Origin of the sequence: Streptomyces sp. NPDC058157, assembly GCF_042884105.1 — a bacterium.
In the GTDB taxonomy this organism is placed as follows: domain Bacteria; phylum Actinomycetota; class Actinomycetes; order Streptomycetales; family Streptomycetaceae; genus Streptomyces.
Window position 1 is genome coordinate 1 of the sequence record NZ_JBHVUQ010000031.1, and the last position, 56,041, is coordinate 56,041.

The 56,041-nt window shown below is 71.8% G+C and carries 33 protein-coding genes and 1 riboswitch; of the genes, 13 read left to right on the forward strand and 20 right to left on the reverse strand.

Going from position 1 to position 56,041, the window contains the following annotated elements:
• Positions 1-144: 144 nt before the first annotated feature.
• From ACFVXK_RS10785 to ACFVXK_RS10795, 3 genes are all read right to left on the reverse strand, one after another.
• Complete coding sequence (locus ACFVXK_RS10785; protein WP_389611154.1) at positions 145-1,212, reverse strand: AAA family ATPase; 1,068 nt, start codon at positions 1,210-1,212, stop codon at positions 145-147.
• Positions 1,213-1,367: 155 nt separating this feature from the next.
• Entirely contained in the window at positions 1,368-3,398 is a 2,031-nt protein-coding gene (locus ACFVXK_RS10790) for a hypothetical protein (protein ID WP_389611155.1), read from the reverse strand.
• Between the two features lie 50 nt (positions 3,399-3,448).
• On the reverse strand, positions 3,449-4,717 hold the full coding sequence (locus ACFVXK_RS10795; RefSeq protein WP_389611156.1) for a hypothetical protein: 1,269 nt from the start codon (positions 4,715-4,717) through the stop codon (positions 3,449-3,451).
• A gap of 166 nt (positions 4,718-4,883) precedes the next feature.
• Here ACFVXK_RS10795 and ACFVXK_RS10800 point away from each other — a divergent pair, with 166 nt between their 5' ends.
• On the forward strand, positions 4,884-7,154 hold the full coding sequence (locus ACFVXK_RS10800; protein ID WP_389611157.1) for an immune inhibitor A domain-containing protein: 2,271 nt from the start codon (positions 4,884-4,886) through the stop codon (positions 7,152-7,154).
• Positions 7,155-7,233: 79 nt separating this feature from the next.
• Here ACFVXK_RS10800 and ACFVXK_RS10805 read toward each other — a convergent pair whose 3' ends face one another.
• A complete protein-coding gene (locus ACFVXK_RS10805) occupies positions 7,234-8,289 on the reverse strand; it encodes a phosphatidylinositol-specific phospholipase C domain-containing protein (protein ID WP_389611158.1) in 1,056 nt (351 codons plus the stop codon).
• A 192-nt stretch (positions 8,290-8,481) separates the two neighbouring features.
• Here ACFVXK_RS10805 and ACFVXK_RS10810 point away from each other — a divergent pair, with 192 nt between their 5' ends.
• From ACFVXK_RS10810 to ACFVXK_RS10830, 5 genes are all read left to right on the forward strand, one after another.
• Complete coding sequence (locus ACFVXK_RS10810; protein ID WP_389611159.1) at positions 8,482-9,378, forward strand: trypsin-like serine peptidase; 897 nt, start codon at positions 8,482-8,484, stop codon at positions 9,376-9,378.
• 683 nt (positions 9,379-10,061) lie between these two features.
• Complete coding sequence (cbiE, locus tag ACFVXK_RS10815; RefSeq protein WP_389611160.1) at positions 10,062-11,312, forward strand: precorrin-6y C5,15-methyltransferase (decarboxylating) subunit CbiE; 1,251 nt, start codon at positions 10,062-10,064, stop codon at positions 11,310-11,312.
• A 1-nt stretch (position 11,313) separates the two neighbouring features.
• The gene (cobM, locus tag ACFVXK_RS10820) at positions 11,314-12,063 is read left to right on the forward strand and encodes a precorrin-4 C(11)-methyltransferase (RefSeq protein WP_389611161.1); all 750 of its coding nucleotides are present in this window, start codon (positions 11,314-11,316) and stop codon (positions 12,061-12,063) included.
• Positions 12,053-12,853, forward strand: a complete 801-nt coding sequence (locus tag ACFVXK_RS10825; protein ID WP_389611162.1) for a cobalt-precorrin-6A reductase — start codon at positions 12,053-12,055, stop codon at positions 12,851-12,853. The genes cobM and ACFVXK_RS10825 overlap by 11 nt, the downstream gene beginning before the upstream one ends.
• Before the next feature lie 9 nt (positions 12,854-12,862).
• The gene (locus tag ACFVXK_RS10830) at positions 12,863-13,381 is read left to right on the forward strand and encodes a hypothetical protein (RefSeq protein ID WP_389611163.1); all 519 of its coding nucleotides are present in this window, start codon (positions 12,863-12,865) and stop codon (positions 13,379-13,381) included.
• Between the two features lie 106 nt (positions 13,382-13,487).
• Here ACFVXK_RS10830 and ACFVXK_RS10835 read toward each other — a convergent pair whose 3' ends face one another.
• From ACFVXK_RS10835 to ACFVXK_RS10845, 3 genes are read right to left on the reverse strand one after another with little or no spacing between them, the layout of a single operon-like run.
• Positions 13,488-14,987 (reverse strand): precorrin-2 C(20)-methyltransferase, encoded by a 1,500-nt coding sequence (locus ACFVXK_RS10835; RefSeq protein WP_389611164.1) that lies wholly within the window; start codon positions 14,985-14,987, stop codon positions 13,488-13,490.
• Positions 14,984-15,631: a precorrin-8X methylmutase gene (locus tag ACFVXK_RS10840; RefSeq protein WP_389611165.1), complete on the reverse strand. Its 648-nt coding sequence runs from the start codon at positions 15,629-15,631 to the stop codon at positions 14,984-14,986. Before ACFVXK_RS10840 ends, ACFVXK_RS10835 begins: the two co-directional genes overlap by 4 nt.
• Positions 15,628-17,190 carry a nitrite reductase gene (locus tag ACFVXK_RS10845; protein ID WP_389611166.1) on the reverse strand — a complete coding sequence of 521 codons (1,563 nt, stop codon included), beginning with the start codon at positions 17,188-17,190 and terminating at the stop codon, positions 15,628-15,630. Before ACFVXK_RS10845 ends, ACFVXK_RS10840 begins: the two co-directional genes overlap by 4 nt.
• 349 nt (positions 17,191-17,539) lie before the next feature.
• Positions 17,540-17,697, forward strand: a riboswitch (cobalamin riboswitch).
• Positions 17,698-17,729: 32 nt separating this feature from the next.
• On the opposite strand from ACFVXK_RS10845, the gene cobN reads away from it, so the two are divergent.
• Positions 17,730-21,350 (forward strand): cobaltochelatase subunit CobN, encoded by a 3,621-nt coding sequence (gene cobN / locus ACFVXK_RS10850; RefSeq protein WP_389611167.1) that lies wholly within the window; start codon positions 17,730-17,732, stop codon positions 21,348-21,350.
• A 28-nt stretch (positions 21,351-21,378) separates the two neighbouring features.
• Positions 21,379-21,906 (forward strand): hypothetical protein, encoded by a 528-nt coding sequence (locus tag ACFVXK_RS10855; RefSeq protein WP_389611168.1) that lies wholly within the window; start codon positions 21,379-21,381, stop codon positions 21,904-21,906.
• Positions 21,907-22,208: 302 nt separating this feature from the next.
• On the opposite strand, the gene ACFVXK_RS10860 is transcribed toward ACFVXK_RS10855, so the two are convergent.
• Positions 22,209-22,556: a hypothetical protein gene (locus ACFVXK_RS10860; protein WP_389611183.1), complete on the reverse strand. Its 348-nt coding sequence runs from the start codon at positions 22,554-22,556 to the stop codon at positions 22,209-22,211.
• A 471-nt stretch (positions 22,557-23,027) separates the two neighbouring features.
• On the opposite strand from ACFVXK_RS10860, the gene ACFVXK_RS10865 reads away from it, so the two are divergent.
• A protein-coding gene (locus tag ACFVXK_RS10865; protein WP_389611184.1) for an IS5 family transposase occupies positions 23,028-23,845 on the forward strand; the annotation gives its coding sequence in 2 pieces (ribosomal slippage) (positions 23,028-23,370 and positions 23,370-23,845; 819 coding nt in all).
• A 587-nt stretch (positions 23,846-24,432) separates the two neighbouring features.
• Here ACFVXK_RS10865 and ACFVXK_RS10870 read toward each other — a convergent pair.
• The 4 genes from ACFVXK_RS10870 to ACFVXK_RS10885 all read right to left on the reverse strand — a co-directional run bounded on the left by ACFVXK_RS10870 (position 24,433) and on the right by ACFVXK_RS10885 (position 35,021).
• Positions 24,433-24,870 (reverse strand): hypothetical protein, encoded by a 438-nt coding sequence (locus tag ACFVXK_RS10870; protein ID WP_389611169.1) that lies wholly within the window; start codon positions 24,868-24,870, stop codon positions 24,433-24,435.
• A 122-nt stretch (positions 24,871-24,992) separates the two neighbouring features.
• Positions 24,993-25,328 carry a hypothetical protein gene (locus ACFVXK_RS10875; RefSeq protein WP_389611185.1) on the reverse strand — a complete coding sequence of 112 codons (336 nt, stop codon included), beginning with the start codon at positions 25,326-25,328 and terminating at the stop codon, positions 24,993-24,995.
• A gap of 155 nt (positions 25,329-25,483) precedes the next feature.
• Positions 25,484-26,680: a helix-turn-helix domain-containing protein gene (locus ACFVXK_RS10880; protein ID WP_389611170.1), complete on the reverse strand. Its 1,197-nt coding sequence runs from the start codon at positions 26,678-26,680 to the stop codon at positions 25,484-25,486.
• 1,474 nt (positions 26,681-28,154) lie between these two features.
• A complete protein-coding gene (locus tag ACFVXK_RS10885) occupies positions 28,155-35,021 on the reverse strand; it encodes a polymorphic toxin-type HINT domain-containing protein (protein ID WP_389611171.1) in 6,867 nt (2,288 codons plus the stop codon).
• Between the two features lie 930 nt (positions 35,022-35,951).
• Between ACFVXK_RS10885 and ACFVXK_RS10890 the strand changes: the two genes are divergently transcribed.
• Together ACFVXK_RS10890 and ACFVXK_RS10895 are read left to right on the forward strand one after the other, a co-directional pair.
• Positions 35,952-40,097: a ricin-type beta-trefoil lectin domain protein gene (locus tag ACFVXK_RS10890; protein ID WP_389611172.1), complete on the forward strand. Its 4,146-nt coding sequence runs from the start codon at positions 35,952-35,954 to the stop codon at positions 40,095-40,097.
• Positions 40,098-40,307: 210 nt separating this feature from the next.
• Positions 40,308-42,557 carry a germacradienol/geosmin synthase gene (locus ACFVXK_RS10895; RefSeq protein WP_389611173.1) on the forward strand — a complete coding sequence of 750 codons (2,250 nt, stop codon included), beginning with the start codon at positions 40,308-40,310 and terminating at the stop codon, positions 42,555-42,557.
• 109 nt (positions 42,558-42,666) lie between these two features.
• On the opposite strand, the gene ACFVXK_RS10900 is transcribed toward ACFVXK_RS10895, so the two are convergent.
• From ACFVXK_RS10900 to ACFVXK_RS10935, 8 genes are all read right to left on the reverse strand, one after another.
• Positions 42,667-43,899: a GNAT family N-acetyltransferase gene (locus ACFVXK_RS10900; protein ID WP_389611174.1), complete on the reverse strand. Its 1,233-nt coding sequence runs from the start codon at positions 43,897-43,899 to the stop codon at positions 42,667-42,669.
• A 68-nt stretch (positions 43,900-43,967) separates the two neighbouring features.
• On the reverse strand, positions 43,968-44,465 hold the full coding sequence (locus ACFVXK_RS10905) for a septum formation family protein (protein ID WP_389611175.1): 498 nt from the start codon (positions 44,463-44,465) through the stop codon (positions 43,968-43,970).
• A 56-nt stretch (positions 44,466-44,521) separates the two neighbouring features.
• On the reverse strand, positions 44,522-45,835 hold the full coding sequence (locus tag ACFVXK_RS10910; protein WP_389611176.1) for a YncE family protein: 1,314 nt from the start codon (positions 45,833-45,835) through the stop codon (positions 44,522-44,524).
• Positions 45,836-45,967: 132 nt separating this feature from the next.
• Complete coding sequence (locus ACFVXK_RS10915) at positions 45,968-47,131, reverse strand: XdhC family protein (protein ID WP_389611177.1); 1,164 nt, start codon at positions 47,129-47,131, stop codon at positions 45,968-45,970.
• 118 nt (positions 47,132-47,249) lie between these two features.
• Positions 47,250-48,713: an NCS2 family permease gene (locus ACFVXK_RS10920; protein WP_385527630.1), complete on the reverse strand. Its 1,464-nt coding sequence runs from the start codon at positions 48,711-48,713 to the stop codon at positions 47,250-47,252.
• 324 nt (positions 48,714-49,037) lie between these two features.
• Positions 49,038-51,434 carry a xanthine dehydrogenase subunit D gene (gene pucD, locus ACFVXK_RS10925; RefSeq protein ID WP_389611178.1) on the reverse strand — a complete coding sequence of 799 codons (2,397 nt, stop codon included), beginning with the start codon at positions 51,432-51,434 and terminating at the stop codon, positions 49,038-49,040.
• A gap of 2 nt (positions 51,435-51,436) precedes the next feature.
• Positions 51,437-52,036, reverse strand: coding sequence for a (2Fe-2S)-binding protein (locus ACFVXK_RS10930; RefSeq protein WP_389611179.1), 600 nt, complete (start codon positions 52,034-52,036; stop codon positions 51,437-51,439).
• A gap of 2 nt (positions 52,037-52,038) precedes the next feature.
• Positions 52,039-52,932: an FAD binding domain-containing protein gene (locus tag ACFVXK_RS10935; RefSeq protein ID WP_389611181.1), complete on the reverse strand. Its 894-nt coding sequence runs from the start codon at positions 52,930-52,932 to the stop codon at positions 52,039-52,041.
• Between the two features lie 253 nt (positions 52,933-53,185).
• Between ACFVXK_RS10935 and ACFVXK_RS10940 the strand changes: the two genes are divergently transcribed.
• Together ACFVXK_RS10940 and ACFVXK_RS10945 are read left to right on the forward strand one after the other, a co-directional pair.
• On the forward strand, positions 53,186-54,862 hold the full coding sequence (locus ACFVXK_RS10940) for a PucR family transcriptional regulator (protein ID WP_389611182.1): 1,677 nt from the start codon (positions 53,186-53,188) through the stop codon (positions 54,860-54,862).
• Positions 54,863-55,044: 182 nt separating this feature from the next.
• Entirely contained in the window at positions 55,045-55,809 is a 765-nt protein-coding gene (locus ACFVXK_RS10945) for a hypothetical protein (protein ID WP_389611186.1), read from the forward strand.
• Positions 55,810-56,041: the final 232 nt, after the last annotated feature.

The window sequence follows — 56,041 nt, forward strand, 5'->3', positions numbered from 1 at the left end:
GGGCGGGCGCCCGGGCGCCCGCGGCGGCGGGGTCGACGCGGGCGGCCAGCCACAGGATGTCGGCCATCTCCTCGGCCCCGACGGCGGTGCGCGGGGCGGCGCCGGTCTCGGCGCCTTCGGCGAAGGCCGCGAGGAGTTCCTCGATCACGCGGTGGGCCCGGTCAGGTGCTGCATGACGGTGGCGAGGAAGCGGTCGCGGTCGGCGGGGGCCGACCAGGCTCCGGCGAGGCGCAGCTGGATGGCGTTGAGGAGCTGGTCGGTGGCGAGGTCGCCGTCGTCGGCGCGTTCGAGGAAGCTGCGGACGAGGTCCTGGTATTCGGCGCCGTCCGCCGCGGTGATGTCGACGCCGAGCCGTCCGCGCACGATCCGGGCCAGTTTCTCGGGGCCGGGGGCGTCCAGGTGGAGGCGGACGCAGCGGCGCAGGAAGGCGGGCGGGAAGTCGCGTTCGCCGTTGCTGGTGAGGACGATGACGGGGAAGTAGCCGCACTGCACGCGGCCCTGGGTGACGGCGACGCCGGCGTCGGGGTCGTCGTCGGTGCCGATGGCGACGGTCGGCTCCTCCTTGGCGAGGCGGGCGAGTTCGGGGATGACGAACCCGCCGTCCTCGAAGACGGTGAGGAGGTCGCCGGGCAGGTCGATGTCGCTCTTGTCGATCTCGTCGATGAGCAGGACGCGGGGCCTGCGCTGGGGCAGCAGGGCGGTGCCGAGCGGGCCGAGCCGCAGGTAGCGGGCGATGGAGGGGGCGGGGGCGGCCGGTCCGCCGGCCGGGGCGCCGGGGAGGCGGACCTGCTCCAGTCCGGCTTCCTGGAGCCGGCCGATGGCGTCGTAGAGGTAGAGGCCGTCGCGCAGCGCGGTGCGGCTGGTGATCGGCCAGTGCAGGACCGGGCCCAGGGCGAGGTCGGCGGCGATGCTGTACGCGAGGGTGGATTTGCCGACGCCGGGCTTGCCGGTGACGAGCAGGGGCCGGCGCAGGTGGAGAGCGGTGTTGACGACGTCCTTCTCGGGTTCGTCGGGGACGTAGCCCTCGCCGCGCCGCAGGGTGCGTTCCCAGTCCTCCCCGGTGCAGCCGGGCGGCGCGTACGCCGGGTCGGGACGGCCGGTGAAGTCCCGCCAGGGCGGCGGCGGTCCGGCCTCCAGGCGGGCGCGCCGGTCCTCGCCCGGGCCCGTTCCCCGGTACAGCCACCAGTCCTTCGCCACTGCCTCTGCCTCCATCTTCGTCGCGTGCGGTCGTACGTGAAGTCGTGCGTGAAGTCGTACGTGCAGTCGTACGTCGAGCCGGGTGTCGAGCCGGGTGGGGGATGCGTGAAGCCGTCCGGTCCGTGCGGCCGTTCGGCCGCGCGGGCGGTACGGGGCGGGGGGCGTCGGGATCACAGCAGGGACCGGAGGTCGATCGTGTCGTCGGGATCGTCCCACAACAGCACCAGCCGGTCTGCCCCTTCGGCCGCGCCCCCGGCGGCCGCCCGGCGCACTTCGCGTACGCGGGCGGGCAGTCCGAGCACCGCCGGTGCGCCCGGCAGGGCCTCCGGGGAGAGCAGGGCCGGCAGGCCCCCGGCGGGTGCGCCGCCGCCGCGCTGCCAGACGGCGGCGGGGACGCCCCCTTCGAGGAGCGCCTCCAGCAGGGCCTCGTCGCGGGCCGCGGAGGCGTGCCCGAGGACGCAGGCGGGCGCGGTGCGGGCCCCCAGCTGCACCCCGAGCGCGTCGGTGACCTCCGGGTCCTCCACGACCCGTACGGTGTCCGGGTGGCGGCCGCCGTGGGCGTGCATCCAGCGCCATTTGGCCCGCCATTCGGTGCGGGTGTCCTCGCGTTCCTGCGGGCAGCGCACCACCACCTCGTAGAGCATGCCGAGGGGGCGGGTGCGGCCGCCGGGGCCGCGGGGGACGGGCCACTGGTCGAAGTCCGTCTCCAGCAGTTCGTACGGCACGTGGAACTCGATCCGTCCGATGCCCTCCGCGGGCTGCCCGGCGCCGTCCGGCTCCCCCGCCCCGGCGGCGGACAGGGCGAGCTGGCGCAGCAGTTCGGCGCGGACGACGGCGGTGGTGACCGGGCTCCCCTCCGACTCCCAGACGTGACGGGTGTGTTCGCCGCGCAGCCACATCCGGGCGAGCAGGCCGTCCTCGCCGCCGGGCGGGGACTCCAGCCGGACGTGCAGGGCGGCCTGCCGGGCGGGGCCGGGCGGCGGGCGGAGCACGGGCAGGGCGAGGCGCTGCCGGGCGGCGCGGACCCACAGGGCGAGCCGGGCGGCCCAGGCCGGGTCGCCGAGGCCGCCCGCGGTGCCGGCGGGGCGGGCGGCTCGGTCGGCGAGGTAGTGCACGAAGGGTACGGCCAGCGGCATGCCGCCGCGGCCGCCCTGGCGTTCGTCGAGGTCGGCGGCCAGGTCGAGGAGGCTGTCGGCGGGCAGTCCGTGGTGGACGGGGGCGGCGCAGCCGGCTTCCTTGAACGCCCACGCGTAGGCCTCGTAGGCGCAGCGCGGCAGGGTGCGGCCCTCGAACAGCTCGCCGAGTCCGTCCCAGCCCCTCTGGTCGAGGCGGGCGGTCCGCGGCAGGGCCGCGGGCCCGAACGGGTCGTCGTCGAGGAAGGAGCCGGCGTCCCAGTCCCGGTCGACGATGAACCGGGGCAGCTGCCAGCCTTCGCCGCGTTCGCGCAGTCCCTGGAAGGCGTGGTGGATGCGGCGGGCCGCCTCCGGGAGGCCGGTGACGCCCTCGCGCACGGAGCGGTCGCCGAGTTCGGCGAGCAGGGCCTCGGTGAAGCGGCCGGCGCCGCGTTCGGCGTCGTTCTGCGCGGCCTCGCCCTCGCGGGAGGCGTAGAGGCGGAACTGCCGCCGTCCGGGGACGGTGGCGCCGCCGCCGTAGTCGCTGCTGCCGAAGTTCCACCGGGTGTCGCGGGGTGCGTCGACCCGGCAGGCGTCCACCAGTGCGGCCTGGAGCGGGAACCTGCGGTGTGCGACCAGGTCGGTCTTCCACCAGCGCAGCGCGGAGTCGAGGTTGAGGTGGCGGATCTGTCCGGGTCCGGCGTCGGCGCAGGGCAGCATCAACTGCCCGTCGCGCCCGAGGTAGCCGTGGCCGGCCCAGAAGATCCACAGCAGGTCGCCGTCGCACTGCGGGAGTTCTTCGAGCAGGGCCGATTTGGCGTTGGCCTCGGTGGCGGGCCGCCATGCCGCCCGCAGCTCGGCCAGGGCCGGGGAGGCCGTCCAGTCGAGCAGGCCGGGGTCGTCGAGCGGGGAGAGCAGCAGCCGGACGTTGGCCGCCGGCACCTGGCCGGGGCCGGTGAGCCAGTGGGCGAAGCGCAGGGCGTCGCGGGCGGGGCCGCGCAGGTTCCAGTGGTGGCTGATGCCGTACCGCTCGACCCCGGCGATGAGCGCGAAGGTGCGCCGGGGTACCAGGTCGTCGGATAAGTCCATGGCCGGGGGCGGGAGTTCGAGGTCGGTGTCCGGCCTGAGTCCGGGGTGGGTCACCCGATGCCCGCCTCGGCCACCGCCACTTCGATGCGCTCGTAGAGGGACCGCTGTTTCCAGTAGGCGCTGTGGGAGGCGGGGAACGGCTGGCGGCTGCGGATCTCGTGGTCGGTGACGCGGGGGTCGCCGGGGAAGACGGGCCCGGCGACGTAGGAGAGGACGTCCTGGCGGTCGTAGACGTTGAGCCAGCGCGGGAAGCCGTACGGGAGGGCGCTGCCGGGCGGGAGGGCGGTGAGGGCGCCGAGTTCGTACAGGTACGGGGCCTGTGAGCCCACGGTGACCAGGAGTTCGGCGCCCGGCACGGGCCCGCCGGTGGCGGCCTCGAGGGCGAGCAGGTCGACCAGGGCGATACCGCCGAGGCTGTGGCCGATGAGGACGGTCGGGCCCGGTGCGGCGGTGATCCTGGCGTGCAGGAAGGAGCGCAGTTCGGTGCCGCGGGCCTGGTAGCGCAGGATGTCGCCGAGGGCGGGGGTGGCACCGGCGGTGAGGGAGCCGCGCCAGGCGTTGAGCAGCGGCTGGGTGGAGACGCGCAGGGCGAGCCGGCCGAGGAGGGCGGCCGCCCGGGCGCCGGGGACCCGGGCGCCGCCGCCGAGGCGGGCGGTGATCAGTTCGACGAGCCGGTCGCGTTCGGCGGCGGTGCAGTCGGCGTCGGCCCCGGCGGTGGCGAGGGCTCCGGCGGTGACGGACCGGGCGAGGGCGGTGGCCAGTTCGCGGGCCTGGGGTTCGGCGGTGGCGCGGGCCCCGGCGCGGGCGGCCTCGGCGGATCCGGCGGCGGCCAGAAGGGCGGGGCGGAACCCGGGGGCGAGGCCGGTGCCGTCCAGCAGGGCGCGGAGCTCACCGCCCTCCCCGCGGGGGCCGTAGGGGGCTTCGGCGAAGCGGTGCAGCAGGTCCAGGACGCGGGTCCCGGCGGGCTGCACGCCGGGCAGGGCGAAGGGGTCGTCCCCGGAGCCGGAGCCGGAGCCGGGCCCGGCGGTGTCCCAGCCGGCCTCCGCCAGGACCCGGAGTTCGCACAGCGGGTCGGCGAGCAGCAGGCCCCATTCGGCGGTCTCGGTGTCGGCCGCGTCGGCGTGCGCGGCCGCGGCGGTGCGCAGTCCCGGGACGGAGCGGCCGCCGGAGCCGAGGGCGGCCCCGAAGCGCTCGCCCCAGAAGCAGGAGTCGACGGTGGCGCCGGGGAAGCGGTCGGTGAGCCGCTCGCGCACCAGCGCGAAGAGGGTGTCGTGCCGGTCGCGCCGGACCCCCGTGCCGTGAACGAACAGAAACCGCATCGCCGTACCGCCCCCTCGTCTGCCGGCCTGTCAGCCCCGCCCGCACGATAGCGCCGCTCGGGGAACGAGGCGCGGCGAACGCGGAGTTCACCCCCTAGCCGTCACCTGTGACATGTGAAATATTACCTGCGCTCCGAGAACCGGACTCCCGGAAAGGTCACCCCCGTTGCGCAGACTTGCCGCGGCCGGAGCGGCGATATCGCTCGCCGCTCTCGCCTTCCTCGCCACCCCCGCCCAGGCGGCCGCCCCGCCCCCGGCGCCGCCCACCGCCCCGCAGGCCGGGCAGGAGGCCGCCCCGCCGGCCGCGCCCCTCGAACTCCGGCGCCAGGCGCTGCGCCGCCAGGCCATGGAGGGCGTCGCGGCGGGCGGCGGCGGATCGCGCCGCGCCGGGCCGGCCCCCCGCACCGCGAAGATCGGCGACCAGTACGTCGAGCTCTCGCAGGAACGCAAGGACAAGGTGTTCGTCATCCTCGCCGAGTTCGGCGACGAGACGGACCCCCGCTTCGGCGGCACCCCCGGCCCCCTCCACAACACCATCGCCAAACCGCCCCAGGACGACAACCACACCCTCTGGCGCAAGGACTTCGACCGGGACTTCTACCGGCAGCAGTTCTTCTCCGCCGACCCGGGCGCGGCCTCGATGCGGGCCTACTACGACCTCCAGTCCTCCGGCCGCTACGACCTCGACGGCACGGTCACCGACTGGGTCAAGCTCCCCTACAACGAGGCCCGTTACGGCACGGACAAGTGCACGGAGACCGGCCAGTGCCGCACCAACTGGGACCTGGTGCGCGACGCCACCAAGGCCTGGTACGACTCCGAGCGCGCCAAGGGCCGCACCACGGAGCAGATCAAGGCCGAGCTCGCACCGTACGACGTGTGGGACCGCTACGACGCCGACCACGACGGCAACTTCGACGAGCCCGACGGCTACATCGACCACCTGGTGATCGTCCACGCGGGCAAGGACCAGACCTGGGGCGGCGGCGACCAGGGCAAGGACGCCATCTGGGCGCACCGCTGGTTCGCCTACTGGGACCAGGCGGGCACCGCGGGCCCGGACGGCAACAAGGCGGGCGGCACCCCGGTCGGCGACACCGGGATCTGGGCCGGCGACTACCTCACCGGCGGCGAGAACAGCGGCGCGGGCCTCTTCTCGCACGAGTTCGGCCACGACCTGGGCCTGCCCGACCTGTACAGCTCGGACGGGGACAACGGCGTCAACTTCTGGTCCCTGATGTCCTCGGCCTCCTACCTGGGCAAGGGCCCGGGCACCACGGGGCGCTTCCCCGGCGACCTGGACCCGTGGAGCAAGCTCCAACTGGGCTGGCTGGACTACACGGAGGCCGACGCGGGCCGCAGGACCCGCGCCACCCTGGGCGTCTCGGGCTACCACACCCAGGACCCGCAGGCCCTCCTCGTGCACCTCCCGCCCTCCACCACGCGCACCGAACTCACCGACCCGTACGAGGGCGCGAGCCAATGGTGGAGCGGCACCGGCGACTTCATGGACAACACCCTCACCCGCACCGTGGACCTCTCCGGCGGCCCCGCCACCCTCGGCGCCCGCCTCTGGTACGACACGGAACAGGACTTCGACTTCCTCACGGTCGAAGGCTCCTCCGACGGCGGCGCCACCTGGGCCCCGCTGCCCGGCACGGTGAACGGGACGGCCATCCCGCCGAAGGGCGTCTCCGGCGCCTCGGCCGGCTGGACCGAGCTCAAGGTCCCCCTCCCGGCGGGCACCACCGCGATCCGCTTCCACGCCACCTCGGACGGCAACACCCACGGCCGCGGCGCCACCTTCGACGACCTGCGCGTCACCTCGGACGCCGACGGCCGCACCCTCTTCGCCGACGGCGCGGAGAGCGCCGCCGGGGACTGGACGGCCCGCAAGTGGTCCCGCACCGAGGGCCGGACGGGCACGGAGTCCCACCCGCGCGCCTACTTCGCGGAGAACCGCCGCTACACGGGCTACGGCTCCTACCTGCGCACCGGCCCGTACAACTTCACCTCCACCGACAACCGGGTCGAGTTCTACCCCTACCAGCAGGGCGTCCTGCTGTGGCTCTGGGACACCGCCTACAGCGACAACACCACCAAGGCGCACCCGGGTTCGGGCCTGATCCTCCCGGTGGACGCCCGCCCCGACGCCCTGCGCTTCCCCGGCGGCACCCTGCTCAACTCCCGGGCCCAGACCTTCGACGCGACCTTCTCCACCCGTCCCACCGACCGCGTCACCTTCCACCGGACCGGTGACGCCCTGACGGTCCCCTCCCGCCCGGGCGTCGCCGTCTTCGACGACCACCGCGGCTCCTACTGGAACGCGGACCTCCCCCAGGTGGGCGTCAAGGTCCCGGACACCGGCACGCGCCTCCAGGTGCTGCGCGAATCCGCCACGACCGCCACCCTCCAGCTCTCCCCGTCGACCCCCTGAGCCCCCGAGCCCCTGAGCACGCACGAGCGCCCCGCCGGGACCCCCGGCGGGGCGCTCGTCGTCCGGTCCGCGGGGGAGGTCAGCCGCGGGGCAGCACCGTGGCGAGGACCGAGGGCAGGGGGTACCAGTCCGCCGAGGTGATCGAGGCGTGACGGCCGGCCATCAGCGCCACCCGGTCGCGGGCCTGGGCCTCCGTGGGGTGGACCGCGTCGATCGCCGGGGCCACGTTCTGGGCGTCCGTGGCGATCAGCAGGTAGTGGTTGCGGTCGTACCAGGCGGTGTCGATCGCGGCGGAGGCGTAGGCGGACGCGTCACCGTCGAAGACGACGAACCACGGGCGCAGGGCCGGGTCCGCGTAGCGGCCGCGGGGGTCGCCCGCCTCGGCGCGGTGGACCGCCGGGAAGGCGGCGGCGGTCGAGAGGTGGCCGCGCAGGTACTCGGCGTACTCGCGGTCCGTCCAGAGCTTGTCCGCGCCGTTGCCCTCCTCCACGGTGCCCGGGATCAGCTCGACCAGGAACTTCCCCGCCATCTGCGCCCGGGTCGGCCAGGCGTCGGCGCGGGCCGCCGTGTCCAGGTCCGGGTAGCCGGCGGCGAGCCGGCCCGGGGTGTAGAGGGCGTCGCCCAGCTTCGAGGTGAGCAGGGCGTCGAGCGCGGCCGGGCCCCGGCCCAGGTTCGCGGCGAAACCGTCCTTGAGCTCCAGCTTCAGCACGATCGGGCGGTGGCCCGGGTGGGCGTCGTGCCAGCTGCGGATGTCGGAGAGGCAGCCCGCCAGGTTCTGGTCACGGGACTTCGTCCGCAGCTGGGCGGGGGTGGCGGCGTTCTCGCAGTTGCTGTTGTTGCCGAAGGGGTTGTCGTGCGAGACGCGCCAGCCGCTGCCGAAGAAGTTGGTCCAGACGTCCAGCTCCAGCATGGCCGCGCCCGAGTCGAGGGCGTCCGCGAGGTAGGGGTACTTGGCCTTCTCGTAGGCGTTGTGGACCCCCACGCCGGTGGACGCCGAGTACCGGAGGTCACCGGTCGCGGCGGCGGCCGCGGGGGCGGCCGGGGCGGAGACCGCCGGGGTGGCGGAGACGGCGACGGTCGCGAGGGCGGCGGTCAGCAGCGCGGCTGCGGCGCGCAGGCGGGTGCGGATGGGCATGGGTGTGCGGCTCCCCTGGGTTACCGAGTGGTAAGGCGCCTGGAGCGTAGGTGAGTTGGGTGAAGAGGGGAAGGACCGGGGATGGCGGGCCGGGGTCGGGGTGTGAGGAGGGGCACATTCCGGCCGGGAACCACGGGGGGCGGCCGGCCGTTCCGGGGGCGACGGGTGATCCTCGGCGGTGGGAGTGGCGCGATGACGGGCAGGGCCGTACGGGTCTGCGTGCTGGCCGGCGTGTGCTGCGCGCTGGTGGCCGCCGGGGTGGCCTTCGGCCTGGGCCGGATGGGGACCGTCGACCGCGGGGACGGGGACCGGGGGCGCTACGTGCAGGACTCCGCGCTCGCCGACGAGGCCGCCGCCGCGGCGCTGGAGAAGCTGACCGAGCCGGCCCCGGCGGCCGCGCCGCCGGTACGGGGCTTCGCGGAGGGCGACTGGAAGGCGTCCGACCCGCTGGAGGCCCGGGAGGTGCCGGCCGAGCCCGCGATCGGGGCCCTGTTCTCGCCCGGGCTGGACTGGGACGACGACCACCACTGCTCGGGGAGCGTGGTGCACTCCGCCGCCGGGGACCTCGTCGTCACCGCGGCGCACTGCGTGTACGCGGGCGGTTTCCGCAACAACCTGGCCTTCGTGCCGGGCTACGAGGACGGCAAGGCGCCGTACGGGGTGTGGGTGCCCACGCGGATCGACGTGGACCCGCGGTGGATACGGGACTCCGACCCGGACGTCGACGTCGCCTTCCTACGGGTGCGCCGCACCGGGCACCCGGGGCAGCGGCTGGAGGACGTCACGGGGGCGCACCCGATCGGCTTCGGCCGGCAGCTGCCGGTGCCGGCCCGGCTGGTGGGGTACCCGAACGACACCGAGCGGCCGCTGGGCTGCTCGAACACAGCCGTGGCCGACGGGCCCGCGCAGCTGCGGTTCGACTGCGCGGACGTACCCAACGGGACCAGCGGCGGTCCCGTCCTGACCGCCGACGGCAGCCTGATCGGGGTCATCGGCGGACGGGACGGGGGCGGGGACGAGACCACCTCGTTCAGCAGCCGTTTCGGGGACGACGTGCGGGCGCTGTACGAGCGGTCCGCGCGCGACTGAGGGCCCGCCCCGCCGCGGATCCAACCGCAGGCCCGCGGGGCCGCTCTGGGCGAGTTCGTCCCGTTCGAGGACGGTCACGCGGGGGAAGTGCTCCGCGAGGACCCGCGCCGTCAGCAGCCCGGCGAGCCCGGCCCCGAGGACCACGGCGTGGCCGTCGCCGTCGCCGTCACCGTCGCCGGGCGGCCGGTCGGTACCGCGGGCGGGGCCGTCCGCGCGGGGGTGTACGTGGGCGTCGTCCGAGCCTGCTGGGTGGTTGTCCGGAGTGTCGTCCATCTTCCGAGTGTGGGGCGGCGGACGCCGGCCCGGGCAGGTTCCGTCCGGGGCGGACGGGGGCGTGGCGGGGGCGGACGGGGGCATGCCGGTGCGCGGGCCCCGCGGGGCGGTGGCCAACGCGGCGCGGGACGGTGACCGACGCGGCGCGGGACGGTGAGCCAGGGCGGTGGCCCGGCGCGGGACGGTGGCCCAGGGCGGTAGCCGGCGCGGCGCGGTGACCCGGGGCGGTGGCCCGGCGCGGCGCGGGGCGGTAGCCGGCGCGGGGTGGCGGCCCGGCGTGCCGTGGCCCTGCCCGCGGGTCCGGTGGGGGCGTCGGTGCTGGTCACCCTGGCCGGGGGGCCGCGGCCGCGTCCCAGTAAGCTGCGGGTCCGTCCCGCGCATTCGCCCTCTCCCGTTCCCGAGGTACCGCAGTGAGCACCCCCGCAGCACCCCTGGCCGTGGCCGTCGTCGGTCTCGGCGCCGACGGCTGGGCCGGGCTCACCGACACCGCCCGGGGCGCGCTGACCGGCGCCGAGGTCCTGATCGGCGGGCCCCGGCAGCTGGACCTGCTCCCGGCCGGCGCGTGCGCCGGGCTGCGGGTGGCCTGGCCGAGCCCGCTGCGGCCCGCCGTGCCGAAGCTCATGGCCGAGCACGCCGGGCGCCGGATCGCCGTCCTGGCCAGCGGGGACCCGATGTTCTACGGGATCGGCCGCGCGCTGTGCGAGGAGCTGGGCCCGGACGCCCTGCGCGTCCACCCGCACCCCTCCTCCGTCTCCTACGCCTGCGCCCGCCTGGGCTGGCCGGTGGAGGACACCGAGGTCGTCACCGTCGTCGGCCGGCCGGTGGCCCGGGTGGCGGCCGCACTGCACGAGGGGCGGCGGCTGCTGGTGCTCAGCGCCGGAGCGGCGAGCCCGGGCGAGATCGCCGCTCTGCTGCGGGAGCGGGGCTTCGGCCCCAGCCGGATGCGGGTCCTGGAGCAGCTCGGCTCCGAGCGCGAGGACGCGTACGGGGGCACCGCGGACGCCTGGGACCGCGAGCCGGGCGACCCCCTCAACGTGGTCGCCGTGGAGTGCCGCCGGGATCCCGCCGCGCCGGTCCCCCGGCTCGGCGCCACCCCCGGCCTGCCCGACGCCGCGTACGAGCACGACGGGCAGCTGACCAAGCGCCACGTGCGTGCCGCGACCCTCTGCGCCCTGGCCCCCGCCCCCGGCGAGCTGCTGTGGGACATCGGCGGCGGCTCCGGCTCCATCGGCATCGAGTGGATGCGCACGCACCCCTCCTGCCGTGCCGTGGCCGTCGAGCGCGTCCCGGAGCGGGCCGGGCGCATCACCCGCAACGCGACGGCCCTCGGCGTCCCCGGCCTGCGCGTGGTCGTCGGCGCGGCCCCGGCGGCGCTGGAGGGACTGCCCGTCCCCGACGCCGTGTTCATCGGCGGCGGGCTCACCGCCCCGGGCCTGCTCGACGCCGCCTGGGCGGCGCTCGCGCCCGGCGGCCGGCTGGTCGTCAACACGGTGACGCTGGAGTCGGAGGCGGTCCTCGCCGGGCAGCACCGGCGCCTCGGCGGCGAACTGGTGAAGCTGGCCGTGTCGCACGCCGTGCCGGTCGGCGGCTTCACCGGCTGGCGGCAGGCGATGCCCGTCACCCAGTGGTCCGTGACGAAGCCGAAGACCCAAGGAGAATGACATGACCGTGTACTTCATCGGCGCGGGCCCCGGCGCCGCCGACCTCATCACCGTACGCGGCGCCCGCACCCTCGCCGCCGCCCCGGTCTGCCTCTACGCCGGCAGCCTGGTCCCGCGCGAGCTGCTGGCGGAGTGCCCCGAGGGGGCCCGGCTGGTCGACACCTCGCAGCTGAACCTCGACGAGATCGTCGCCGAGTGCGTACGGGCCCACGAGGCGGGGCTGGACGTGGCGCGGCTGCACTCGGGCGACCCGTCCATCTTCAGCGCCGTCGCCGAGCAGATGCGGCGCCTGGACGCGGCCGGCATCCCGTACGAGGTGGTGCCGGGCGTACCGGCGTTCGCGGCGGCGGCGGCCTCGCTCAAGCGGGAGCTGACCGTCCCGACCGTCGGCCAGACCGTGATCCTGACCCGGATCGCCCAGCAGGCCACCCCGATGCCGCCCGGCGAGGACCTGGCCACGCTCGGCCGCAGCGGCGCCCTGCTGGTGCTGCACCTGGCCACCCGCTACGTGGACCGGGTCGTGGACGAACTGCTGCCGCACTACGGGGCCGAATGCCCGGTGGCGGTGGTGGCGATGGCCAGCCGCCCCGACGAGCTGATCCTGCGCGGGACGCTCGCCGACATCGCCGGGCAGGTGAAGGAGGCCGGCCTGGTGCGCACCGCCGTGATCGTGGTGGGGCGGACCCTGGGCGCGGAGCAGTTCCGCGACAGCCACCTCTACTCCCCCGAGCGCGACCGGCATGTCTGCTGAGCCGCCGCCCGCCGCGGCGGGGCCCGGGCGGCACGTCCTGATCCTGGGCGGGACGACCGAGGCCCGCCGGCTGGCGGAGGCACTGGCGCGGGACCCCGCGCACGCGGCCGCGTACCGGGTGACCAACTCCCTGGCGGGCCGGGTCGGTTCGCCGGTTCTGCCACCGGGCGGTACCCGGATCGGCGGGTTCGGCGGGGTGGAGGGGCTGGCCGGCTGGATCACCGCCCACGGGGTCACGCACGTGGTCGACGCCACGCACCCCTTCGCCGAGCGGATGAGCTTCCACGCGGCCGCGGCGGAGGCGCTCACGGGCGTGCCCGTGCTGGCGCTGCGGCGCCCCGGCTGGAGTCCGGGCCCGGGCGACGCCTGGACCTTCGCGGACGACCTCGCGGGGGCCGCCGCCGTGCTGCCGTCCCTCGGCGGGCGGGCCTTCCTGACCACCGGCCGGACCGGCCTGCACGCCTTCGCGCACCTCACCGACCTCTGGTTCCTGGTGCGTTCGGTGGACCCGCCGGAGGGACCGGTGCCGCCCCGGCTGGAGACGGTGCTGGCGCGCGGCCCGTTCGGCCTGGAGCAGGAGCGGGAACTGATGGCCCGTCACCGCATCGACGTCCTGGTCACCAAGGACAGCGGCGGCGACGCCACGGCCCCCAAGCTCACCGCCGCCCGGGAGGCCGGGATCCCGGTGCTGGTCGTACGCCGCCCTCCGGTACCGCAGGGCCCGGCCCTGGCGGAGTCGGTGGAGGCGGCCCTGCGCTGGCTCGGCGCCGGACCGGAGCGCACCCTCTAGGGTGGAGGAATGCGGATACGTCGCCCCCACGCCCTCGTCCTGGCCCTCGCCGCCGCGTCGGCACTCCTCACCGGGTGCGGTGGGGGCGCGGCGCCCGGGCCCAAGGGCTGGGAGCCCGACGACGCGCTCCAGCGGGCCGACGAGACCCTGGGCAAGGACGTCGCGGCCGGGGCCCGTGTGACGATGCGGGGCACCGGGTTCCTGAAGGCCGGGATGGAGAAGGACCTGGAGACCGGCGGGGAGCGCCCGTACCGCTTCGACATCGCCTGCGACAGCGAGGAGAGCCCCCGGGTCACCCTGCTGCTGTCCCGTGACGGCGGCTCCGGGGAGCGCTCGTTCGACGTGTCGTGCACCGCCGGGGAGGTGACCCGGCTGAACCTCCCCGCGGGCCCGGCGCTCAACGCGCACATCGACCCCGCCCCGGAGGAGGACTCCCCGCCGGCGGGCGTCGTGTCGTGGCAGCTGCTCACCCTCGACCCGGCGACGGTCAAGGGCTGCCCGGACGTACTGGCGGGCTGCCCGGGCTGAGCGGAGGCCGCCGCACGGAGCGACGACGGCCCGGCCCGGGGCGCACCGCCCCGGGCCGGGCCGCGTTCACCTCACGTCACCCGCACCGGCACCCGCACCCGCACGGTCACGGGTAGCGGCGCGGGGTCCACGTCACGCGTGACCCGTCGGGCCGCTCGGTCACCTGCGTCTGCGAGGAGCCGATCAGCAGGATCGTCCGCATGTCCACCTCGGACGGCTCCAGTTCGGCCAGCGTGACGATCCGCACCGACTGCTCGGGCCCGCCCACGTCCCGGGCCACGACCACCGGGGTCTGCGGCGCGCGCAGCTCCAGCAGCAGCTCCTTCGCCCGTTCCACCTGCCAGGTCCGGCTGCGCGAGCCGGGGTTGTACAGGGCGAGGACCAGGTCGGCGGCGGCGGCCGCGCGCAGCCGCTCCGCGATGACCTCCCACGGCTTGAGCCGGTCGGAGAGCGAGACGGTGGCGTAGTCGTGGCCCAGCGGGGCCCCGGCCGCGGCGGCCGCCGCGTTGGCCGCCGTCACCCCGGGCAGCACCCGCACCGGCACGTCCGCGTACGCGGCCTGGCCGGCCACCTCCAGGACCGCGGTGGCCATGGCGAAGACCCCGGGGTCGCCGCCGGAGACCACGGCCACCCGCTTGCCGCGCCGGGCGAGGTCGAGGGCGAACTCGGCGCGCTCGGACTCCACCTTGTTGTCGGAGCCGTGCCGCACCTGGCCCGGCTTGACCGGCACCCGGTCCAGGTACGTGGTGTAGCCGACCAGCACCTCGGCGTCGGCCAGCGCCCGCTTCGTCTCAGGGGTCAGCCACAGCGGCCCGGCCGGGCCGGTGCCGACGACCACGACCTCACCGGGGCCGGACGGCACGCTGCCCGGGTTGCCGATCCGGCTGGGCACGACGGCGACGGCGAAGTACGGGACGCTGTCGGGGTCGGTGTCGGCCAGGACGCCGGTCCGCTCGCCCTCCATCGTGGCGCGCTCGACGTAACGGGCCTCCGCGAGGCGTCCGCTGCCCTCCATGGCCCGCCGGACGGCGGGGAAGGTGCGGCCGAGCTTCATGACGACCGCCGAGTCGGTGGCGGCGAGGCGGGCGGTGAGCTCCTCCTCGGGCAGGGTGCCGGGCAGGATCGTCAGCACCTCCTCGCCCTCGACCAGCGGGGTGCCGAGGCGGGCGGCGGCGGCGCTGACCGAGGTGACGCCGGGGACGACCTCGGCCTCGTAGCGGTCCGCGAGCCGCTTGTGCATGTGCATGTACGAGCCGTAGAAGAGCGGGTCGCCCTCCGCGAGCACGGCGACGGTCCGGCCGGCGTCCAGGTGCGCGGCCAGCCGGGCGGCGGAGGCCTCGTAGAACTCCTCCATCGCGCCCTGGTAGCCGCCGGGGTGGTCGGTGGTCTCGGTGGTGACCGGGTAGACCAGCGGTTCCTCGACGTGGTCGGCGCGCAGGTGCTTCGCGGCGATCGAGCGGGCGATGGAACGGCCGTGGCGGGCGCTGTGGTACGCGACCACGTCGGCCTCGGCGATCGCCTCGACGGCCCTCAGGGTCATCAGCGACGGGTCGCCGGGCCCGAGCCCGACCCCGTAGAGCTTGCCCTTGCCGGTGCTGCTGCTCATTCTTCCTCGCTCGCGATCGCGTTGACCGCGGCGGCGGCGATGGCGCTGCCGCCGCGCCGGCCGCGCACGATGAGGTGGTCGAGGCCCGAGGGGTGGGCGGCTAGGGCGTCCTTGGACTCGGCCGCGCCGATGAAGCCGACGGGCACGCCGATGACGGCCGCGGGGCGCGGGGCGCCCTCCTCGATCATCTCCAGCAGCCGGAACAGCGCGGTCGGGGCGTTGCCGACGGCGATCACGGAGTTCTCCAACAGCCCCCGGTCGCGCCAGACTTCGAGGGCGGCGGCGCTGCGGGTGGTGCCCATCTTCGCGGCGAGCGCGGGCACGGCCGGGTCGGAGAGGGTGCAGATCACCTCGTTGTCGGCGGGCAGCCGCTTGCGGGTGACGCCGCTGGCGACCATCTGCACGTCGCACAGGATCGGCGCGCCGGCGTGCAGGGCGGCACGGGCCCGCAGGACCACGTCGGGGGTGTAGCCGAGGTCCTGGGGGAGGTCGGTCATGCCACAGGCGTGAATCATGCGCACCGCGACCTGGGCGACCGAGGCGGGCAGCCCGGAGAGGTCCGCCTCGGCGCGGATCGTGGCAAAGGACTGGCGGTAGATCGCGGCGCCGTCCTTCTCGTACTCGAACACGGTGTACTCGCTCATTTCTTCACTGCGGCTTCGGTTGTGGTGGGGGTGGTGCGTGCGGCCGTGAGGGCGGCCGCCAGATCTGCGTGCGGCACGGGCCGCGCGTCGAGTTCGTAGCCGTCGGGGGTGGCGACGAGGTCCACCCACGCGGTGCCGCGCGGATGCCCGCACCGGCGGGCGCACCCCGACCAGTGCACCGGCAGCTCCGCGGCGGCCTCCTGTACTTCTACGACGGCACGCGCGTCGGCGCGTACGTCCGCGAGGGACTTGGCGCAACCGGGCTTGCCCGTACAGGCCGTGACGGTCCGCCAGGGGGATCCGGGCCGGACGACGAGGCCGGCCGTCTCGATGCGGCCGCCGCTGTCGGCCGCGGCGCGCGGGAGGACGACGCTGCGCCACGGGCTGACGCGCAGCTCGCCGTCGGCGGCTTCGGCCAGCACCCGCCACTGCGCGGCGCCGACCCGCCCGAGCGGGGGCAGCACGCACAGCCCGGCCGCGCCCACGCGCCCCGGCCGGGGCGGCTCGGCGTACGGCCACGCCACCGCGGGCACGCGGACGGCCGCGATCCCCGCCTCGGCCAGCCGTCGCACGAACTCCCCCGCATCCAGCGCGTGTTCACCGGGCAGCTCGGCGACCCGCCAGGGCCGGGTCCCGGCCGCGCCGGCGGCGTCGAGGAAGTACTCGGCGGCCAGCAGCGCAGCGGAGGCCGCATCGCCCCCGCCGACCCCGACGGCGTCGGCAGCACCCCCGAGCCGCACCAGCACCTGCCAGCCGGGGCCAGCACCGCTCACGGGGCCGGCACCGCTCACGGGGCCGGCGCCGTACGCAGGGCCGCCTCCGCGGCCCGGTCGCGGGCCGGCACCGACAGAGGGGCCAGGGCCGTCACCGGCGCCGGGGCGGGCGTCGCCGGGACCGGGGCAGGCGTCGCCGGGGCCGTCACCGCCGGAACCACGGCCGGGGCGAGCGTCGTCGGCGCCGGGGCGGGCGTCGCCCGGGCCGCGGCCGGGGCCGTCCTGGCCCTCGCGGCCTTCTCCGCCCGCGGGACCGGTACCTTCCCGGCCCTCCTCGCCGTCCGCGCCCGCGGCCATCACGGTCACGTCCGGGTCGAGGGCGGCCACGTCCCCGCGTCCGTCGTCGAGGGCGAACAGGAACCGCCCGGACAGGTCCGCGGCCCGCGCACTGGCGCACAGCAGCCGGTCGAGTTCCCGGACCCAGCCGACGACTTGGGCCCCGGCCGCCGGGGTGGCCACGATGTTGCGCACCCGCTCGTGGCCGGGCGCAGGCAGCAGCCCGGCGGCGTCCAGCAGCTCCGCGAGCCCGCCGCCGCACCCGTCGGCGAGGCCGCGCAGCTGGACGTTGCCGCGGGAGGTGAGTTCCAGGTGCCCGTCGCCGAACCGCTCGGCGGCGTCCGCGAGCGCGAGGGCCTGCCGGGTGGTGAGCAGCCCGCCGGGGATCCGGACGCGCGCGAGGTACCCGTCGTCGGCGGCGTGCAGCCGCAGCGCGCCGGGGCAGGCGTCGCCGCGTTCACGTATGACGGGTTCGTCCCGCGATGCGGCGGAAGGTGGCTGGGGCGGCATGGCCGCGAGCATACCCACGATTCCCCACCCCCGACCTGTGTCCGTCGCCACCCCGACCGGGGGCTCCCGCTCCGACGCACCCCGCGCCCCACCAGCGGCACCCCACGGACCACGCCGGCCGATTCCAGCCCCGCCGGCGCTTGAGGCGCGGAGTCTGGGGCGGAGCCCCTGGGCCACCTCCCAGCGGCAGCCGGGGGAGAAACGGCGAAGGGGCGGGGCGGGGAGAGGCTCCGCGCAGCGGCCCCGCCCCCGCACCCGCCCCCCACGTTTGCGGCGCAACCCCAAGGGCAGAGCTCCGGCAGCGGTGCCGCACCCGACCGACCCCACCTCCCGGCCAGGGAAAAGGCCACCTAAGATGACCTTCCGGCGGACCACTCGGCCCGTCACCGCCGAGGACGGCGACATGGGAGGAAGCCCGGTGCGATTCCGGCGCGGTCCCGCCACTGTGAGCCCCGCGGAGCGATCCGCGGGGTGAGTCAGGAACTCCCGCTGTCCTCACTGCCCGGGGCGCGGAAACCCCGAGGAAGGCCTGCCGCCGCATGATCCTGCTGCTGTCGACGTCCGACACCGATCTGCTCAGCGCCCGCGCCGCGAACATCGCCGGCGGCCCCGTGCCGTACCGGTTCGCGAACCCCTCCCGCCTCCCCCTCGACGACCTCCCCGGCCTCCTCGACGGCGCCGAGCTGGTCGTCGTGCGCCTCCTCGGCGGCCTGCGCGCCTGGCAGGACGGCCTCGACGTGCTCCTCGCCGCCGACCAGACCCGCCCCGTGGTGGTCCTGACCGGCGAACAGGCCCCGGACGCCCAGCTGATGGAGGCCTCCACGGTCCCGATCGGCATCGCCGCCGAGGCCCACCGCTACCTCGCGCACGGCGGCCCGGCCAACCTCGACCAGCTGGCCCGGTTCCTCTCCGACACGGTCCTGCTCACCGGCCACGGCTTCGAGCCCCCGGCCGCCTCCCCCACCTGGGGCCCCCTGGAGCGCCCCGCCACGGAGGCGACCGGCCCCCAGGTCGCGGTGCTCTACTACCGCGCCCACCAGATGAGCGGCAACACCGCCTTCGTGCACGCCCTCTGCGACGCCGTCGAGGCCAAGGGCGGCCGCCCGCTCCCCCTCTACGTCTCCTCCCTGCGCACCCCGGAGCCGGAGCTCCTCGACGCCCTGGCCTCCGCCGACGCCATCGTCACCACCGTCCTCGCCGCCGGCGGCACCCGACCCGCCACCGCCTCCGCGGGCGGGGACGACGAGTCCTGGGACGCGGGCGCCCTGGCCGGTCTCGGCGTGCCGATCCTCCAGGCCCTGTGCCTGACGGGCTCCCGCAGCACCTGGGAGGAGAACGACGAGGGCCTCTCCCCCCTCGACGCCGCCACGCAGGTCGCCGTGCCCGAGTTCGACGGCCGCCTCATCACCGTCCCGTTCTCCTTCAAGGAGATCGACGAGGACGGCCTGCCCGCCTACGTCGCCGACGCCGAGCGCGCCGCCCGCGTGGCCGGCATCGCCGTGCGCCACGCCCGCCTGCGCCACATCGAGCGCGCCGACAAGCGCGTCGCCCTCGTCCTCTCCGCGTACCCCACCAAGCACTCCCGCATCGGCAACGCGGTCGGCCTGGACACCCCGGCCAGCGCGGTGGAACTCCTGCGCACCCTCATCGCGGCCGGCTACGACTTCGGCCCCACCGCCGACATCCCGGGCCTGGTCTCGGGTGACGGCGACGAGCTGATCCGCGCCCTGATCGAGGCCGGCGGCCACGACCAGGACTGGCTCACCGAGGAGCAGCTGGCCCGCAACCCGGTCCGCATCCCGGCGGCCGACTACAAGCGCTGGTTCGCCGAGCTCCCCGCGGACCTGCGCGAGAGCGTCGAGGAACACTGGGGCGAGGCCCCCGGCAACATGTTCGTCGACCGCTCCGCCAACCCCGAGGGCGACATCGTCCTCGCCGCCCTGCGCCGCGGGAACCTCCTCATCCTGATCCAGCCGCCGCGCGGCTTCGGCGAGAACCCGATCGCGATCTACCACGACCCGGACCTGCCGCCCTCGCACCACTACCTGGCCGCGTACCGCTGGATCCAGGCGGCGGCGCAGGACGGCGGCTTCGGCGCCGACGCGATGATCCACCTGGGCAAGCACGGCAACCTCGAATGGCTGCCCGGCAAGAACGCCGGCCTGTCCGCCTCCTGCGCACCCGACGCCGCGCTCGGCGACCTCCCCCTCGTCTACCCCTTCCTGGTCAACGACCCGGGCGAGGGCACCCAGGCCAAGCGCCGGGTGCACGCCACCCTGGTCGACCACCTGGTCCCGCCGATGGCCCGCGCCGAGTCGTACGGCGACATCGCCCGCCTGGAGCAGCACCTGGACGAGTACGCCCAGATCAGCTCCATGGACCCGTCGAAGCTCCCCGCCATCCGCGCCCAGATCTGGACCCTGATCCAGGCGGCGAAGCTCGACCACGACCTCGGCCTGGAGGAGCGCCCCGACGACGACGGCTTCGACGACTTCCTGCTCCACGTCGACGGCTGGCTGTGCGAGGTCAAGGACGCCCAGATCCGCGACGGCCTGCACGTCCTGGGCGGCGCCCCGACCGGCGAGGCCCGGGTCAACCTGGTCCTCTCCATCCTCCGCGCCCGCCAGATCTGGGGCGGCACCTCCGCCCTCCCGGGCCTGCGCGAGGCCCTCGGCCTGGACGAGTCGGCCGCCACCCGCACCGCGGCGGACACGATCGAGGAGACGGCCCGCACCCTGGTCCAGGCGATGGAGGACGCGAACTGGTCCCCCGACGCGGTCGCCCCCGTCGCGGCGGGCCACCCGGCAGCCGTCCGCGACATCCTCACCTTCGCGGCGAACGAGGTCGTGCCCCGTCTGGCCGGCACAACGGACGAGATCGCGCACGTGGTCCGTGCCCTGGACGGCGGCTTCGTCCCGGCCGGCCCGTCGGGCTCGCCCCTCCGCGGCCTGGTCAACGTCCTCCCGACGGGCCGCAACTTCTACTCGGTCGACCCGAAGGCCGTCCCCTCCCGCCTCGCCTGGGAGACCGGTCAGGCCCTGGCCGACTCCCTGCTGGCCCGCTACCGCGCGGACCACGAGGACGAATGGCCCGCCTCGGTCGGCCTGTCCCTCTGGGGCACCAGTGCCATGCGCACGGCCGGCGACGACGTGGCCGAAGCCCTGGCCCTCCTCGGCGTCCGCCCGGTCTGGGACGAGGCCTCGCGCCGCGTCACGGGCATCGAGGCGATTCCCCTGTCGGAACTGAACCGCCCCCGCATCGACGTGACCCTCCGCATCTCGGGCTTCTTCCGCGACGCGTTCCCGCACGTCATCGGCCTCCTCGACGACGCGGTCCGCCTGGCGGCCTCCCTGGACGAACCGGCGGAATCGAACTTCATCCGAGCCCACGCCCAGGCCGACCTCGCCACCCACGGCGACGAACGCAAGGCCACCACCCGCATCTTCGGCTCCCGCCCGGGCACCTACGGCGCGGGCATCCTCCAGCTGATCGACTCCCGCGACTGGCGCACCGACGCCGACCTCGCGGAGGTCTACACGGTCTGGGGCGGCTACGCGTACGGCCGCGGCCTCGAAGGACGGCCCGCCCGTACCGAGATGGAGACGGCGTACAAGCGGATCACCGTCGCCGCGAAGAACACCGACACCCGCGAACACGACATCGCCGACTCGGACGACTACTTCCAGTACCACGGCGGCATGGTGGCCACGGTCCGCGCCCTGCGCGGCACGGCCCCCGAGGCCTACATCGGCGACTCCACCCGCCCGGAGACGGTCAAGACCCGCACCCTCGTCGAGGAGACGAGCCGCGTCTTCCGCGCCCGCGTCGTCAACCCCAAGTGGATCGAGGCGATGCGCCGCCACGGCTACAAGGGCGCCTTCGAACTCGCGGCGACGGTCGACTACCTCTTCGGCTACGACGCCACGACAGGCGTGGTCGCCGACTGGATGTACGACAAACTGACGGAAACCTACGTCCTGGACCCGACGAACCGCGCCTTCCTGGAGGAGGCCAACCCCTGGGCCCTCCACGGCATCGCGGAACGCCTCCTGGAGGCCGAATCCCGCGGCATGTGGGAGAAGCCGAACCCCCAGATCCTCGAATCCCTCCGCCAGGTCTACCTGGACACGGAGGGCAACCTGGAAGGCGAATCCGACTAAGCCCCTTATCCCCTCCAAACTGTCTGGCATGTGCCACTACTGCGGCTGCCGCCAGATCCTCCTCATCAAGGAGTTCATCTCCGAGCACGAAACGGTGAGAACGCGGCGGGCGACCTCGGATAAGGCCGGCACCCTCCTCACCGCCGGCCAGGCCGTCCTCCTCGCCCACTGGAAGGGCGAGGAGGACGGCCTGTTCGCCGTCATGTCCCACGACCCCGAGTACGCCCCCTGCATCGAGGCCCTCGTCTCGGAACACCGCGACCTGGCGGCCTTCCGCACCATGGCGGACCTCTCCTCTCTGAACAGTTCATCCTCCGATTCTGGTTCCGGCACGGCACGTGGCACCCTCGGCACCGCCCTCGACGGCCCGACCAGTCCCGAGGCGGCCAGGATCGACGGTTGGCATCCGCCAGCCCTGCGCTGCTCTCGTCCGTTGACGTTGCCGTCAACTACTGCCGTCGCCCCACGAAGGGGCCCCGCCAGGAGTCACCTGGCGGGGCTTGGCTATCCCAACGAATTGAGGCCCCGTCCGGAGGGGACGGGTCCTCAAGCCTGACTTGAGCTACACCTGATCCAGCTCCGCGAGCGAAGTGGAGATCAGGTCACTCAGTTCGGCCAAGCCGTCGGAAGTGCTCGCCGCTTCGAGTGCAAACTTGGCCGCCAGCCTCGCATCCGGATCATTCAATCCGCAAACTTCAGCGATGAAGAGAATGGAGGGCCTCCGCTAATTCGACTCGTTCGCGAAAAACGCGAGGAATTCGGGGTCACACCCGAAACGTTGCGAGCGATCGACCCTCGCAAGACGAATCCCGCGAGGGTCCCGCGATTCAGCGCTCTAGGCTTACCACCCCTACCGCCTCAGTCGTTCTTGCGGTCGAGGAGCTCTCGAAGGCGCCTAACTTCAGCGACGAGACGTGGGATGTCCTGACGGGCATGAGCAATGAAGTTTGCGTTCTCATCCCACAGCCCGTCAGGCACATCCGCATATTGCGGATCCTGGACAAGAGCCAGGGCAACGTTCTGCCCACTCTGGAATCCTGGATGCGAATCAACAGACTCAACGTCAGGAACCGTACTGACCGCCACGAGGGTCATGAACTCTCTGTCGTCGAGCTGCCGAACGAACCAAGGCCCCGGAGTGGCGGAGTCTGCTCGCTCCTCGATTCGCCTGAGTTCGACCTCCCCAAGCTGCTCAAACTCTCCCATCTCCACCTTCGTACCCACCTCCACCGAAGAAGCTCGATCGGGATCTTTCCTCTCTGCCTGCGAACGCCGCGCCGCCCCCTCTAGGAGGTAAATCTCTCCACCGACAGCCCCAGGCGCGGGGCATTCTTCAGTATCTGCTTGTCTGTTGTCAGGAGAGTGAGTCCTTCTTGAACTGCAGACTGAAGCACCCTGCGGCCATTTAGCGCGATCGATGGCTTGAAATTATAGGCCCACATCGCTTCCAGCCCGCTCTAAATAGCATCGACGCCGGCCCGTGAAGCCTCGATGCCCATCCGGCCTCCTCTAGCTGAAAGCCAAGACCCGATTTCATTCGCGGTATACCTTGCGAGCAGCTCCGAGTGAGCTGTCGGCGAGAGAACGGGGCTCCTACCTGCAAGTGCCGTTTCTACCTCTGCCGCCCTCGTTCCACTAAGACTGTGTCCTATGTGGTGGGGCGTCGTTGAGCTTCGCATGGGGCGGGGTACGTGGAGTTGGATTGTTCCGGACGGGTTGTGGGAGATCGTGGAGCCGCTGATCCCGCCGTCGCGGGTGCGGCCGCAGGGAGGCGGGACACCGGACACGCCTGATGAGACGCTGTTCGCCGCGATCATCTACGTGCTGGTCAGCGGCTGTGCCTGGCGGATGCTGCCGCCGTGTTTCGGGATCTCGAAGTCGACGGCCCACCGCCGGTTCCTGATCTGGTCACGGGCAGGTGTGTGGGGCCGGCTGCACGAGGAGATCCTCCATCGCCTCGACGACGCAGGCCTCCTCGACCTGTCCCGCGCGGTCCTCGACTCCGCCCACGTGAGCGCCAAAAAGGGGGCGAACTCACAGGTCCGAGCCCCGTGGACCGGGGCAAGCCCGGCTCGAAAATGCACGTCCTGTCGGACGCGGCCGGACTGCCCCTCCTCGTCGGCGTCTTGGCTGCCAACACCCACGACAGCCAGGCCCTGAAACCCATGGTGCTCGGCAACCAAACGAGACACGACCCCCACCGCGGCCGGCACTTCAAACCCCGAAAGCTCCACGCCGACAAGGCCTATGACATCCCTGACCTGCGGAAATGGATCCGTGGCAAACGGATCGGTGTCCGCATCGCCCGCAAGGGCATCGAGTCGAGCGAACGACTGGGGCGTCGGCGGTGGGTGATCGAGCGGACCATGTCCTGGCTGACCGGCTACCGCCGGCTCAACCACCGCTACGAGCGCCACCCCCGCAACTACCTGGCCTTCCTCGGCCTCGCCGCCGCCCTCTGCTGCTACAAACGACTCATCCGCCCCACCACATAGGACACGGTCTGAGTGAGTACGAGACAATATTTGTGTCAACGGCCACTTCACCGCAGTTATGCACGAGGACGGGAGTGGCGCCCGCCAGCACATAGTACGTGTGCTGGCGCCCCCCTGGCGGGGCGGCGAGGTGCGGGTCCGCCGTCCATCGTCAAAAAACCCAGCGGCCCCACCAGAAAGAGATCCGGTGGGGCCGCTGGGTTTTTTATGTGGAACCAGTGACGGGGTCATCCCCCGGGGAGCCGACCCTGACGCATCCGATCACTTTGAGCGGATGCGGATCAAGGTAGAGCTGAAAGTAGTATCCCGATCGCTCACGGTCGTCCACGTAGCACACAAGAAGGCCCCGCTCTCCCATTTCGGCAAGACTCGCAAGGCATTCCGTGGCCCCGACGACCGACCTGCCGCGCCGTTGCGTGGCTGTCACCCTGCGACTCAGGGTGCCCCGAAGTATCGGCGCCAGAACGGGGTCGAGCCAGACATTGAAATGCGCTCCAGAAAGCAGTGCATTTTTGGCCTGAATACTGACCTCGGATCCGGACTCCCACGCAGCGAGCAGTTCACTCGCGGATACCCCGTTCATCTCATCACCGCCTGACGGTTGACCAGGTCTTCCCGAGGTCGAAGCTGATCTCGTCGGCCAAGATTTCACCGACAATGAGATGCTCGTCTTCACCCCAGTTTTCATATGGCGTGTCGTGGATCTGAATATTCCTCGACGGCCCGATGGCGGGATCGATACCTGCCACCTTGATGCGTAGCATCACACCCCTGCCAACCCACTTCTCGCCCAGAGTTTGGGCAGACTCCGCGGCGGTTTCGGGGTCATCCGTCCACGACGTGAAGATGCTGTCTGTCAGGTTTCCACCCGAGTGCTGTTCTATGGTTTTATTGCCTCCGACGGGAACCGAACGGCCTTCAGCAGCGGCATCATAGCGGTTGTGCCCCTCAGCGAGACCACGGTAAAGATATCCATCGCTGATATCACAGTTGTGGACGAGGAGCGACGTGGCACCTGCGAGCACATAGTACGTGTGCTGGCAGCCCCTCCCTCATCTGTCTTTATGCAGGTGGGGAGGGGTTCTGTGGTCCGCCGGAGTCCGTGGTTGTGCGCCGGTGTACGTGCTTGTTGCCGTCGCTACTGCCGTCAGGAGTCGGGGGTCTCGGGAGGGTCGGGGATGCGGTCGCCGCGTGACTCGGCGACCCGGAGTGCGTCGGCCAGGGCTTCGGTCAGCCGGCAGGCGAGCCACCGGTATTCGATGGCCGACAGCTCCTTGGCTCCGGGCGCCACGACCTGCCGGGCGTACCCGAGGAGTTCCTCGCCCATGTCGAGCTGCACCTCTTCGATGCTGTCCGCGAGTGAGGAGAGGTAGCCCCTGCCATCGGTGCTGAGGTAGCAGGGGTTCCCGTCCTGAGTAGTCCATGGCAGTAACCGGGGACCGGTCACACCTGCTGCCGCGTCGTGGAGATCTCTGCGGCGCATGTGGTCCGCGTCGGTCCTGGATGTGCTCACCGTGCACCCCCACCTGGGTCGCCGAATGGAATACGGCGACCGTAGGGCCCTACTGTCCGTCACTCCATCCATGAGGCGTGCCAGTTGGCGACGGAGGGTGCTGGAAGTATCGCGTTGCGTGGCATCTATCCGACGACGGCCAGGTAGGAGGCCATGTCGCGCATCTCGGTGGTGAGGGTACGCTTGCGCTTCTTCAGGATCTCCTGCATGGTCTCGGCGGCCATCCGCTGATGCCTCAGCCACTCCGGGGATGCACGACGGACTCCGGTCAGCTCGTCCATCGCCGCAGACAAGTCGTTGGTCCGAGCGTGGGCACGGGCCACGTCCAGGCGGTGGCGATTCCAGTTCTCGCCGCTCGGCCGCCCGGCACTCTTCCAAGCCTTGGGTGACATGGCGTCCTCACTGGACTTGCGGACAACGGCACGGGCGTCTCCCACGACCATGGCGTCTTCCACGCCCTTCATGCCGACGGTGAGCGGCCCGAAGGTCGTCCAGTGCCGGAAGAACGAGCCGGTGTACTCCCGTCCCACGGCGGATGCCGCCGTGCTGGCGACCCTGTGGTAGTGGCGGGCTTCCTGGGGCCGGTTGTTGCGGCCTGCGGCGGCTGCGGCGCGCAGCGCCAGCCATCCCCATGCCGCGCATTCGTCCGGCGTTGCGCGGGACAGTCTCGGTTCGATCAGATCGGCGGTCTGGGACGCGAACTGTTCGGCCTCGTCCAGCCGGCCCTGACGTAGGAGCAGCCAGCACATCCCGATCACGCCGGATGCCCCGGTGAGCCTGTCCCCGGCCTGGCGTGCGTCGGTGACCGCACCGGCCAACGCGGTGTAGGCGAGGTCGTACTGCCGTACCTGCGTCAGGTACCGCCCGGCCAGCTGCAATGCCTCGGCGCGGGCCAGGAGTGCCTGGCTGTGCTCCTCGCCAATGTCGAAGTGCGCGACCGCGCTGTTCGCGTCACGCAGGAGCGCGGGCAGTTGGGATGCGACGCTCTTGTAGCTGTCGGAGTGGTAGAGCACCGCACCGTCATGAACGGTATGGCGGAAGCGGCGTAGATTCGGCTCCTCCTCCGAGCTCTCCCCGTCCGAATCCGTGAGTCCCACGGGTGGCGTGAGGGCTGCGCGGAGCTGGATCAGGTTGACGCGGTTCGGGTCCTCCGAACGGCCCACGGGCTCCGGGGCGTCCGGCGCCAAAAGCGTTGCCGTGGTCACGCTCAGCGCGCGAGCGAGAGCGTGAAGGGTTTCCATGCGGACCGTGCCGCCCTGCTCGACCTTGCGCACCGTGCCCGGCGAGACGGCCGCGGCGTGGGCCAGTTCCTCCTGGCTCATCCGGCCCGACGCCGGTACTTACGGACGTTGTCCGCCAGTTCCGTAGTCATCAGCTATGCACCTCCAGCGCCACGGTACGCCGGTACGGCGAGTCAACCAGAGGCTATTTGGCAGATACCCGCCCAGGAGCGGTTACGCACCGGCTGCTCACACTGCGGAATCGGTAGAGGCCGGGGCCCCGCCAGGATCAGGGCCTGAGCGGGAGGGGTCCCTCGTCGGTCGGGCAGCTTTGCCGTACCAGGGTTCTCCGGGGGCCGCCAAGGCTCACCTGGTGACGCTTGCGCTCGGCCTTGGCGGCCCCCGGGGGTTCCTGGTACGCCTCCGGTGACCGGGCGACGAGGGACCCCTCCCGCGACCCGACCACCCGTCACCACGACGGAGCCGCACCCGCACTCGGCCTCCTCCCCCTCGGAGAGAGGGCCGGGGCCTGGGGCAGAGCCCCAGAGCAGTCTGCTGCTGCGGGTTGTTGCGCGCCCGGACCGGCGGGGCAGCCGGCAAGCGGGGCGGAGACAGGAGCGGGCGGCGGCCCCGAGGGGCCGGAGCGCGCGCGGGCCGCCTTGATCAAGTAAAGAAACTCTGAACAGCTCACCCAACGTTGAAGACTGAGCCCGTAGGCATCCTGGGGTCCGCTGTCGGGGCAGCGGCGCCATTTTGGCCGGGAGAGCTTGGTTTCCAGCTCCTTGCGAGCGGCTGCCGGGTCCTCGTGGAGCGGGGGTCCAAGCTTGCCACGGCGGACCAGCCCCTGGTGATCTTCCGGCCCTTGCTGACTGCTTCCCGGCACGCCTCGCCGGCTCGATCGAGCTCGTCGTGATGCTCACCTTCGGCTCCAGTGGGACACCACCGACCTCCTCGGCCGCACTCTCCGCAAGCCCACGAAGCCGCTACCGGTTCAGATGCCAGTGTCGGCCCACCGATTGGCGAAACGGCCGTCCGCCGACGTTGCCGTCAACTACTGCCGTCAAACACCCCATCTGCCCCACCGGGAAAAGATCCGGTGGGGCAGATGGGAACTGTGAGGATGCGACGGTCGGCAATGCTTCATTCCCTGCAGAGCAGAAATCCAGAGCGCGCCCTCAACTTTTCCTGCCGTCCCTATGCGGGGCCAGCGATCGGGTCATCTTTGGGGGAGACGTTGACTCCGAAACACCCGATTACTTTAAGCGGGTGCGGGTCAAGGTAAACCTTAAAGTAGTATCCCGATTGCTCGCGATCGTTCGCAAAGGCTACAAGAAGGCCCCGCTCGCCCATTCCTGCAAGACTTGCAAGGCACTCCGCGACCCCGACCGTCGGCCTGCCATGCCTTTGCGCAGCCTTCACTCTCCCCAGGCAGATTCCAAGAAGCCTTGCCGCCGGAATCGGTTCCAGCCCGACTTTGAAATGCACTCCAGAAATTACCGCATTCCTGACGAGGGTATTGGCCTCGGAATCAGTCTCGAGAGCGGCCAGCAGCTCACTCGCAGGCATTTCATTCACTTCATCCCCCCGAAACACTTCTCCATGTCTCCCCGAAGTCAAAGCTGATATCATGGGCCATGATTTCTCCAACAATAAGATGCTCATCTTCGAGCTGATCGAATGGGCCGCCGTGGATTTGAATATTCCTCGATGGCCCTATGAGGGGATCTATATCCGCCACTCTGATGCGCATCATGACGCCTTTCCCAGTCCATTTCCGCCCCAGGTTCTGGGCGAAATAAACGGACTGTTCCGGGTCATCCGACCAGGAGGTGAAGATGGAATCCGTATTATCCCCACCCACATGGTCTTCAATGTTTGAGTGGCCTCGACCTCCCATGAGAGTCGCGCGGCCGTTAGTGGCGGCCTCATAGCTGTGGTGCCCTTCGGCGAGACCACGGTAAAGATATCCGTCGCTGATATCGCAGTTGTGGACGAGGACTGGCGTGACGCCTGCGAGCACATAGTACGTGTGGAGGTCTTCGACCGTGAGGTTGTGGGTCGTGACCGCGTACGGGTAGTTGCGGACCGATTCGACCGTGAGCGTGGTGCCGTCCGGCTGGCGGAGTTGTTCAGCCGGGGTGAGTTCGCCGGCGTCGACCCACTGGTGGCGGGATTCGCTCCAGTAGGGGTGGTGGTAGGTGGAGGTGATCTTCGCGGGCGGGCCGCGGGGGTTGGCGTCGTCGGTGAGGGTGAGGTCGGTGAAGTCCTTGTCGTCGGGGGTGGTGATCGTCGTCGTGACGGTCTTCGGGGTGGTCTCGCCCGTCTGAGGGTCGGTGGCCATGACGGTGTCGCCGTCGTGGATGTCCTCGATGGCCTTGGTGGTGCCGTCCGCCATCAGAACCCTGACGCCGGCGGGGAAGCTGTTGCACTTGGTCGGGGCCGCAGGGGCATCGGACTCGCCGCCTCTGCCCGAGCCGGATTCGCTCTTGGCCGCGTCCGCTTCGCCCTTTGCCGCCTTGCTCTCGGTTCCTGCTGCGTCGCCTGCCGTCTCCTTCGCGGCTTTCTCTTCCGCGGCTTTTGCTGCCTTGGCCTCCGCCGCCCGGGCCTCGGGAACGGCCTTCTTGACCTTGCTGAACGCACTCGCAGCCTCGAGGGCTCCACGCTCGGCCGCGTGGATGGCGTCGTATGTCTTGTTGACCTCCTTGTAGATCTTCAAGGCCTTGATGCCGATCTTGATGGCCTTGAAGAGCTTCCCCCACGGGACCGCGTTGAGGGCCGTGTTGATGCAGGCCATCACGTCGCCCTTGGTGAAGCAGTCACGGGCGTCGTTGAACCCGATCAGGTCGCCGACGAGGTCGATGACCTGATCGACCAGTTGGTCCCGCTTCTTCTTCGCCGCCGACAGGGTGTTGTTCGCATGCGAGAGTGCGCGGGTCGCCTCATACTCGTCATCGTCGTACCAGCGGCTGACGTGCGACTCGCTCTCCTCCCAGCCCGGGTGGCTGTCGCACGCGCTCCCCTCGCAGCTGAACATCTTGCCGCTGGGGTCCGACGCATTGACGGGGTTGTTGTTCGAGTACGCGTACGCGTTCCACTGCTGCGGATCGCCGGCGTCGATCAACGGATCCGGACTGATGAAGCGGGCCGTCGTCGGGTCGTACTCGCGGGCTCCGAGGAGGGTGAGGCCCGTGGCCGCCTCCTTGATTCCGCCGACGAAGCCCTTGTCCCCGGCCCAGGCGCCCTGCGTCGGCTGGGTGCCGCGCTCGTTGCCGAAGGGGTCGGAGGGGCGGCGGACCTGGGCCAGGTCCGTGGCGTTGAACTGGATGCCGTTCGTGCCGTGGTGGTCCGAGGACTGGTACGCCAGGTTCGACGTGCCGCCCGTGGTCGTGCGGGTGACGGAGAGGCCGCCGCCCGCCGGGTAGGTGCGGACGTTGGTGACCTTGTTGGAGCCGGCTTCCAGGGTGAGCTGGTCCGTGCCCAGGTTGAGGGTGGTCTTGCCGGGGTCGCGGCGGATCAGCTGGTTGCCGCCCGTGTCGTACAGGTAGCTCGTGCCTGCGCTCTCGCCGGTGCCGGTGAGCTTGTCCAGCTTGCCCTGGTCGTTCCAGGTGAGGGTCTTGGTGCCCGGTGTGCTGGTGATGGACGCCGTGTTGCCGGTGGCGTCGTAGGTGTAGGACGTGACCTTGGTACCGGACGGGCCGGTCTCCGTAGAGGTCATCAGCGCGTGCGGGCCGCCCGTGCCGCCGCCCGTCTTCGGGTCGGTGGAGGGGGTGTTGGGGCCGGAGCCGAAGGTCTGGGTGACCGTCGTATCCTTCGCCGCGTTGCCCGTGACGTCCTTCTTGACCAGCTTCTTGCGGTTGCCGAGGTTGTCGTACTCGTACTGCTGCCAGTACGGCGCCGGGCCGCCCACGCTGGGCTTGCCGCTGCTGTCGACCGCCGGGCCGCCGCTGTTGGCGCAGCCGCCGATGCCGCGGACGCTGGGCTGCGGTGCCGTGTTCTGCGTGCCGGTGTCCGTCCATGCCTGCGTCAGCCGGCCCAGGTAGTCGGTGTTGAAGCACTGCAGGTCGCGGGCTGCGCCGTCCTGGGTGTCGCTGATCGAGGTGAGCTGGCCGACCTGGTTGTAGGTGTAGTCGAAGACGTCGACGCTCGAGCGCGCCGCCGTCTGCTTGTCCAGGGTCGAGCGGACCGGGCGGCCCGTCGCGGCGTCGTAGTCGACCGTCGAGACGATCTGCTTGCCGGAGTTGCCGACCGTGTTCCGGATGGGACGGCCGAAGGCGTCGTAGCGGACGTCGACCAGGTACGGGGTCCAGGTCGTGTCAATGGTGCTGTCGAGTGCCAGGAGGTTGCCGACGATGTCGACGTTGTAGGTGAGGGTCTCGGCCTTGAGGCCTGCCTCGGGAACGGCCGGGAGCGTGGTCTTCTCCAGCTCGCCGTACTGGCTGTAGGTGTTGGCCGTCTGGTAGACGCCCTGAAGCTTGCCCTCCTTGGCAGGGATGGTCGTCTTCGTGCCGAGCGGACGGTAGCCGCCGTCGTAGCCGGTGACCTCCGTGGTGTAGGCGCTGCCGGCCGCGCCCCCGACGTAGCGGGTGCTGGCGGTCGGCTTGCCCAGGGCGAGGGAGTCGTACGTGAAGGCGCTGACCTGCTTGGCGGGGTCGACGGCCGTGCCTTCGTAGGCGGCCGTGGTCCGTCCGAGGAGGTCGGTGACCGTCGTCGCGCTCTTGCCGCGGGCATCGGTGGCGGTGACGAGGTTGCGGCTGTCGTCGAACGACGTCGTCGCCGTGCCGGCGTCCGGGTCCGTGGTCTTGACCGTACGGCCGAGGAGGTCGTAGGTGAAGGTCCACTCGTTGCCCGCGGAGTCCTTCCGGCTCAGCTCCTGGCCCTGCGAGTTGGATTCGTACGTCGTCTCGTCGTACGCGCCCGTCGGGGTGTTGCTCTTGTACTGGCGCAGGACGGATGTCGTGCCGTTGGTGATGCGCGCCGTGGCGTAGCCGCCGTTCGGCGGGATGGAGCGGACCTCGTCGGCGCCCGGGTACTCGGTCTTCGCGCGCCACTGCTCGACGCCGAAGGACTGGAAGACCGAGGCGGTGGTGCGGCCGAGGCCGTCGAAGACCTTGACGCTCTGCGCCGGGACCTTGCTGTCCGGGTTGACCCCGCCGTTGGGCAGGAACAGCGCGCCCGACGGGTCCTGCTCGTCGTTGTAGTAGGCGGCGCTGGTCTTGGACTGGCGGCCCTGCGAGTCGAAGAAGGCGTCGGTGATCAGGCGGCCGGTGACGCCCGAACCGGGGGTGGCCTGCGTCTGGCGCACGCGGCCGAGGCCGTCGTAGAGGGTGTAGGTGGACGAGTACGTCTGCCCGTCCGTCATGAGGGCCTTGCTCAGGACGAGGGACGGCGCGTTGGTGCCGTTCATCGCGTACGAGAACTCGCGGACCGGCTTGAACTTCTTCGCGCGCTCCTGCCCCGGCTGCCAGACGGCGACGACCCGGCCGAAGGCGTCGTAGTCGCGTTCGCCGACCCGGCCGTTCTCGTCCGTGGTCTTCAGGGGCAGGGAGCGTCCGGGGTCGAGGGTGTTGGACGCCTTCCAGCCCAACGGGTTGGTGTGGACGACCTCGGTGGGCAGGGCGCCGGTGGCCGGCTTGTACTCGGTCCTGGTGACGGCGCCGTCCGGGTGGGTCGCGTCCTTGCGCACCTTGTTGGTGGTGCTCGTGACACGGCCGTAGGCGTCGAAGGTGGAGGTCGAGTTCAACCGGTAGACGGGCTTGCCGGCCGCGTCGTACTTCTCGAGGACCTCGTTGCCGGTCTGGTCGGCGGTCGCGGCCGCCTGACCGAGCGGCAGGTTGTCGAAGTAGGCCCGGGTGTCGCCGACGGTGTTAGCCGCCGTCGGGGTCTGGCCGCAGGCTCCGGAGAGCACGAGGGTGCGGGACGGGAGCTCGGTGATCGCCCCGCCGGGGCCCGTGGCGTACTCGAAGGTGGTGCAGAGCCGCTGGTCGGCGCGGGAGACGTCGCTCTTGTCGTCCACCTGGAGCGGGCGGGAGGCGAGGGTGCCGTCGTAGGTGGACGTGCGCTCGCCGGTGCGCCAGCTGCCGTTGGCGAGCTTGGCCCGGGTGGTCACCTTGCCGGTGTTCATCGCGCGGGCGGTGATCGCCGGCATCCCGCCCGACTGGGCGCGGGTCGCGGTGACCGGGCCGAGCCAGGGGGTGGTGACCTCGTCGCCGACGACGCTGCCGCCGTCGGCGTCGTAGGTCTCGGTCTGCCGGACGAAGCCCGCCAGGACGTCCTCGTCCGTGATGGAGCCGCCCTGGGCGTCATTGACCTTGACGCTGCGCTTGGTTCCGTTGGCCAGGACGTCGCCGTCCATGCCGCGCAGGAAGGTGGTCACCGACTTGGAACGAGGACCGTCGCCCGGGCTACCGTTGCCGGTGCGGGTGGTGACGGTGGCGAAGCCGCGGAACTGGTCCCAGGTCCGGGTCTTGGGGTCGGCGAACTCCGAGTCGTTGCGGTGCCAGGCGATGCCGCCGCCGTACTCGTACTCGGTCACGGTCGCGACCTGGCCGGCCACCATGTCCTGCTGGGTGACGGACTGGACGACGATCTTGTTGAACCAGTCGTTGACCGGACTGTCGTAGGACTGACCGGGCAGGTACCACTTGACCGGCATGCAGGCCATCGTGTTGCCGTCCTCGGAGGACGGCATGGTGTTCTTCAGCCGTGAACACTCCGCCGGCTTGTAGACGACGTTGATCCGGCCACCGGTCTCGGTGGTGATCGTCTGGATGCGCGGTCGGTTGTAGGACGGGGCCGAAGCCTGCGTGCCGTCCGGCCGCTTGACGACGCCGTCGACGCGGTTCGCCATCTGCAGCGGTGCGAAGAACACCGCGGGCAGGGTCTGCGGGGTCTTGCCGTTCGAGGCGGTGCGCTGGACCGAGTCGAGCCAGAGGGTCGGCGAGGTGCCGTCGCCCGGATCCTGGAAGGATTGCTTGAGGGCGTAGGAGTCGACCTTGACGTAGGCCGTGCCGACGAGGACCTCGGTGTAGATCTCGGTGAACCTCTTGGTGCTGAAGTAGGTCGGCGAGAGGTTCAGGCACTGGCCGGTGGCCGCGCACTCCTGGTCGACGGGGGTGTCGGGCCAGGACTTGGCGTTGGCCTTGGTGCGCTGGGCCGGGTCACAGGTGATCGCCCCGCCGGGCACACAGCGTTCGCTGGTGTTGAGGGTGATCTGGGCGGCCGGCTTGGCCGTCCCCTTCGCGGCGATCTGCTCCGGCAGGCGCTGGCCGTAGCCGATCCACCTCGGGTAGCTGCCGCGCTGGTACTGGGTCAGCGTGCCGTTGCCGTTGTTCTGGCCGCCGCCGCGCCCGTAGTAGTTGTTCTCCTGCTCGTAGCGGTAGGAGATCAGGTTCTGGTGGGTGTCCACGACGTAGTCGAGGTTCCACTGCCAGCCCATCTGCACCCACGAGCCGTTCGCGGGGGTCTCGGCGCCCAGGCACTTGTCCTGGCCGCTGTTGAAGTAGACCGGCACGGTGGAGACGGACTTGGCCTCCGGGTCGGTGCCGTCACCGCCGGGCAGGCGGTTGGCGCCGAAGTAGTACTGGGTGCCGTCGGTGGTGGTGACCTTGAAGCCCTCGCCCTTCCAGGCGGAGTTCCGCTGGCCGGTCAGCCGCTCGACCTTCGTGCCGTCCTCGCCCTTGACGTGGTAGACGCAGGTGGCGTCGTCACGCACGATCTGGCCGGCGTGGCCGGCCAGGTTGAGGGAGAGGATGTCGCCGGCCCAGCACTCGTCGCCCGAGTCCTTGATGCCGGCGTCCTTGCAGCTCTTGTACGTCCGGGAGATCGCCCCGGGGTGCCAGTCCCAGCCCTCGCCGATCGGGCCGGCCTGGGCGTTGGTGGACGCGGTCCGGCCGTCGATCGAGGAGGAGTCGTAGCCCAGCGAGATGTCGGGGGCCTGTCCGGCGATCGTGGACGGGACCTCGACCGTGTAGCCGTAGGTGAAGTTGGCCGCGTTGGCTCCGGCCTGCCAGGAAGCGGAGGGCAGGAGCGGGGTGGCGGTGAAGTCGCCGCTGGCGCCGGCCGGTCCGGGCTCGACGGCGAGGACGACGCCCTGCGGAACGGAGAACAGGGACGGGTTCGCCTGGGAGCCGGACTTCAGGACCGAGGCGGAGGAGCCCGGGGCCTGCGGTACCGCCACCTCGGCGGCCAGCTGGCCGGAGGGGTCGCGGTGCGAAGCGACCGGTGTGCGGGTCGTACAGCCCGCCGCTCCCGGGGTGGTCAGGGCGCAGCCGGGCAGCTGGACGACACGTGCGCGGTCCGCCCAGTTGGCGCCGGCGGCGTTCGCCCAGGCCGAGACGTCGAGGTTGACCCGCAGCTTGCCTCCGGCGGCGCCCGCCGTGTTCTCGGTGAGGGCGACGAGGGCGCCGTTGACTCCGGCGGCGCGGGCCCCGGCCTCGTCCTTCACCTCGACGTGGAGGTCGTCGCCCTTGTCCTTGACGGGCCCCAGGTTCTTTGCCGCCGGGCGCTGGTTTGCATCGTTCCCGGTCGCGACCCAGACGGGGAGTGCCCCAGCCTTGACGGAACCGGAATCAAGAAGCCCTTGAGAACCACTCTTCCCACCCAGGGGCACATTCGCGACACCGGCCGGAATTTTGCCATCCAATTTCGGCGACCAGTTCCGGCCACCGCGAATCTTTTCAGCCGATGACTTTGCGGCCGACCCCTTGACCGGCTTGGTTCCAGCCAATGGCGTATTCGGTGGTGTCCACACCTTCGGCGGCTTGGTAGCCGCCTCGGCCACGGGAAGCCCCAGGCCAGACACGAGCACTGCGATCACTGCAGAGATCGCGACGCGCGATCTCGCAGTGCGCGAGCGCGCGAGAAACCCACCCCTACTGAACAACTAAATCCCCCCACGGGATCCAGACGGATGCGACAAGGGCCACCGTGGCCCCCAGAACGAGGCACTCTAGGGAATGCGGGTTCGATTCACATAGGAATTTCTTAGAGTTTCCTTACATGACCAACATCACTCCGGCACCAGAGGCCCACTTACCTGACCAAAAGGGACATTCACCTTTTGCTGACTGTTGACAGGCTTGCAGGAGTGAAGGAACTGTGCGGCTGGCTCATGTCCGTCTCACAGCTCAGGGGGGCTTTTCACGTGAGGCCGTCGTTCCTTCCATCACGCGCAGCAAGACCGGGGGGCCGCAGGCTGGGGGTGCCTCGCATCGCGAGGACGCTGCCCGTCGCGGGTGCTGTCGTGCTCTCCCTCGGTTCCGTTTCCCTGCTCGGACCGCCGGCCATGGCGGCCGCTGCATCCGACCACGGACCCTCCGGGACCAAGTGGCCCGCGGCCACTCCCGGCCCCGCTCCGACCGCCCGGCAGAAAGCCGTGGAGGAAGCCCGTACGGCGGCCAAGAGCAGCGGGAAGCCCGTACCGATCGAGTACCTGACCACGGGCAACTCCCAGACCGTCGCCAACCCCGACGGCACTCTGACCAGCGACTCCACCCCGGTGCCGGAGCGGGTCAAGGGCACGGACGGGCTGTGGCACGGACTCGACGCCACCCTTCGCGTCAATCCCGACGGGACCGTCGGCCCGGTCTCCGCCGCCTCGAGGCTGAGCTTCTCCGGTGGCGGGGACGGCCCCATGGCGGCCATGGCCACGGCTGACGGGAAGCAGCTGGCCCTCAAGGCTCCGTTTCCGCTTCCCAAGCCCGTCCTCAACGGAACCAGCGCCCTGTACAAGGGAGTCCTGCCCGATGTCGACCTGGAGCTGACGGCCACCCCGGTCGGCGGCTGGCGCCAGGTGCTGGTCGTCCACACTGCGGCGGCCGCTGCGGATCCCGCCGTACGCAAGCTGCGGTTCGGCATCGAGGCGAACGGGCTGGCGGTCTCCGCGGACGGCGCCGGAAACCTCAAGGCCACGGACGCGCAGGGGAAGAGCCGCTTCTCGGCCCCCACCCCCCTCATGTGGGACTCCTCGAACGGAGCCGACCGGACGCCACCGGCGAAGGCCGACGGCGCGAAGACCGACGGGACGAAGACCGCCGGGACGAAGACCTCCGCCGCGCCGGCCCAGCGCTCCGCCCCCGCAGCGGAGCAGCGGCAGGCCGCGGAGGCCGCCGCGTCCGGCCCCGACGGCCCGGGCGCCGGTGCCGCCGTCGCACAGATCGCGACGACCGCCGACGCGAGCGGCATCCAGCTCGTCCCCGACGCCGCGCTCCTCGGCCAGGGCACCGGTCCCTGGTACATCGACCCCGGCTGGAACCCCGACGTCGACAACGGCACCCTGGCCTGGTCGCAGGTCCAGGAGGCGTACCCCGACACCAACGAGTACAACGGCACCGCCAGCGGCCAGGACAAGCCGGCCGCGGGCTACTGCGGGTTCAGCTCCGCCCCGTACGCGTGCGCACGGTTCGGCCGCGAACGCGCCTACTTCCAGGTCGGCGTCAACTCCGCCATCTACGGCGCCGAGGTCATCGACGCGCGGCTGAACGCCACCATCGTCACTTCCTCGAGCCCGGATCAGGCCTCGCCCATGGGCCTGTACCACACCGGCCCGATCGGCAACCCGACCAGCTGGAACAACCAGCCCTGCGCCCGCGACTCCGTCATGGGCGGATGTCCGAAGATCGGCGGCAACTGGGTCTCGGGCACGGGCGACATCCAGTACGACGTCACCACCCAGATGAAGGCTGCCGCACGGGACCGGTGGCCTCACTTCACCTTCGGATTCGCGCCGGACGACGAGAACAACAAGTACTACCGGCAGCGGTTCAGCAACAGCCCGCACATCAAGGTGACGTACGACATCCGGCCCACCAGCACCTCCCCCCGCACCGGGCCCACCCCCGGCTTCGCGGACACGGCCGCCTACGCGAGCTGCAACACCCCCAACACACCCAATCCGCAGGACAACGCGGGCTGGGTCGGTGCCAACAACAACATCACCCTGACGACCGCCTCCAACTCCCCGGTCGGACAGCAGCTCCAGACGACCTTCCAGTACTGGGACACCGCCGACAGCGACAACTCCGTGTACGTGCGCACCGGCTGGCTCGGCAGCGGCGACCACACGGTGGACATCGGCCGACTGACCGACGGGCACCTCTACGGCTGGTGGTCCAACACCACCGACGGAACGCTCACCAGCGTCAACACCGAGCGGTGCTACTTCCGCGTCGACAGCACTCCGCCGACCGCCACCGTCGCCTCCACCGACTTCCCCGCGTCCGGAACCATCGGCGCGCACCCGAAGCTCGCCGGGCAGGAAGGCGTCTTCACCCTCACGGGCACCGACCCCGCCCCCGCCAACGGCAGCCGCACTTCGGGGCTCGCCTGCGCCCGCTGGACCACCGACCCGGTCAGGGCGGCCTCCACGAGCTGGAAGTGCACGGACAACGAGGCCGGCATCGTCAAGCTCGCCAACGGCACGGCGACGGTCAACCTCACCCCGCAGCGCTGGGGCACCAACTACCTGTACGTCCAGACCCAGGACGTGGCGGGCAACCTCTCCCAGCCCGTGGCCTACGCCTACTACGCCCCCTCCAACCCCAACAGCCCGGACCCGGTGTTCGGTGACGTGTCCGGCGACCGCAAGGCCGACGTGCTCCTGCCCGACTCGGCGGGCAACCTGCGCCAATTCGGCGGCGGCACCGATCCTGCGGCCGCGCCCAACGCCCGCATCCGGCCGGCCCCCGGGGGCAACGGCTGGAACGGCATCCAGATCAGCCACCGCGGCAGCCTCGGCCTGAAGACCGTCGACGACCTGCTCGCGCACCAGCCCGGCAATCCGGACCTGCACCAGTACCTCAACGACGGCAACGGCGGACAGTTCGACGGCCAGGCCCCCAGCCGGGTCGTCAAGCCCGGCTCCTGCGCCCTGCCCTCCGGCAGCGCCATCGACTGCGCCGCGTACGGCTACGGCACGAACTGGGCCAACGTCACGCAGATCGCCTCGTTCGGCTCCCCGAACGGCGACGTGGTGAACGCGAACGGCGCTCTGCCCCGCTCCTCCCTGCTGTTCGTGGAGAACGGTCGCCTCTGGCTGGCGTCGCCGGGGTCGACCAACCAGCTGACGTCACCGGCTGTCCTCCTGTCGGCCAACGACACCCGTTGGTCCGGATACGACCTGATCACCCCCGGCCGTGCCCAGGGCACCGCCTTCCCGACCCTGTGGGCCCGTTCCCGGGCGGACGGCAGCCTGCACGCCTTCTCCGTGAAGGGCACCGCCCAGTCCCCCGACCTCACCGGCTTCACGGACCCCGCCGCCGGCCCGATCACCGGCAAGGCCGACCCCAAGCTCTACCCCCGGGTCGGATCCGACGGCGACATCAGCGGTGACGGCGTGCCCGACCTCTGGGCCGTCGACGCCAACCAGCAGCTGGTCGCCTTCAACGGCGTCGGCAGCGCCACGCCGCACCCGTCCGTCACCGGTGTCGACCAGTTCCCCGTCTCGCTGGGCAACCTCAACACCCCGAAGGCCCAGTGGAAGCTGACCGGCCAGACGGGAACCAGCACCCCCAGCGCCGTCGGCAGCTACCCGGCCACCACGACGGGCGTCACCTTCCCCACCGAGAAGATCGGCGGCCGCGACACCGCCTACGCGGCCTTCACCGGCAACCCGGCGGCGATCACCACCACCGGCCCGGTCGTCGACACCCGCAAGAGCTTCACCCTCACCACCTGGGCCAAGCCCGGTGCCCAGGGCGGGCTCATCGCCAGTCAGGACGGGCTCAAGAACAGCGCCTTCACCCTGTACGCCGATCCGGCCAACAACAACTGGCGCTTCGCCCTCGCCAAGGGCGACGACGGCGGATGGCCGTACGACTGGTCCGACGCCGTCAACGAGGCCGCCCACTACACCCCGGGCACCTGGGCCCTCATCACCGCGGTCTACAACGCCGACACCGGGCTCATGAGCCTGTACGTCAACGGCACCCTCGCCGCCAGCGGCAACCACCAGGCCGCCACAAGCCCGGCGCCCGCCGGACCGTTCGTCCTCGGCCGCTACCAGTCCGGCGCCAAGCCCGACTGGTTCTACGGCGGCTTCACCGGCGGCATCAGCAACCTGGCCGTCTACCCGTACGCCGCCTCCCCCACCGCGCCCGCGGCCACGGGCAAGATCACGCTCAGCGCCGTCGGCAAGTGCCTCGACAACGAGCACGCCGACACCACCGACGGCAACAAGATCCAGGTCTGGGACTGCAACGAGAACGAGGGCGGCGCCGCCCAGAAGTTCGAGGTGCGCGGCGACGGTACCGTCCGCGTCGCCGGCAAGTGCCTCGACGCCACCAACGCCGGCACCACCAACGGCACGCTTATCCAGCTGTACACCTGCCACGACCACCCCGCGCAGCAGTTCCTGCCCCGCGCCGACGGCAGCCTCTACAACCCCGTCTCCGGGCGCTGCCTCGATGCGAGCAACATGATCATCGGCACTCAGCCGTACCTCTGGGACTGCAACCGCACCAACCCGCAGCGCTGGAACGTGCCCACCCTCAACACCGCCCCCCTGCCGATCCCGACACCCTGACGCACCACCGCACCACCGCACCACCGACCGGCCCGGCCCCTCGCTCCGAGGGGCCGGGCCGGTCGCGTGAGACCCGCGCTAACCCCCCGCCGGCCCCCTCGCCCGGAAACCCCCTCCGGGTCACCTGAAGCGGTGAACTCCCCCTTATCCCCCGGGCGCCGGGGGTAGGGCAGTGCTGATCTCGTGCGGGGGCCGGGTCGGCCGGGCCCCGTGACCGGACGAAAGGCCCGCCCCGTCGTGACGCAGCAGCCGTTTCAACTGCCGGAGTTCTACCTGCCGTACCCGGCGCGGCTGAACCCCCACCTGGAGGAGGCCCGGGCCCACACCAAGCGGTGGGCCCGGGGGCTCGGGATGCTGGAGGGGTCCGGGGTGTGGGACGAGGGGGACCTCGACTCGCACGATTACGCGCTGCTCTGCTCCTACACGCACCCCGACTGCGACGGCGACGCGCTGTCCCTGGTCACCGACTGGTACGTGTGGGTGTTCTTCTTCGACGACCACTTCCTGGAGACCTTCAAGCGCTCCCAGGACCGCGAAGGGGCCCGGGCCTACCTCGACCGGCTCGCCGCCTTCATGCCGATGGAGCCGGCGGAAGGTTTCCCCGAGGCGACCAACCCCGTCGAGGCCGGGCTCGCGGACCTGTGGGCGCGCACCGTCCCCGCCATGTCGGCCGACTGGCGCGAGCGGTTCTCACTGTCCACGAAGAACCTGCTCGACGAGTCCATGTGGGAGCTCGCCAACATCGACATCGGCCGGGTCGCCAACCCCCTCGAGTACATCGAGATGCGCCGGAAGGTGGGCGGGGCGCCCTGGTCGGCCGGACTGGTCGAGTACGTGGCCGCCGAGGTGCCGGCGCGGGTGGCGCACTCGCGTCCGCTGGGCGTGCTGCGCGACTCCTTCGCCGACGCCGTGCACGTGCGCAACGACATCTTCTCCTACCAGCGCGAGGTCACCGACGAGGGCGAGCTGTCCAACGCCGTGCTGGTGCTGGAGACCTTCCTCGGCTGCTCCACCCAGGAGGCCGCCGAGATCTCCAACGACCTGATCACCTCCCGCCTCCAGCAGTTCGAGCAGACCGCCCTCGCCGAACTCCCGCGCCTCTTCGCCGACCACGCCCTCGCCCCGGACGAGATCGCCGCCGTCCTCGCCTACGTCAAGGGCCTCCAGGACTGGCAGTCCGGGGGGCACGAGTGGCACATGGTCTCCAGCCGCTACATGAACGAGGGGGCCGGGCCCACCACCCGGCTGTCCCTGCCCTTCCTGCCGAGCGGGCTCGGGACCAGCGCCTTCGACCTGGGGTCGGTCTTCACCCGGCGGTCCGTGGAGATGCGCCGCCGCTCCTTCTCCTTCACCCCCTTCGAACGCACCGGCCCCTCGGTGATCCCCGAGATCCGGCTGCCGTTCCCGCTGTCCCTCAGCCCGCACCACGCGCACGCGCGCGAGGGCTCGGTGGAGTGGGCACGGAGCATGGGGCTGCTGGAGCCGCAGCCCGGTGACCCCGGCTCGGCGATCTGGACCGAGCAGAAGGTGCGCGGGTACGACTTCGCCCTCTGCGCGGCCGGCATCGATCCCGACGCGACGGCCGCGGAACTGCTGCTCAGCGCCTGCTGGCTGACCTGGGGGACGTACGCGGACGACTACTACCCGCTGGTGTTCGGGCGGTCCGGGAACGTCCCGGCGGCCAAGGCCACCACGGCTCGGCTCCTGTCGATGATGCCCGCGGACGGCGCCGGTACCGGGCCGGAGCCGGTCACCGCGATGGAACGCTCCCTCGCCGACCTGTGGGAACGGACCGCCGCGGGCATGACCGAGGCCGCCCGCGCCGAGTTCCGGGCGACCATGGTGGACATGCTGGAGAGCTGGGTGTGGGAGGTGGAGAACCTGGCCCACCACCGCGTCCCGGACCCGGTGGACTACGCGGAGATGCGCCGGCGCACCTTCGGCTCGCAACTGACCATGTACATGTGCCGGCTCGGCCACGAGGGCCGGGGCGTCCCCGAAGAGATCTACCGCTCGGGGACCGTCCGGTCGCTGGAGAACGCGGCCGCGGACATCGGCTGCCTCGTCAACGACATCTTCTCCTACCAGAAGGAGGTGGAGTTCGAGGGTGACATGCACAACCACCTGGTCGTCACGCGCAACTTCTTCGACATCGGCTATCCCGAGGCCCTCCACATCTGCCACTCCCTCATGAACCAGCGGGTGGAGGAGTTCCAGCACATCGTCGCGAACCTCCTGCCGCAGCTCTGCGAGGACCGCGGACTGGACGCCCGGGCGCGGGCCTGCCTCGACACCTACGCGGAGGAACTCCGTGACTGGCTGGCGGGAGTCCTCAACTGGCACCAAAGGGCGCGGCGTTATGGTGAGGAGGATCTGCGCCGACAGGGCGGCGGGCTGTCCGGCGCCGTCCTGAGCAGCGGCTTCGGCATGGCGGCGGCGCGGATCGGGCTGCCCGTCTGAGCCGGGCAGCGGCGGGGGCGGTCCGCTCGCCCGCCCCCGCCGCCACAGCCCCAGCCACCACCGCCCCCGCCGCCACCGCCACCGCCGTCCGGGGCCGGGTCGAACCCCGTCAGAACTCGTCGGCGGTGTGCGGCAGCAGGTCCGTCCGCAGGGCCGCGTCCAGGGCCGCCGCCGCGCCCGGGGTGTGCTCGGCCACCAGCCCGGCGGCGACCAGTTCGGTGACCCGGGTCCCGCCCAGGTAGCAGGCGGCCAGGTCCCGTACGTCCAGGCTCAGGTCGGGGGCGGCGCGGGCCGTCTCGTACGTCGCCCCGCCCGGGCCCGCCTTGAGCCGGAACCGCCCGGCGTTGGCGGGCAGCCGCGGGTCGGCCAGGTCCAGGACGAGTTCCACCGGGGCCGCCCACGACCGCGCGGTCAGCGCCGCCCCGACGTCGACCAGGCGCAGCCAGAGCGCGGGGAACTGGGCGGTGACCCTCACCTGGTCGCGGTCGGCCGCGAAGGACAGCAGGGGATCGTCCAGGGGCCGGCCCCAGGCGCGCACGGTTGCGGTGAGGTCGAGGGAGGCCACGTAGGTCCACAGGGCGGCGGCCACGGCCGGTGTGGTGGCCTCCAGCTCGTCCACGCGGACCAGGCCGGACGTGCGGGCGGCGCCGTCGTCGGACTCGTGTTTGGTGCGGTAGAGCACGTAGCCCTCCACCGGTTCCCCGGGAGTGCCGAGGGCGAGGATCCGGGGCGGTCCCAACTCCTCGTCTTCCTCGTCCTGTTCGCAGAGCCATTCCTCGGCCCAGCGCGCGGGGCTGCGGCTCGGGCGGCCGGCGCGGGCGCGGCGGGCGGCTTCGTGGAGCGGGCCGACGACGGCGAGGGCGTCGGCGGGGTCGACCAGCCTCAGGGGGCGCGGATCGGGGTCGACGCGCAGGGCCAGCGGACGGCGGGAGTCGATCTCGACGGTGAGGCCCTGGGTGGCGGGGCCGTAGCCGAAGCGGCCGTAGATGGCGGCTTCGGAGGCCCACAGGCAGAGGAGCGGGCTGCCCGCCGCCCCGGCGCGGCGCAGTTGTTCGTCCATGAGGGCGGTGAGGACCCCGCGGCGCCGGTGGGTGGGGGCGACGGAGACGAAGGTGAGGCCGGGGCAGCCGAGTTCGGCGCCGGGGACGGAGAGGCGGAAGGGGTGCGCCGCCATGAAGCCGACCAGGGCGTCCCCGTCGTAGGCGCCGAGCCGGTCGCAGCGGCTGAGCAGGGCGTGGTGGCGGGCACGCCCCTGCGGCTCCGGCCGGTCGTGGAAGACCAGGTAGGCGTGCTCCTGCGCGCGGGCGATGCCGTCCTCGGGTACCTCGCGGATGTCCACCATGATCACGAGACTAATCGGTCATCGCGGACGGCATGCACCATAGTGGCTTGATCTGTGCGAACTCAGGATCAGGTGGCGCGGAGGGAGCCGGTGGTCTTGCCCGCGGGTTCGCTGAGGTAGCAGATCAGCTTGCGGTCGCCCGCCTTCCAGTTGGCGGCGCCCGGGCCGAAGAAGTACTCCGTCAACGTGGCCGAGAGTTTCGCGTCGGCGCCCACGTAGTCCGAGAGCGCCTTGCCCCCGCACTTCTCGCGGGCGATGGGCAGGAGCCCGGCCTCTCCCGGGTAGGGCCCGTCGGGCAGGGTGAAGACGGCGTAGGCCTCCGACTGGTGGGGCTGGTCGCAGGGCACGGTGTCCACCGTCAGGGGCGCCTGGGTCACCTTGTCGGTCCGGTAGTCCTTGGGCGCGACGCTGGCGTTGAAGCAGTCCCCCACCGCGATGTCACTGGTGTCGCCGGAGACCGCGGCCCCGGACGCCGGTCCGGCGCCGCAGACTCCGAGGAACAGGGCGAGGGCGAGGGCCGCGCCGCGGGCGGCGCGGGAGCCTGGTGTACGGGAGGTTGCGGACATACGCGCGGCTCTCCTTGCACGGGGCGCGAGACGCGGCGGCCGTTACACCTCCCACGCTACTCCCGGACCGGCTCCGGGGCCCGCCGGGCGCCGGGGCCGCTCCAGTCCGCCGGGACCCGGCCGAGGCGGACCCGCTGGGGGTGGTCGCCGACGGGGACGGAGACCCGCTTGGCGCCGGTGGCGAAGTCGATGGCGGTGACCCGGTCGGCGCCGCTCTCGGAGATGACGCAGCCCTTGCCGTCGCCGTCGACGGTGGCCCAGTAGGGCTTGTCGGCGGGGACCAGGGGGCCTTCGGCGAGGGTGGCGCGGTCCACGACGGTGGCGTAGTCGTCCATGGTGCCCGCGACGCAGAGCTTGCTCCCGTCGGGGCTCATCGACAGGCCGTGGTGGCGGGAGTCGTTGACCCAGGTGGTGCGGTCGGTGCTGGTGGCGGGGGACTCGGGGAGGGTCTTGACGCGGGTGATCCGGTCGGCGGCGACGTCGTACTCGACGAGGCCGTTGAAGAAGGAGACCTGGAAGTAGAGCTTCGACTCGTCGGGGGTGAAGACCATGGGGCGGACGGCGTCGGAGAGGTCCCCGCGGCCGAAGGCGTCGAGGCGTTCGCGCATGTCGACGGTCCGGACGGTGCGGAAGGTCCGCGCGTCGACGACGGTGAGCTTGCGGTCCCCCTTCGTCCAGTCCAGCCAGGGCGCGTCGAGGGCGGAGGTGACGTCCCCGATGGAGCTGTTCCACAGGAGGCGGCCGCCCTGGGTGAAGGTGTTCTCGTGCGGCTTGTCGCCGGTGGCGAAGGAGCCGACCTGCCGGCCGGTGGCGATGTCGAGGACGTGCACCGTGTTCGCGGTGGAGGCGGAGACGGCCACCCGGGTGCCGTCGGGCGAGACGGCCATGTGGTCGGAGCGGTAACCGGCGACCGGGAAGCGCCAGTTGACGTGTCCCGTGCGCAGGTCGACGGAGACCACATCGGCGAAGCTGGGGCGCGAGACGACCACGGCCGTGCCGTCCGGGGTGGTGTACATGTCGTCGACGAACTGGTCGTGGCCCTCGCCGGCGGTGGCCCGGATGCCGAGGAAGAAGCCGAGCTTGACGGGGTTGAGGTAGATCTCCCGGAGCCGTTCCTCCTTGTCGGGGATCACGTTGATCCGGCCGACCCGGGCGAGGTCGCCGGTGGAGGCGAGGACGTCGGCGGTGCCCTCCCAGTTGTTGCCGACGAAGAGCACCTCCCGCAGCCCGGGTTCGGCGGCGGGCGCCGGCCGGGGGGACGCGGCGGCGGCCGGGCCCAGCACGGCCGCGAGACCCGCCAGCGCCAGGGCGCAGGCCAGGCGGAGGGTGCGTGAAGGGGTGCGCGAGGGGGTGCGACCGTACCGGGACATCCGCTCAACTCCGTTGCGAAGAAGCTCCGTTACTCCGTTACCGGCCGGTAAAATAGGCGGGACGCGAAGAAGGCGCAACCCTCGGGAGGTCGCGCCTTCGGTCGTGCCGGTGCGGCGGTGTGCCGCCAGGGCTCAGGCGACGGAGCCGATGCGGGCGACGACGGTGTGCGAGGAGTCCCGGTGGATCGGGATGTGCGCGCCGGTCAGGGCCGCGCCGCTGCCGCCGCGGCGGTTGGCGACGATCTCGGCGGCGATGGACAGCGCGGTCTCCTCCGGGGAGCGGGCGCCCAGGTCCAGGCCGATCGGGGAGCGCAGGCGGGCCAGTTCGAGCTCGGTCACGCCGACCTCGCGCAGCCGCTTGTTGCGGTCCTCGTGGGTGCGGCGGGAGCCCATGGCGCCGACGTAGGCGACGGGCAGCTTGAGGGCCAGTTCGAGGAGCGGGACGTCGAACTTGGCGTCATGGGTCAGGACGCACAGCACGGTGCGGCCGTCGACGGCACCGGAGCCGGCCTCGGCCTCCAGGTAGCGGTGCGGCCAGTCGACCACGATCTCGTCCGCCTCGGGGAAGCGCTTCTTCGTGGCGAACACGGGCCGGGCGTCGCACAGCGTCACGTGGTAGCCGAGGAACTTGCCGATCCGCACCAGGGCGCCGGCGAAGTCGATGGCCCCGAAGACGATCATCCGCGGGGGCGGGACGCTGGACTCGACGAGCACCTTGAGGGGCTCTCCGCAGAGCCTGCCGTCGGCGCCGATCTCCAGGAGGCCGGTCTTGCCGGCGTCCAGCATGGCGCGGGCCTCCTCGGCGATGGTCCGGTCGAGCTCGGGGTGACCGCCGAAGCCGCCTTCGAAGGAGCCGTCGGCGAGGACGACCAGGGCGCGGCCCATCAGCTCGGCCGGGCCGTCCGCTATCCGGGCCAGGGCCGCGGCCTCGCCGTTCGAAGCGGCGCGCAGGGCGGTGGCCAGGGCCTCGCGGCGGGGGGAGCCGACGGGGACCGGGGTGACCAGGATGTCGATGATGCCGCCGCAGGTCAGACCCACGGCGAAGGCGTCGTCGTCGCTGTAGCCGAATCGCTCCTGGACGGTCTCGCCGTCCTCGAGCGACTGCCGGCACAGCTCGTAGACCGCCCCCTCCACGCAGCCGCCGGAAACCGAGCCGATGGCCGTGCCCTCGCTGTCGACGGCGAGGGCGGCTCCGGGCTGCCGGGGCGCGCTGCCGCCGACCGCCACCACGGTGGCCACGGCGAAGTCACGTCCCTGCTCGACCCACCGGTTCAGTTCTTCGGCGATGTCCAGCATGTGCGGCCTCCTCGGAGAGGTTCGGTTTCCAGTATGGGTTGCGTGAAAGGTGGTGACCCGACCGGCACCGGGCCTAGGGAGCCGGATGCCGGTCGGGTCGGTACCGATCTTCGCCGGTCTACTTGACGCCGAGCCACGCCTCGATGGGGTGGAGCGCGAAGAAGATCACGAAGACGACGGTGAGCGCCCACATGAAGGCGCCGATCTCGCGGGCCTTGCCCTGCGCGACCTTGATGGCCACGTAGGAGAGGACACCGGCGGCGACACCCGGGGTGATCGAGTACGTGAACGGCATGATCACGACGGTCAGGAAGACCGGGATCGCGGTCGCGGCGTCGGCCCAGTCCACGTGGCGGGCGTTCTGCATCATCATGGCGCCGATGACGACCAGGGCCGCGGAGGCGACCTCACCCGGGACGATCTGCGTGATCGGGGTGAAGAAGAGGCAGGCGGCGAAGAGCAGACCGCTGACGACGGAGGCGAGACCTGTGCGGGCACCCTCACCGACGCCGGTGGCGGACTCGACGAAGACCGTCTGGCCGGAGCCGCCGGCGATGCCGCCGATGGCGCCACCGGCGCCGTCGATGAACAGCGCCTTGGACAGGCCCGGCATGCGGCCCTGGTCGTCGGCCAGCTTGGCCTCGGTGCCGACGCCGATGATGGTGGCCATGGCGTCGAAGAAGCCGGCGAGCACGAGGGTGAAGACGATCATGCCGACGGTCATGACGCCGACGTCGCCCCAGCCGCCGAACTCGACCTTGCCGAACAGCGAGAAGTCGGGCATGGAGATCGCGGAGCCGTCGAGGACCGGCGGGCCGTTCTTCCAGGCCTTCGGGTCGATGTCGACGACGGCGTTGACGATGGCCGCGATGACGGTGCCGCCGACGATGCCGATCAGGATGGCGCCCGGGACCTTGCGGGCCTGGAGCATGAAGATCGCCAGCAGGGTGATGCAGAAGATCAGGACCGGCCAGCCGGCGAGCTCGCCGACCGAACCGAGCTGGACCGGGGGACCGAACTCGGGGCCCTTGCCCACGAAGCCGGCCTTCACGAGACCGATCAGGGCGACGAACATGCCGATGCCCATGGTGATCGCGTGCTTGAGCGCGAGCGGGATCGCGTTCATGATCATCTCGCGGAGGCCGGTGACGACCAGGAGACAGATCACGACGCCGTACATGACGCACATGCCCATGGCCTGCGGCCAGGTCATCTGCGGGGCGACCTGCGAGGACAGGACGCCGGAGACGGACAGGCCCGCGGCGAGGACCAGCGGGACCTTGCCGATGAAGCCCATCAGGAGGGTGGTCGCGGCCGCCGCGAAGGCGGTGGCCGTGATCAGGGCCTTCTGGCTCATCGTGTCGCCGGCGACGTCCTTGCCGGAGAGGATCAGCGGGTTGAGCAGGAGGATGTACGCCATGGCCATGAAGGTCGTGACGCCGCCACGAATCTCGGTGCCGACGGACGACCCTCTATGGGTGATGTGAAAGTAACGGTCGAGCCAAGAACGCCCCGCGGGGTTCAGAGAGCCGTCGCCGGCCTCTTCCGCGGTGGTCTTGGGCTCCACAGACGACTGGGTCATGGTGCCTGACTCCCAAGGTTCAAAGGGGCACCCGCATGGAGATTGGAGACGCGGGATTTGGGAAATTGCGTTGGCTGCACGACCCGGGGTGACGGCCCGAGGCGACGCGAATGTGCACTGCGTGTACTGCGGGTAGTGCGGGGGTGACCGCTGGTACTACGTGGGGGTTCTTGCAGGGGTACTGCGGGTGAAGCTGACCGCGAGCGGTGCGGTTACTTCGGTGCTCCGGGCGGTGCGGGCGGCAAGTGTGACGTTCCCGTGTCCGCACCGCCCGGAGAGTCCGTGGGGGTCCGGGGGCCTCGCGGCCCCCGGACCGGGCCGGTCCTAGAGGGTCCCGGTGAGGGCTTCCGGACGGATCGGCGTCTTGTTGAGCTCCAGGCCGGTCGCCGCCCGGATCGCCGCGAGGACGGCCGGGGTGGACGACAGGGTCGGGGCCTCGCCCAGGCCGCGGAGGCCGTAGGGCGCGTTCGGGTCGGCGAGCTCCAGGACGTCGACCGGGATGGTCGGGGTGTCGAGGATGGTCGGGATCAGGTAGTCCGTGAAGGAGGGGTTGCGCACCTTCGCGGTCTTCGGGTCCACGATGATCTCTTCCATGACCGCCACGCCGAGGCCCTGGGTGGTGCCACCCTGGATCTGGCCGACGACGGAGAGCATGTTGAGCGCCTTGCCGACGTCCTGGGCGGTCGCCAGCTCGACGACCTTGACCAGGCCGAGCTCGGTGTCCACCTCGACGACCGCGCGGTGCGCGGCGAAGGTGTACTGGACGTGGCCGTCGCCCTGGCCGGTCTTCAGGTCGAAGGCGACCGTCGGACGGTGACGGAACTCGAGCTCAAGGTCGATGGCCTCGTTCTCCAGGATGTCGGCGATGTCCGCGAGGACCTCGCCGCCGTCGGTGACGACCTTGCCGCCCTCCAGGAGGAGCTCCGCGTGGGCCCACGCCGGGTGGTACGAGCCGTTCTTGCGGCGGCCCATCTCCAGCAGCGCCTCGCGGACGTGCTCACAGGTGTTCTTCACCGCGCCACCGGTCATGTACGTCTGCCGGGAGGCGGACGTGGAACCGGCGGAGCCGACCTGCGTGTCGGCCGGGTGGATGGTCACCTGCGTGACGCCCAGCTCGGTGCGGGCGATCTGCGCGTGGACGGTGATACCGCCCTGGCCGACCTCCGCCATGGCCGTGTGGACCATCGCGACGGGCTCGCCGTTGATGACCTCCAGGCGCACGCGGGCGGTGGAGTAGTCGTCGAAGCCCTCGGAGAAGCCGACGTTCTTGATGCCGACCGCGTAGCCGACGCCGCGCACGACGCCCTCGCCGTGGGTGGTGTTCGACAGGCCGCCGGGCAGGGCGCGGACGTCCGCGGCCTCGCCGGCGGTCTCCCACTGGCGCTCCGGCGGCAGCGGACGGGCCTTGACCCGGCGCAGCAGCTCGGCGACCGGGGCCGGGGAGTCCACGACCTGGCCGGTGGGCATGATCGTGCCCATCTCCATGGCGTTCAGCTGGCGGAACTCGACCGGGTCCATGCCCAGCTTCGCCGCGAGCTTGTCCATCTGGGCCTCGTACGCGAAGCAGGCCTGGACGGCGCCGAAGCCGCGCATCGCGCCGCAGGGCGGGTTGTTCGTGTAGAGCGCGATCGCCTCGATGTCCACGTCGTCGATGACGTACGGGCCCACCGAGAGGGAGGACGCGTTGCCGACGACGGCCGGGGAGGCCGAGGCGTAGGCACCGCCGTCGAGCACGATCTTGCACTTCATGTGCGTGATCTTGCCGTCCTTGGTGGCGCCGTGCTCGTACCAGAGCTTCGCCGGGTGGCGGTGCACGTGGCCGAAGAAGGACTCGAACCGGTTGTAGACGATCTTGACCGGCTTGCCCGTGGCCAGGGCCAGGAGGCAGGCGTGGATCTGCATCGAGATGTCCTCGCGGCCGCCGAAGGCACCGCCGACGCCCGCGAGCGTCATGCGGACCTTCTCCGGCGGGAGGCCCAGGACCGGGGCGATCTGCTGGAGGTCCGAGTGCAGCCACTGGGTGGCGACGTAGAGGTCGACGCCGCCGTCCTCGGCGGGTACGGCGAGGCCGGACTCCGGGCCGAGGAAGGCCTGGTCCTGCATGCCGAAGGTGTACTCGCCCTCGACGATCACGTCGGCCCGCTTGCGGGCCTCCTCCACGTTGCCGCGGATGATCGGCTGGCGGTGCACGATGTTCGGGTGCGGGACGTGACCGGAGTGGTGGTCGTCGCGGCCCGGGTGGATCAGCGGCGCGTCGGCGGCGAGGGCGGAGGCCTCGTCCGTGACGAGCGGCAGCTCCTTGTAGTCGATCTTGATCTTGGCGGCCGCGCGGCGGGCGGTCTCCGGGTGGTCGGCGGCCACGAGGGCGACCGGCTCACCGTGGTGGCGTACCCGGCCGTTGGCGAGGACCGGGGTGTCCTGGATCTCCAGGCCGTAGTTCTTCATCTCGGCCGGCAGGTCGTCGTACGTCAGCACCGAGTAGACGCCCGGCATGGCCAGGGCCTCGGAGATGTCGATGGAGACGATCTCGGCGTGGGCGACGGTGGAGCGCAGGGTCTGGCCCCACAGCATGTCCTCGTGCCACATGTCCGAGGAGTACGCGAACTCGCCGGTGACCTTGAGGGTGCCGTCCGGGCGGAGCGTGGACTCGCCGATGCCGCCCTTGTTGTGCTTCTGGGTGACGTTCGTCGGCGTACCCACGGTGCGGGTGTTCTGAGCCATGATCAGACCGCCTCTCCCTGACGGGCGGCCGCGAGGCGGACCGCGTCGAGGATCTTCTCGTAGCCCGTGCAGCGGCAGAGGTTGCCGGACAGGGCCTCACGGATGTCCTGGTCGGACGGGTCGGCGTTCTGCTCCAGCAGCGCGTCGGCCTGGACCAGCAGACCCGGGGTGCAGAAGCCGCACTGGACCGCGCCGGCGTCGATGAACGCCTGCTGGATGTTGGAGAGCTCCACGCCCTCACCGGTCTGGGAGTCGGTGCCCTTGGCGGACCACTGCTTGGCCTCGTCCGTGGACACGCCCTTGCCGCCGCCGCAGGCGCCGCTGCCACAGGCGTGCCCGTGCTCCTCGCGCTGCTTGGAGAAGTCGGCCAGGCCCTCGACGGTCACCACGTCGCGGCCCTCGACCTGACCGGCCGCGACCAGGCAGGAACAGACCGGCACGCCGTCGAGGCGGACGGTGCAGGAGCCGCACTCGCCCTGCTCACACGCGTTCTTCGAGCCGGGCAGGCCCAGGCGCTCGCGCAGCACGTAGAGGAGGGACTCGCCCTCCCAGACGTCGTCGGCTTCCTGCGGACGACCGTTGACGGTGAAATTGACGCGCATGGTTACGCAGCCCCTTCAAGCGAGCGGCCGTTGGTGCCGCGGTACTGCTCCCAGGTCCAGACGAGCTGGCGGCGAGCAAGGATGCCAACCGCGTGACGGCGGTACTTCGCCGTGCCGCGGACGTCGTCGATCGGGTTGCACGCGGCGGACGCGAGCTCACCGAACTGCTTGGCGATCGACGGGGTGATGACCTTGCCGTTGTCCCAGAAGCCGCCCTCTTCGAGCGCGGCGTTCAGGAACTCCTCGGCGGCCTTGGCCCGGACCGGGGTCGGGGCGGCGGAGCCGATGCCCGTACGGACGGTGCGGGTGTCGGGGTGCAGCGCGAGGCCGAAGCCGCACACGGCGATGACCATCGCGTTGCGGGTGCCGACCTTCGAGTACTGCTGGGGGCCCGTGGCGTTCTTGATGTGCACCGACTTGATGAGCTCGTCGGCGGCGAGCGCGTTGCGCTTCACGCCGGTGTAGAACTCGTCGATCGGGATCATGCGGGAGCCGCGTACGGACTCGACCTCGACCTCGCAGCCGGCGGCCAGCAGGGCGGGGTGGGAGTCACCGGCGGGGGAGGCGCAACCGAGGTTGCCGCCGACACCGCCGCGGTTGCGGATCTGCGGGGACGCGACCGTGTGCGAGGCGAGCGCGAGACCCGGGAGAGTACCGCGCAGGTTCTCCATGATCTGGGTGTACGGGACGGAGGCACCCAGCTCGGTGACCTCCTCGCCGACCTCCCACTCCCGCAGCAGCTCGATGCGGCCCAGGTCCAGGAGGTATTCCGGACGGCGGTGGTCGAAGTTGATCTCGACCATGATGTCGGTGCCACCCGCAATCGGCACAGCTGTGGGGTACTCGGCCTTGGCGGCGAGTGCCTCCTCCCAGCTGGCGGGGCGAAGGAAGTCCATGTGCGGCTCTCTTCTTCTTAGTCGGGCCGTTCACTTCAAGCCAGGAGGCCTAGGGGCCCTCGACTGGTCGTTCACGTGCTGTTAACGCGGTGTGGAGCCAGTACACAAGCCCGGCGCCCCGGGGTGCAGTCACCGAAACCATGAAGCAGTTGGCTGGGTGCCTCCCTCGTCTTGTAGATTCGTATGAAAGGCAGGATGCGACGACCTGCCCGATTTCCAACGGCAACATTCGAGACAGATCGGCGGCGACATCATGCGGCTGCGCGCACTGCTGGAAACCGAGGCGCTGGGGCTGCGGCTGCTGGGCGGCGAGGAAGAACTCGACCGGACGGTCCGCGGGGTCATGACGACCGACCTGAGGGATCCCAGCCGATACCTCTCCGGAGGAGAACTCGTCCTCACTGGCCTGGCATGGCGAAGAAATTCAGCCGACTCCGAGCCATTCGTACGAATCCTTGCGAGCGCCGGCGTGGCCGGCCTCGCGGCGGGCGAAGCGGAACTCGGCGACATTCCCGATGATCTGGTTTCAGCCTGTCGGCGCAATCGGCTCCCGATCTTCGCCGTGAACGAGGACGTTGCATTCGCCACCATCACGGAATACGTGGTGCGGCAGGTCTCCGGCGAGCGTGCGGGCGACCTCGCGGCCGTCGTGGACCGGCACCGGCGGCTGATGACCTCGGGGCCGGCGGGTGGCGGACCCGATGTGGTGCTGGATCTGCTCACCACGGACCTCGATCTGCGGGCCTGGGTGCTCTCCCCCACCGGGCGGCAGATCGCCGGGGCGGGTGAACCCCTGGCCCCGGGCGTCTGCGCGACGCTGGCGAGCGAACACCTCGCGGCGGTCCGGACCGGCCGCAGGGGCCCGCACCGGCTGTCCATCCAGGGTATTACCTACTCCCTGTTCCCGATCAGGGGAGTGGGCCGCGGCCAGGGCCCCGGGGCCCGTGACGTGCGCGAGAGCGTGCTGTCCGACTGGCTCCTCGCGGTCGAGGCGGACGCCGGCGACTGGCCGGCCGAGCGGCTCGACCTGCTCCAGGGCGTCACCCAGCTGATCGCCGTCGAACGGGACCGCCGTGACGCGGCCCGCACGGTGCGCCGCCGGCTGGCGCAGGAGGTGCTGGAGCTGGTCCAGACGGGCGCGCCGCCCGCCGAGATCGCCGCCCGCCTGCGGGTGGCCGCCCCGGTGCTGCTGCCCGGGCTGGGCTCCGCCCCGCACTGGCAGGTCGTCGTGGCGCGGGTGGACTGGGAGGGCGGGGACATCCCCGGCGGCCCGGTGGCCCAGTCGCTGCTGGAGGAGATCCTCGTCGACCCGTCGCTGTCCGGGCCGGAGCCGTCCGACCGGATCGCGGTGGCCCACGCGGGGGACGAGGCGATCGCCCTCGTGCCGCTGCCCGCGCTCCCCGGCGAGCCCGGCGAGGACAAGGGCCCGGACTCCGCCCTGCACGCCGACGCGCTGCTGTCCGCCGTACGCGAGCCGCTGGCGGCCGGCCTGGCCGACGACGGCCGGCTCACCCTGGGCGTCAGCGCGGCCGTGCACTCCGCCGAGGGGCTGCGCGGCGCGCTGGAGGAGGCCCGGCACGCCCGCCGGGTGGCCGCCGCCCGGCCGGGCCGGGTCTGCGCCGCGGGCCACCACGAGCTCGCCTCGCACGTGCTGCTGCTGCCGTTCGTCCCGGACGACGTGCGCCGCGCCTTCACGGCCCGGCTGCTGGACCCGCTGCGGGACTACGACCGCCGGCACCGGGCGGAGCTCATCCCGACCCTGGAGGCGTTCCTCGACTGCGACGGCTCGTGGACCCGCTGCGCGACGCGGCTGCACCTGCACGTCAACACGCTGCGTTACCGGGTCGGGCGAATCGAGCAGCTGACGGCGCGCGACCTCTCGCGGCTGGAGGACAAGCTGGACTTCTTCCTGGCACTGCGCATGAGCTGACCGAATGCACACGAAGGGGCCGGACGGGGGCCGCTGACGAACCGTCCGGACTTTGTGAAAGAGTTCACCCGACCCCTTGGCCGATGCCGCCGATCCGTGCTCTCATTTCGCCCCAGGGCTCAACGACGTGCTGCTTGGTTGCTGCTGGCTGCTTCGGGGAGGGCAATGTGGCGGATACCGCCATGTCCGGTGCGGGACCTACCGGGGGCGACGACCCCCTCCAGCGGGCGATATGGCGGCTGCGCTCGCGCGGCTGTTGGACGGACGCGGCGGCCCTGCTGACGCCGCACGCGCACGAGGCCTGGGCGGCGGTCCAGCGGACCGCGCTCCTGGTCGAACGGTGCCTGTTCACCGGGCAGGGCTGGAGCGAGGCGGAGGACGCGCTGCGGGCGGCCGAGGCCACGGCCCGGGACGACGACGAGCGGGGGGCGGCCGCCTGCGAGCGGGGCCAGCTGGCCTACGCCGCGACCGTGCTCGGCGTAAGGGACCGGGCGGACGAGGCCCGCTCGGCGCTGGGCCGGGCGGCGGCGCTGCTGTCCCCCGGGTCCCGGACCCGGCCGCTGCTGGACTTCCGGCGGGGGCTGGTGGCCGAACACCTGGCGGACGCCCCGCAGGCGGCCCGGCCGGCCTACCGGCGCGCCCACGCGGGGGCGGAGGCGCACGGGGACGTGCTGCTGCTGTCCTTCACGTGGCGGCACCTGGCGGCGCTGTCGCTGCGGGACGGGGAGGTGGCGGAGGCCCGCAAGGGCTTCGCGGAGTCCCTGCGGATCCGGGAGGACCTGGGCTTCCTGGTGGGCACGGCCCCTGCGCTGGCCGCGCTGGCGGAGGTGGAACCGGAGCCGGAGGCCTCCCGGCTGCGGGCGGAGGCGCGCCGCCTGTTCCACCTCCTGGGCGGCATCCCGACCTGGCTGGCGGACCAGCTCCACCCGGCCCCCGCTCCCTCCTGACGCCCGGCTCGCGCGGCCCGGCGCCGGGGCCGCCTCCCGGCTTCGCGCCGCTGTGGCGGCCTCCGTCCGCCGGTGGCGGGGCGGGGCCGCCGCCCCCGGCTGGGGCCCGGCCGTCGCCTGCGGGTGGGTGGGCCGCTGCGCGGGGCGAGGTCCCCTACCCGCCCTTCGCCCGTTCCCCGGGGCTCCGCCCCGGACCCCGATACGTGCGCTTCGCGCCCGTGCGCTCAAACGC

Bases quoted from the DNA above. Each gene is read 5' to 3' on its own strand.
- ACFVXK_RS10825 (WP_389611162.1), top strand. From the start codon at position 12,053: ATGTCTGCTGAGCCGCCGCCCGCCGCGGCGGGGCCCGGGCGGCACGTC.
- pucD (WP_389611178.1), bottom strand. From the start codon at position 51,434: ATGGCTCAGAACACCCGCACCGTGGGTACGCCGACGAACGTCACCCAG.
- ACFVXK_RS10810 (WP_389611159.1), top strand. From the start codon at position 8,482: ATGACGGGCAGGGCCGTACGGGTCTGCGTGCTGGCCGGCGTGTGCTGC.
- ACFVXK_RS10795 (WP_389611156.1), bottom strand. From the start codon at position 4,717: ATGCGGTTTCTGTTCGTTCACGGCACGGGGGTCCGGCGCGACCGGCAC.
- ACFVXK_RS10900 (WP_389611174.1), bottom strand. From the start codon at position 43,899: ATGGTGGACATCCGCGAGGTACCCGAGGACGGCATCGCCCGCGCGCAG.
- ACFVXK_RS10860 (WP_389611183.1), bottom strand. From the start codon at position 22,556: ATGGGAGAGTTTGAGCAGCTTGGGGAGGTCGAACTCAGGCGAATCGAG.
- ACFVXK_RS10935 (WP_389611181.1), bottom strand. From the start codon at position 52,932: ATGGACTTCCTTCGCCCCGCCAGCTGGGAGGAGGCACTCGCCGCCAAG.
- ACFVXK_RS10920 (WP_385527630.1), bottom strand. From the start codon at position 48,713: ATGACCCAGTCGTCTGTGGAGCCCAAGACCACCGCGGAAGAGGCCGGC.
- ACFVXK_RS10790 (WP_389611155.1), bottom strand. From the start codon at position 3,398: ATGGACTTATCCGACGACCTGGTACCCCGGCGCACCTTCGCGCTCATC.
- cobN (WP_389611167.1), top strand. From the start codon at position 17,730: ATGATCCTGCTGCTGTCGACGTCCGACACCGATCTGCTCAGCGCCCGC.
- ACFVXK_RS10785 (WP_389611154.1), bottom strand. From the start codon at position 1,212: ATGGAGGCAGAGGCAGTGGCGAAGGACTGGTGGCTGTACCGGGGAACG.
- ACFVXK_RS10805 (WP_389611158.1), bottom strand. From the start codon at position 8,289: ATGCCCATCCGCACCCGCCTGCGCGCCGCAGCCGCGCTGCTGACCGCC.
- ACFVXK_RS10910 (WP_389611176.1), bottom strand. From the start codon at position 45,835: ATGTCCCGGTACGGTCGCACCCCCTCGCGCACCCCTTCACGCACCCTC.
- ACFVXK_RS10840 (WP_389611165.1), bottom strand. From the start codon at position 15,631: ATGAGCGAGTACACCGTGTTCGAGTACGAGAAGGACGGCGCCGCGATC.
- ACFVXK_RS10915 (WP_389611177.1), bottom strand. From the start codon at position 47,131: ATGCTGGACATCGCCGAAGAACTGAACCGGTGGGTCGAGCAGGGACGT.
- ACFVXK_RS10835 (WP_389611164.1), bottom strand. From the start codon at position 14,987: ATGAGCAGCAGCACCGGCAAGGGCAAGCTCTACGGGGTCGGGCTCGGG.
- ACFVXK_RS10945 (WP_389611186.1), top strand. From the start codon at position 55,045: ATGTCCGGTGCGGGACCTACCGGGGGCGACGACCCCCTCCAGCGGGCG.
- ACFVXK_RS10880 (WP_389611170.1), bottom strand. From the start codon at position 26,680: ATGAGCCAGGAGGAACTGGCCCACGCCGCGGCCGTCTCGCCGGGCACG.
- ACFVXK_RS10830 (WP_389611163.1), top strand. From the start codon at position 12,863: ATGCGGATACGTCGCCCCCACGCCCTCGTCCTGGCCCTCGCCGCCGCG.
- ACFVXK_RS10845 (WP_389611166.1), bottom strand. From the start codon at position 17,190: ATGCCGCCCCAGCCACCTTCCGCCGCATCGCGGGACGAACCCGTCATA.
- ACFVXK_RS10905 (WP_389611175.1), bottom strand. From the start codon at position 44,465: ATGTCCGCAACCTCCCGTACACCAGGCTCCCGCGCCGCCCGCGGCGCG.
- ACFVXK_RS10940 (WP_389611182.1), top strand. From the start codon at position 53,186: ATGCGGCTGCGCGCACTGCTGGAAACCGAGGCGCTGGGGCTGCGGCTG.
- ACFVXK_RS10855 (WP_389611168.1), top strand. From the start codon at position 21,379: ATGTGCCACTACTGCGGCTGCCGCCAGATCCTCCTCATCAAGGAGTTC.
- cobM (WP_389611161.1), top strand. From the start codon at position 11,314: ATGACCGTGTACTTCATCGGCGCGGGCCCCGGCGCCGCCGACCTCATC.
- ACFVXK_RS10930 (WP_389611179.1), bottom strand. From the start codon at position 52,036: ATGCGCGTCAATTTCACCGTCAACGGTCGTCCGCAGGAAGCCGACGAC.
- ACFVXK_RS10875 (WP_389611185.1), bottom strand. From the start codon at position 25,328: ATGCGCCGCAGAGATCTCCACGACGCGGCAGCAGGTGTGACCGGTCCC.